Origin of the sequence: Streptomyces alboniger, assembly GCF_008704395.1 — a bacterium.
In the GTDB taxonomy this organism is placed as follows: domain Bacteria; phylum Actinomycetota; class Actinomycetes; order Streptomycetales; family Streptomycetaceae; genus Streptomyces; species Streptomyces alboniger.
Genome location: NZ_CP023695.1, coordinates 5,926,133 through 5,983,803 on the forward strand (window position 1 = coordinate 5,926,133; position 57,671 = coordinate 5,983,803).

Consider the following 57,671-nt stretch of genomic DNA (forward strand, 5'->3'; position numbering starts at 1 on the left):
GCAGGGCGGCGAGGGCGCGGATCACCAAGGCATGGCGACGCCGCCGTTCGGGCGGAGGATCTGGCCCGTCGTGAAGGCTGAGGCGTCGGAGGCCAGATGCAGCACGGCGTGTGCGATGTCTTCCGGTTCACCGACGCGACCCAAGGGTGACATGCGGGCCATGACTTCCCCGGTGTGGGCGTGGGGCTTCGTGTCGTGGTGGTCCGTCATGGGGGTGCGGATCCAACCCGGGGCGACGGCGTTGACCCGGATGCCGTGCGGGCCGACCTCCGTGGCGAGGGTCTTGGTGAGTTGCACGACGGCGGCCTTCGCGGCGTCGTAGCAGAGGAGGCCGGGGCCGCCGGTGTCCACGGCTCCCGAGGCCATGGTGATGATGCTGCCGCCCGTGCGGGTGTGTACGCCTGTACCTGTGGCTGTGGCTGAGGCTGCGTCGATCATGGCTCGGGCCGCCGCCTGGCATGCGTACAGGACGCCCTTGAAATTGATGTTCAGAACCCGGTCGAGGTCTTCGTCGCGGGTCTCCAGGACCGGGCTGCTGTGCATGATTCCGGCGATGGCCGCCATGATGTCGAGTCGGCCGTGCGGCGTGGCGGCGGTGGCTGTGGCGGCGGCCTGTGCGACGGCCCGGTCGACCTGTTCTCTGCCGGCGACGTCAAGTCGATGGATGTGCGCCTCGCCGCCGGCCGCCTTGATGAGCGCCGCGGTCTCGTGGAGGCCCTCGTCGTCGCGGTCGGCGCAGTGGACGGTGGCGCCCGCCTCCGCCAGGAGCAGGGCCGAGGCGCGGCCGATGCCGCTGGCGGCGCCGGTGACGAATGCGGTGCGTCCGGTGAGGTCGTACGCCTTGACGGGCATGACGGGACGGTACGGCTGGATCTGACGATCCGTCAACTGATGGGACCTCGCTGGCAGGTGGGGCACCAGTAGGTGGGGCGGCTGCGCGAACCGTCGCCCTGCTCCGCCACGCGGACCGAGGTGCCGCAGCGCAGGCAGGGGCGGGACGCGCGGCCGTAGACGTAGAGGCGCTGGCCGGGGCGGGGGCGGCCGGTGGTGGTGCGGGAGGGCTGGTGGCGGTTGGCTTCCAGGAGCTTCTTCGCGAGGGTGGGGAGGCGGGCTGCCGTCTCCTCGGGCAGCTCGCCCACGGGGAGCCAGGGGGTGACGCCCAGGAGGAAGCAGAGCTCGCTCTTGTAGACGTTGCCGATGCCCGCGAGATTGCGCTGGTCCAGGAGGGCCTCACCTAGGGGGCGCTCGGGCGTGGCCAGGAGGTTGGCCAGGGCGAGCGCGGGGTCCCAGTCGGGGCCGAGGAGGTCGGGGCCCAGGTGGCCCACGGCCTTGTCCTCGTCGGCGGTGCGGAGCAGTTCGAGGACGGGCAGGCGGTAGCCGACGGCGGTGCGTTCGGCGGTGCCGAGGATGGCCCGGATCTGGTGCCCCGGGCCGCCCCGCCAGGGCTCGCCGGGGGCGTAGATCCGCCAGGATCCGTCCATGCGGAGGTGGGAGTGCAGGGTGAGCCCGCCCTCGATGCGGGTGAGGAGGTGCTTGCCGCGGGGGGTCACGTCCAGGACGGTGCGCCCGGTGAGGTCGACCGTCGCGAGCTTCGGCACGCGCAGATCCGAACGCGTGAGGGTGTGCCCGGCGAGGGCGCTGTGCAGCCGCCCGGCTGCCTGGTGGACGGTGTCTCCTTCGGGCATGGGTCCAGGGTGGCACGCGGGTGGGGGAGGGGGCGGGAGATGGGGGCTAGGCGGGCTATGAGGGTTGTGGGGGCTGTGCCGGTGTCTTGAGGTGGGGTTAGGGGGCTGTCCCGTCGGGTGGGTGCGGGCGGGGGTGGTCCGCCCCTACGGCCGGCAGGGCGAGGCGGACCGGCGCCATCCGGAGTGAGATCCGGGTGGTGGCCCCTCTGGCGCCGTCGGAGGCCGCTACGCGCGCAGCCGCAGACCCCGGGGTGTCGCGTGGAAGCCGGCTCCTTCCAGGAGGGGGGCGAAGGGGGAGGTCAGCGCGGCGGCGGCATTGACGCGCTCCACCGTGACCGTGCCGAGGGAGCCCGCGCGGGCGGCTGAGGCCAGGGCCTCGGCGGCCGCGCGCAGCCGGGCGTCCTCGGTGACGGGCTCCTCGGGGGCTCCGGGCCAGGCCAGGAGGGTCTTGCCCCCGCGCTCCATGTACAGGGTCAGCTCGCCGTCGACCAGGACGACGAGGGAGCCTGCCTTGCGGCCGGGCTTGTGGCTTGCACCGGTCGGCGGCTCGGGCCAGGGCAGGGCTGCGCCGTACGCGTTCGCCGGGTCGGCGGCGGCGAGGACGACGGCGGCCTGGGCGTCCGAGGGGCGGGAGGTGTCCGTGCGCTCCCGGGAGTTCGCCGTGGCGCGCAGGCGGTCCACCGCCCCGTCCATCGCGAACTGGGCCGCGCCGAGCCCTTCCACGACGTAACCCCGCCGGGCCTGGCCGCTGTCCTCGAAGGCGGACAGGACGCGGTACGTCGCGGAGAAGCCGCCCTCCACGCCTTCGGCCGCCACCGCGCCGCGCGTCACCACGCCGTGCCGGTCCAGGAGGGCGCGGGCCAGGGCGTGGGCCCGCAGCGTCGGATCGGGCTCACGCGGCGGGAGCAGCGACCAGCGGCCCGCGACCGTCGGAGGTCCGGTGCGGGAAGCGGTCCGGGCGGCGGCGGTCAGTGTGCCGTAGCGCCCGCGCGGGATGCCTCGCTTGGCCCGGTGGGCCGTGGCGCCCGCGGTGCGGCCCGAGCCGAGGAGCGAGCGCATCGGGGCGAGCGTGTCGTTCGTGAGCCGTCCTGACCACGCCAGGTCCCAGATGGCGTCGGCCAGTTGTGTGTCCGAGACCTCGGGGTGGGTGGTGGCGCGGACCTGGTCGGCGATCTGGCGGAAGAACAGGCCGTACCCCCCGGAGAGGGTGTCCAGGACCGACTGGTGCAGGGCGGTGAGCTCCAGGGGGTGTGGGGGCGGCAGGAGGAGCGGCGCCGTGTCGGCCAGGTAGAGGGAGACCCAGCCGTCCTTCCCCGGCAGGGATCCGGCGCCGGCCCAGACGACCTCGCCGGCCGCGGTCAGTTCGTCGAGCATGGCGGGGGCGTAACCCGAAACGCGCGACGGCAGGACTAGCTTCTCCAGCGCGGACGCCGGGACGGTCGCCCCCTGCAACTGCTCGATGGCGCGGACCAGGCCGTCGATGCCGCGCAGGCCGTGGCCGCTCAAGTGCTGCCACTGGGGAAGGAACTGGGCGAGGGCCGACGGCGGAACCGGCTCCAACTCGTGCCGCAGGGCCGCCAGGGAGCGGCGGCGCAGGCGGCGTAGGATCGCCGCGTCGCACCACTCCTGCCCGATGCCCGCGGGGTGGAACTCTCCTTGTACGACACGGCCGTTCGCCGCGAGGCGTTGCAGCGCGCCCTCGGTGACCGCAGCTCCCAGGCCGAAGCGGGCGGCGGCGGTGGCGGTGGTGAACGGCCCGTGCGTGCGGGCGAAGCGGGCCAGGAGGTCGCCGAGGGGGTCCTTGACCGGCTCGGTGAAGGCCTCCGGGACCCCCACGGGCAGAGCCGTGCCCAGAGCGTCCCGCAGCCGGCCCGCGTCCTCGATCGCCGCCCAGTGATCGGCCCCGGCGATCCGGACCCGGATGGCGCGGCGGGCGGATGCCAGCTCAGCGGCCCACTCGGGCTCGGCGCCGCGCTCGGCCAGCTCGTCCCTGGTGAGGGGGCCGAGGAGGCGGAGCAGATCGGCGACGCCTTCGACGTCCTTGATCCGGCGGTCCTCGGTGCGCCACTGAAGCTCCTGCTCCAGCTCGGCGAGGACGTCCGCGTCGAGCAGTTCGCGCAGCTCCGCCTGGCCGAGCAGCTCCGCGAGCAGGTGGGAGTCCAGGGAGAGGGCCGCCGCACGGCGCTCGGCGAGCGGCGAGTCGCCCTCGTACAGGAACTGGGCCACGTACCCGAACAGGAGGGAGCGGGCGAACGGGGAGGGCTCGGGGGTGGTGACCTCGACGAGGCGGACGCTGCGGGCCTCGATGTCGCCCATCAGTTCTGTGAGGCCTGGTACGTCGAAGACGTCCTGGAGGCATTCCCTGACGGCCTCCAGGACGATGGGGAACGATCCGAACTCGCTGGCCACTTCGAGCAGTTGGGCGGCGCGCTGGCGCTGCTGCCACAGGGGGGTGCGCTTGCCGGGGCTGCGGCGCGGCAGCAGCAGGGCTCGGGCGGCGCACTCCCGGAAGCGGGAGGCGAACAGGGCCGAGCCGCCCACCTGGTCGGTGACGATCTGGTTGACCTCGCCCTTGTCGAAGGCGACGTCGGCGGCTCCGATGGGGGCCTTCTCCGCGTCGTACTCCACGGCGGGCTCCGTGAGGTCCGCGGGGGCCTGGTCGAGCAGGTCCAGGCCCATCAGGTCGGCGTCCGGCAGGCGCAGCACGATGCCGTCGTCGGCGTGCATGACCTGCGCGTCCATGCCGTACCGCTCGGTGAGGCGGGCGCCGAGGGCGAGGGCCCACGGGGCGTGCACCTGCGCTCCGAAGGGGGAGTGCACGACGACCCGCCAGTCGCCCAGCTCGTCACGGAACCGCTCGACGACGATCGTCCGGTCGTCCGGGATGTGCCCGCAGGCCTCGCGCTGCTCCGCGAGGTAGGTGAGGACGTTGTCGGCGGCCCAGGAGTCGAGCCCCGCGGCGAGCAGCCGCACGCGCGCGTCCTCCCGCGAAAGCGCGCCGACCTCCCTGAGGAACGCGCCGAGCGCCCGGCCCAGTTCGAGCGGGCGGCCCAGCTGATCGCCCTTCCAGAAGGGCAGGCGGCCCGGGACACCGGGGGCGGGGGAGACGAGGACGCGGTCGCGGGTGATGTCCTCGATGCGCCAGGAACTCGTGCCGAGCGTGAAGACGTCGCCGACCCGGGACTCGTAGACCATCTCCTCGTCCAGCTCTCCGACGCGGCCGCCGCCCTTCTTCGGGTCGGCGCCCGCGAGGAAGACACCGAAGAGGCCGCGGTCGGGGATCGTGCCCCCGGAGGTGACCGCGAGGCGCTGCGCGCCAGGCCGGCCGGTGACCGTGCCCGCCACGCGGTCCCAGACCACTCGGGGCCGCAGCTCCGCGAAGGCGTCGGAGGGATAGCGGCCGGCGAGCATGTCCAGGACGGCCGTGAACGCGGACTCCGGGAGCGAGGCGAAGGAGGCCGCCCGGCGGACCAGCGCGAGGAGGTCGTCGACCTGCCAGGTGTCGAGCGCGACCATCGCCACCAGCTGCTGCGCGAGTACGTCCAGGGGGTTGGCCGGGACGCGCAGCGACTCGATGGCGCCGGTCCGCATCCGCTCCGTGACGACCGCGGCCTGGACCAGGTCGCCCCGGTACTTGGGGAAGACGACGCCGGTGGAGACCGCGCCCACCTGGTGTCCCGCGCGGCCCACGCGCTGGAGCCCGGAGGCGACGGACGGCGGCGACTCGACCTGTACGACCAGGTCGACCGCGCCCATGTCGATGCCCAGCTCCAGGCTGGAGGTGGCGACCACGGCCGGCAGCCTGCCCGCCTTCAGGTCCTCCTCGACCTGGGCGCGCTGCTCCTTGGAGACCGACCCGTGGTGGGCGCGGGCCAGCAGGGGCGGGGCGCCCTTGGCGGCGCCGGACTCGGCCATCAGCTCCGCCGGGGAGTGGTCGTCGGGGAGGGCCTCGCCGGTCGCTCGCTCGTACGCGATTTCGTTGAGGCGGTTGCACAGGCGCTCGGCCAGGCGGCGGGAGTTGGCGAAGACGATCGTCGAGCGGTGCGCCTGGACGAGGTCGGTGATGCGCTCCTCGACGTGCGGCCAGATCGACGGGCGCTCGGCCGCCGCGCCCGTGCCGTCTCCGGAGTCGGCGACCGGAGAGCCGCCCAGCTCCCCGAGGTCCTCGACCGGGACCACCACCGAAAGGTCGAACTCCTTGCCGGACGGCGGCTGGACGATCTCCACCTTGCGCTTGGGGGAGAGGTAGCGCGCGACCTCGTCCACCGGCCGGACCGTCGCCGACAGGCCGATGCGGCGCGCGGGCTTCGGCAGCAGCTCGTCGAGCCGCTCCAAGGACAGCGCGAGATGGGCGCCGCGCTTGGTGCCCGCCACGGCGTGCACCTCGTCGAGGATCACCGTCTCGATGCCTGTGAGCGCGTCCCGCGTGGCGGAGGTGAGCATCAGGAAGAGCGACTCGGGGGTGGTGATCAGGATGTCCGGCGGGCGGGTGGACAGGGCGCGGCGCTCTGCGGGCGGGGTGTCGCCCGAACGGATGCCGACGCGCACCTCCGGCTCGGGCAGGCCGAGACGCACGGATTCCTGGCGGATGCCGGTCAAGGGGCTGCGCAGATTGCGCTCCACGTCGACCGCGAGGGCCTTCAGCGGTGAGACGTACAGCACCCGGCAGCGCTTCTTCGGATCCGCGGGCGGTGGGGTCGAGGCCAGCTGGTCGAGCGCGGCCAGGAACGCGGCCAGGGTCTTGCCGGATCCCGTGGGTGCGACGACCAGCACGTCGGAGCCCTCGGCGATCGCCCGCCACGCGCCGGCCTGGGCGGAGGTGGGCGCGGAGAAAGCCCCCGTGAACCAACCGCGGGTCGCGGGGGAGAACTCGTCGAGGGCGCCGTGGGCACCGGACGCGGAGCTGACCATGACCCCATCGTGCACCCCGCCACTGACAACGGCGTCGACCTGCGGAAATGGTGTCGCGCGCCGGGAGCGAGCGGCGGGCCCTGGCTGGCACTGGCTGGCCGACCCAGTGGGGTCCGGGGGGGTACGGTCTTGGATCCCCCGGGCCTACGAGGTGTCCGCGCGACGCGGCCGGCGGCGCTCCCCGGCTGGTGCCCGCAGGCGGCGCTCCCCCGGCTGAGGCCCATCGGCCGACGTCCGTCAGCCGATGGGCCGCCCGTACGCCCGGAGCGTGCGCAGCGCCTCGATCGTCACGATCGGGCGCGACTCCAGGGCCGTGCCCGGTGCCCACTGCCGCCACCGGACGGGCCAGCCGCCGTCCTCCTGCTGTTCCCGCGCCAAGAAGTCCAGCGAGCGCTCCATCTCGGCATCGGTGAACCACGCGCGCGCGAGCGACTCGGGTGCCTTCGCGAAGTCGTGCGCGAAGTGGTGCTCGCCCGGCGCGTACCCCGGCGACACCGGGAACGCGTCCAGATCCTCCGGGTCCAGGGCCGCGAGGCGCTGCTCGCGCACGAGGCGGCCGAGACGATCGGCCGCCGCCTGCGCGCGCGAGCGGTCGGGTGCGCCGTCCAGGAAGGCGACGGCCGCCTGAACCTCGTACGGATGCGACTTCTCGAGCGATTCGACAGCGGCCCAGCAGAAGTCGGTGGCCCGGAAGAGCCAGGCGTGCCACACCTCGTTGCGGTGCAGCAGACCCACCACGGGCCCCGTGGCGAGCAGCTCGCTGGGCGGGTCGTCCACGACCGGAACGAACGGCGCCGAGGGGTAGCCGCGCTGGCTGGGATGGATCGCGGGGAGAGCGCCCTCTGGCGTCGACACCGACGTCAGATAGCGGCACACGCGCTCCACCCGCTGCCCTCCGCAGCGCCGGATCGAGTCCAGGACCCACAGCGCGTGCCCGGTGTGCAGCGGCTGGCTCACGGGGCCGCGCAGATCGGGTTCGAGCGCGAAGCCGTAGCCGCCGTCCGGGGTGTCGTACGCCGCGAGGGCGGTCTCCACGGCGTCCGCGGCCTGCCGGCCCCCGTCGAGGAAGTGGTACGCGAACCGTCGCTGCTCGAGGACGCGCGCGGTGAGCCATACGAAGTGCTCCGCGCGGGCGACCGGGGAAGGCGCCGCGTCGGGGGAGGGCACGGGATCGGGGGATGCTCCGGTTTCGGCCATGTCCCGACCGTAGGGTGGAAAGCGTTCTCGGCAAGCCCCCCTGCGCCGGGCTGCACTCTCAGGGGCGCGATACTGGAGGCATGCGGTTGACGGTCTTCTGGCAGCGGATGGCGGCTCACTTCGGAGCGAGCTACGCCGACTCCTTCGCGCGCGATCACGTGATGGCGGAACTGGGCGGCCGCACGGTCCACGAAGCGCTGGACGCGGGCTGGGAGGCCAAGGACGTCTGGCGCGCGGTCTGCACGGCCATGGACGTACCGGCCGAAAAGCGCTGACCGCGGACGGCTCTTTGCCGTTGACAGGCCGTTACGCGCGCGTAGGCCGTCCCAAGATGCGGGGGCGGCGGCCGATTGCCGGCCGCGTGGGCGAGACTGGCTCCGTGGCACCCACAGACGAGACCGCGCAGGTCACCCAGGACAACGCTCCGCTCGGCACGACGCCGCCCGCCCAGCCCCCCACCGGGACCGAGGCAGATCGTGGCGCCCGCATGCCGCGCTGGCTGCCGCGTGCCATGGTGCTGGCCCTCGCGCTCGTCGCCTGCTTCCAGCTGGGCAGTTGGGCCTTCCACCAGCTGACCGGACTGCTGATCAACGTCCTGATCGCGTTCTTCTTGGCGCTCGCCGTCGAGCCGGCGGTGAGCTGGATGGCGGCGCGCGGGCTGCGCAGGGGCTTCGCCACGTTCATCGTCTTCATGAGCGTCGTGATCGCGAGCGCGGGCTTCGTCACGCTGATGGGCTCGATGCTGGCGGGCCAGATCGTCGACATGGTCGAGGACTTCCCCGACTACCTCGACAAGGTCATCAGCTGGATCAACCAGACGTTCCACACGGACCTCTCCCGCGTCGAGGTACAGGACAGCCTGGTCCACTCCGATTGGCTGCAGAAGTACGTGCAGAACAGCGCCAGTGGCGTCCTGGACGTCTCCGCGCAGGTCCTCGGCGGCCTCTTCCAGCTCCTGACGATCCTGCTGTTCTCGTTCTACTTCGCGGCCGACGGCCCGCGGCTGCGGCGCGCGCTGTGCTCGGTGCTGCCGCCCGCCAAGCAGACCGAGGTGCTGCGCGCCTGGGAGATCGCGGTCGACAAGACCGGCGGCTATCTCTACTCGCGCGGCCTGATGGCGCTGATCTCCGGGGTCGCCCACTACATCCTGCTCCAGACGCTCGACGTCCCCTACGCGCCCGTGCTGGCCGTGTGGGTGGGCCTGGTCTCCCAGTTCATCCCCACCATCGGCACGTACCTGGCGGGCGCCCTGCCGATGCTGATCGCCTTCACGGTCGACCCCTGGTACGCGCTGTGGGTGCTGATCTTCGTCGTGATCTACCAGCAGTTCGAGAACTACGTACTGCAACCCAAGCTCACCGCCAAGAGCGTGGACATCCACCCCGCCGTCGCCTTCGGTTCGGTCATTGCGGGGACGGCACTCCTCGGAGCGGTCGGGGCGCTCGTCGCCATCCCGGCCGTCGCGACCCTACAGGCCTTCCTGGGGGCGTACGTGAAGAGGTACGACGTCACGGACGACCCCCGAGTGCACGGGCACCGGCGCCGGGTCGGACCACCCCTCCTCGCGCGCGTGCGGCGGGCTCTGCGCGGGCCGAACGACCCGGACGCGGCGGCGGAGGCCGAGACACGGCCGGGGGCCGACGGGCGCCCATAGGGCACACGACAGCCCGGGGGCGCGCGAGGGAACCGCTGTTCACAGCGGCAGTGACCGGACCTCCGCCTCGGGGAGCCTGGCCCACCAGTAGTGATGGCGGCTGTAGACCTTCGTCTCACGGCCGGCGAGGAGCGCGGTCAGGGAGCGGGCCTCCGCCGCGAGCCCTTCCCAGGTCTCGGGTGACAGGGGATGAAAGGCCGTGGCCTCGATGCGGCCGTCCACCTGCCGCCACACCCCGGCGACGTGGCCGTCCACCAGGAGGGTGGGCAGCACGTCGCCGTTCTTCCGGATCACCAGGGGGCGGTAGGGCGGGGGTATCACCCGCCCCCGGTCGGCGTACGCCAGCAGGACGCTGTCCCACATCGGCATGAGCCGGGGCGGGGCGGGGGTGTCCGCGTCCGGCCGGGAGGCGCCCGGCAGGTCGAACAGCGTGCTGCCGTCCGGCCCCTGGAGCAGCTCCACGGCGCCGTCCAGGGCGCGCAGCGCCTCGCGTACGGCAGTCCGTCCCACCATGGAGAACTGCGCCACGTCCGCCACGGACGCGGGACCGAACCCCGCCAGATAGCGCAGGACCAGGGCCCGCAGCGCCTCCGGTTCCACCGTCCGCCCCACAGGCAGCGGCCCTGCCTCGGCCGCGACGAAGGACGGCCGTACGCCGAACGACCACGGCGCGTCGGTCGGGGCGTGATGGAGCGGCGCGTATGCCTTCAAGCCCCACCACGCCCCGCCGGCCTTCTCGGAGCCGAGCCGCTCCTCGACCCACGCCTGCATCTCGGCCGAGGTCCGGGGCCGGGCGGCGAAGGCCAGCAGCTCCGGCACCAGTTCCTCGGCGTCCGCGGGCGTCAGGCCCGCGGCGGCGAAGCGGTGACCGAGCCGGGAGCCGTACAGGGTCGGCTGCACGGCCCCGCGGAAGTGCCGGTAGTCCTCGGCGTGTACGGCGTGCAGGGTGATCCGCATCAGGGTCGCCTTGACCATCGCGCGCTGGGCGAAGGCGGTGTCGAGGTCGGACGGGGAGAAGTCCCTGAGCCGGTTCCAGAGCGCGAGGTACGGCGAGGCCGGGTGCTGCGCCTGGAGCGCGACCACGCGCCGTATCCCGTCCTGAACGGTCAGAGGCTCGCGCTCCAGCAGCAGCTGGCGGCTGAGAGTGGCCCGGTTGAGTTCGCCCGCATTGATCATCACAGCGCGGGATTCTGCCCCGGCCCACCTCGTTCCGACCAGTGTTCGCCGCGTCCTCGCGGCCCGGGCAGGACGGGCGGCGGATGCGGCGCGCCGCGCTTGACACTAAAATCGAACATCCATTCTTATGGGGGTGTCCGGCGGCGATTTTCCGGGGGTGCGAGGGGGGATCCCCGTCACGTTCCGGAGGATTTCGGCGAGGGAGGCCCTCGAGTTATCCACAGGCTGGACGGGCGTCGGGGCGGATTGTCAGTGGCAGGCGTTAGCGTCTTTGACGTGAAGCGATCGACTCAAGCAAATCGGGTGGAACCCATGGCAGGAACCGACCGCGAGAAGGCGCTCGACGCCGCGCTCGCACAGATTGAACGGCAGTTCGGCAAGGGCGCAGTGATGCGCATGGGCGAGCGGCCGAATGAGCCCATCGAGGTCATCCCCACCGGGTCGACCGCGCTCGACGTCGCGCTCGGCGTCGGCGGCATCCCCCGCGGCCGTGTGGTGGAGGTGTACGGACCGGAGTCCTCCGGTAAGACGACCCTCACGCTGCACGCCGTGGCCAACGCCCAGCGGGCGGGCGGCGCGGTGGCCTTCGTGGACGCCGAGCACGCCCTCGACCCCGAGTACGCGAAGAAGCTCGGCGTCGACATCGACAACCTCATCCTGTCCCAGCCGGACAACGGCGAGCAGGCTCTCGAGATCGTCGACATGCTGGTCCGCTCCGGCGCCCTCGACCTCATCGTCATCGACTCCGTCGCCGCCCTGGTGCCGCGCGCGGAGATCGAGGGCGAGATGGGCGACTCGCACGTGGGTCTTCAGGCCCGCCTGATGAGCCAGGCGCTCCGGAAGATCACCAGCGCGCTCAACCAGTCCAAGACCACAGCGATCTTCATCAACCAGCTCCGCGAGAAGATCGGCGTCATGTTCGGCTCCCCGGAGACCACGACCGGTGGCCGGGCACTGAAGTTCTACGCCTCGGTGCGCATGGACATCCGCCGCATCGAGACCCTGAAGGACGGCACGGACGCGGTGGGCAACCGCACCCGCGTCAAGGTCGTCAAGAACAAGGTCGCGCCGCCCTTCAAGCAGGCCGAGTTCGACATCCTCTACGGCCAGGGCATCAGCCGCGAGGGCGGCCTGATCGACATGGGCGTCGAGCACGGCTTCGTCCGCAAGGCGGGCGCCTGGTACACGTACGAGGGCGACCAGCTCGGCCAGGGCAAGGAGAACGCCCGGAACTTCCTGAAGGACAACCCCGACCTCGCCAACGAGATCGAGAGGAAGATCAAGGAGAAGCTGGGCGTCGGTGTGAAGCCCGAGGCCCCGGTCGCCGAGCCGGGAACGGACGCGGCGGGCGCGGCCGCCCCGGCCGAGGACACCGCCAAGACGGTTCCCGCGCCGGCTGCCAAGGCCGCCAAGTCCAAGACCGCGGCGGCCAAGAGCTAGTCCGGTGACGCGACGAACCGACTGGGCGGACCACACCGCCTCCGAAAGCCGCCCCGGCGCCGCGGGGCGGGGCCACGGGGGCGGTGCGGATCAGGACGGCGTCGACCAGGAGCACGGCCGTGGTTCCTGGGAGGACGGCCGCGGTTCCTGGGCGGGCGACGGGACCGGCTCGCGGGGCGGTGACGGCTCCCGGGAGGACGGCACCGGCCGGAGCGGCGGGCGCCGACGGCGGCGCGGCGGCTTCGGCGACCACCAGGACGGCGGCACCCCTTCCTCGTCGAGGGCCGAGAAGGGGGAGCCGCCGACGGGGGATCCGGCTGAGCGGGCGCGGGCGATCTGTCTGCGCCTGCTCACCGGTACCGCGCGTACGCGCAAGCAGCTCGCCGACGCGCTGCGCAAGCGGGAGATCCCCGACGACGTGGCGGAGGAAGTCCTCTCCCGCTTCGAAGAGGTCGGGCTGATCGATGACAGCGCCTTCGCGGACGCCTGGGTGGAGTCGCGGCACCACGGTCGGGGCCTTGCCCGGCGCGCGCTCGCCAGGGAGCTGCGTACCAAGGGCGTGGAGTCCACGCTGATCGACGAAGCCGTGGGGCAGCTCGACTCGGAGCAGGAGGAGGCGACCGCCCGCGAGCTGGTCGCCCGCAAGCTCCGCTCCACGCGCGGCCTCGATCGGGACAAGAGGCTGCGCCGCCTCGCGGGCATGCTCGCCCGCAAGGGTTACGGGGAGGGCATGGCGCTCAGAGTGGTCCGGCAGGCCCTGGAGGAAGAGGGCGAGGACACGGAGGACTTGGGATACGAGACGTTCTGAGCGGGCCGCTCCCACGGGGGTGGGGCGGCATCCAGAACGGTCCACGTGTCCCAACTCGCGCTCCGCAGGGTGGGGTTATCCCCCCTGCGGAGACGCCGGATCACCGCAGTGCCCAGGAAGGTGTGCACAGGCGACTGTGTACACATGACAAAGAGACCCGGCGCCACGGGCGCGGCGCACACCGACGACTCCGCATCCGGTACGGCATCCAGTACGGCTCCGGGCTCGGCCTTACGGCAGGGCTCGCACCCGCCCCCCGAAGAGCTGACCGATCTCCGCCTGCTCAAGGCGCTCGCGCAGCCGCGGCGGCAGCAGGTGTTGCAGCACCTCACCCTGCACGGCCCGGCCACCTCGTCGACGCTTGCCCGGGCGCTCGGCCTCAATACCGGGGCGACCAGTTACCACCTGCGCGAGCTCGCCCGCTACGGCTTCGTCGAGGAGACGCCGGGCTCCGGGCACGGGCGTGAGCGCTGGTGGCGGGCCGTCCCCGGTGACCGGCGCTTTCCGCCGCGCAGTCGGCAGAGCCCCGCGACGCGGCGCGTCATGGACGAGCTCAATCACCTCTCGTACGCCGCCGACCTCGACCTCTTCGAGCAGTTGCAGCGGGAGGCCGATGCCGGACTCGGCGAGTGGGCCGACGCGTTCCCCTACTCGCGCGGCACGATCCGGCTGACCCTCCCTGAACTCCGTGAGTTCTTCGAGGAGTACATCGCGCTGCTCAACCGCTACAAGCGGCCCGCCGCCGACACCCCGGCCGGGGCCCGCACCGTGCTCACCCGTCTCCTGGCCTTCCCCGCGCCCACTGCGCAACCGGCGCCCGCCGCTCCCGCCTCCCCCTCCCAGAACCGGAAAGAGACCGAGCTTTCATGATGCTGCGCTACGCACTACAGACGGTCCGGGACCGCAAAGGCGGGTTCCTGGGCGCCTTCCTCGCGCTGATGTGCGCCGCCGCACTCATCACGGCCTGCGGCACCCTCATGGAGACGGGCCTGCGCGGCACGATCAAGACCGAGCGATACGCCGCCACGCCCGTGATCGTCTCCGCCGACCAGAACGTCCACCAGACCACGGTCAAGCGCAAGAAGGGCAAGACGAAGGTCAAGCACAAGGCGAAACCGATCGCCGAGCGGGCCTGGCTGTCGGCCGACGACATCGAGGGCAGGCTCAAGAAGGCCCCGGGCGTCGGCGCGATCGTGCCCGAACTGACTTTCCTCGCCCAGCCGTTGCTGCCATCCACCGCCAAGTCCGACGGCAGACCCGCGTACGGGCATGCCTGGACTTCGGCCGCCCTCACCCCTTTCCGCCTCGTCGACGGCAGAGCCCCGAGCGCGGCCGGTGATCTCGTCATCGACCGTGACCTCGCCGACCGCGCCGAGCTGAGGCCCGGCGACCGGCTCACCGTTCAGTCGACGCAGAGCCCGCGCAGCTACCGCGTCACCGGCATCGCCGCCCCGGCGAACAGGACTTCCGCCGACGGTGCCCTCGCCCACCAGACCTCGCTCTTCTTCTCCTCCGAGGAGGCCGAGCGGCTCGCCGCGCACCCCGGAAAGGTCAGTGCCTTCGGCGTCGTACCGGACCGGGGCACCGATGTCGCCGACCTCAAGCAGGCCGTAGCGCACGCCCTCGACGGCACGACAGCGCAGGTCAGCACGGGCGACGGCCGCGGCCCCGTCGAGTTCCTGGACGCCGCGGGCGACCGCGTCAAGCTCATCAGCATGGGCGGCGCCATGGGCGGCACCTCCCTGCTCGTCGCCATCCTCGTGGTCGTCGGCACGTTCGCGCTCTCCGTGCAGCAGCGCCACCGCGAACTCGCCCTGCTGCGCGCCGTCGCCGCGACACCGAAGCAGATCCGCAGGCTGCTCGGACGCGAAGCGCTGCTCGTCGGCGCCGCAGCGGGCGTCATCGGCTCGCTCGCCGGAATCCCGCTCGGCGCCTGGCTGCACGGCCGGTTCGTGGAGGCGGGAGCGATCTCCGCCACCCTCGAACGCGCCGTCAGTGTCTTCCCGCCCTTCGTCGCCATCGGCGCGACCCTGCTCGGTGCCTGGGCCGCCGCCCGCATCGCCGGCCGCCGGATCGTCCGTATCCGCCCCGCCGAGGCCCTTGCCGAGGCCCGGGTCGAGCGGGCCAGGCCCGCCTGGAGCCGCGTCATCGCCGGTCTCGTCCTCCTCGCGGGCGGCATCGTCCTGGTCGCCGTGCTGAGCATGCTGCGCACCGAGGCCGCGTCGACCCCCGTGACGTATCTGGCCGTTGTGGTCTTCGCCTGCGCCATCGCGCTCCTCGGGCCGTTCGTCGTCCGAGCCGCGGCCGCACTGCTGACCGGCCCCCTCCGGCTGACCGGATCGCCCGGCAAGCTCGCCCACGCCAACCTGCGCGGCAACGCTGCCCGGATGGCCGCCGCCGTCACCCCCCTCGCCCTCCTCACCGGCATGACCTGCACCGTCCTCTTCATGCAGCCCACCCTCGGCGACGCGGCCCGCACCCAGGCCCGCGACGGCATCCGCGCGAACTGGGTGCTCGCCGCTCAGGGCCCGGGCGTCCCGGCGCAGGCCGCGCGGACCGCTCGTAGGGCCGAAGGTGTCGAGGCCGCCACCGAGGTCGTCCGCACCACCGTGCGTGTCGGACTCGACAAGTACCCGGCGCAGGGCGTCACTCCGGAAGGTCTCACCCGCACCTGGGACCCGGATGTCACCTCCGGAACCCTGAAGGGCTTCGGCAAGGACAGCGTCGCCGTCAGCGAACGGGCAGCCGACCAGCTCGGCCTGAAGCCGGGCGACACGCTCAAACTCACCCTCGGAGACGGCACGAAGGCCGAACTCGCCGTGCGTGCCGTGTATGCCCGCGGGCTCGGGTTCGGCGATCTGACCATGGCGCACGGCCTGGTCGCCCGCCACGTCGACAACCCGCTCGCCACCATGGTCCTCGTCAAGAGCAACCTCAAGAGCGACCTCGCCGACGACCGTACGCGGGAACAACTCACGGCAGCCGTCGCGAAGTTCCCGGGCGTGAGGGTTCTGGACCCGGCCGCCCTCGACGGGCTCGAAGCCGACCGTCAGCAGGCCAACGCTGAGGTGAACTACCTCGCCATGGGCCTCGTCCTGGCCTTCACCGCCATCGCGGTCGTCAACACCCTCGCGATGTCCGTGTCGGAGCGCATCCGGGAGTTCGCGATGCTCCGGCTCGCGGGCGCCACACGCCGACAGGTGCTGCGTATGCTGCGCATCGAGGCGCTGTCGGTCCTGCTCATCGGCGCGGGGCTCGGCAGCGGGGTGGCGCTCGCCGTCCTGACCGCCTTCAGCGTCGGCATCACGGGCAGCGCGGCACCGGCGGTCACTCCACTGGTGTACGTCTCCGTGGTCGCCGTCGCCGGACTGCTCGCCCTGGTGGCGACAGCGCTACCGGGCCGCGCCGCCCTGAGGCCACTCCCGGTCGCCGTGGCGACGGCAAAGGAGTAGGCAGGCGAGTAAGAGGAGTAGGCAGGCGAGTAAGGGGCGCCCCCTGGTGTGAACACCACGGGGGCGCCCCCGTGGTGTTCACACCACGACCGGAAGCCCTGCCGCACGCCACGCCTGGAAACCGCCGACCAGGTCGGTCGCGTGGCGCAGCCCCAACTGCCGCAAGGAGGCGGCCGCGAGGCTGGAGGCGTACCCCTCGTTGCAGATCACGACGACACGCAAGTCATGACTGGTGGCCTCCGGGGCGCGATGGCTGCCCTGGGGGTCGAGGCGCCACTCCAGTTCGTTGCGTTCCACGACGAGGGATCCGGGGATCAGTCCGTCGCGCTCCCGCAGTGCCGCGTACCGGATGTCGACCAGGAGGCCGCCGGCCTCGGAGGCGTCGTACGCCTCCTGGGGAGTGACCCGGTCGAGGCCGAGCCGTACGCGCTCCAGCAGCTCGTCGATGCCTATCGGCTGTTCGCTCACTGCCAGTCCTCCGGGCGCTCCACGGACTCCAGGCGGAGCACCTCCCCGGTGCGGCTGTAGCGGCGGATCCGGGGGAGCGGCGGGTAGTAGGCGTGTACGGAGATGGCATGCTCGGCCGTCGACTCGTTCAGCACCTCGTGCACATGGTTGCGGCCGAAGGCGCGGCCCTCGCCTCGCGTCAGCTCCCGCTCGCGGTCGACGTCCTCGGAGAGTTCCAGGGTCTTCCAGCCGTCGGTGGGCAGGCGCACGGCGAGCGAGTTCTCCCTGAGGGTGCCGGCCGCGGTGAGGAAGGCGCCGATCGACTCGGCGTGGTCGTGCCAGCCGGTGCCGCTGCCGGGCGGCCAGCCGATCAGCCAGGCCTCGCTGCCGCCGGGCCCCGCCAGGCGCACCCAGGTGCGGCCCTCGGGGTCGAGCGGCAGCGAGGCGATGAGTTCGCGGTCGGCGGCGCTGCGGCGGACGAAGTCGAGGAGTTCGGCGGCGGTCGGGGCAGCCGAGGACGCGGTCGCGGGCGCGGTGGAGGGAGGGGCGGAAACAGACACGGGGACCGTCCTGGAGGTTCGCGGAAGGCGCGCGAGCAGGCCGGAAGGCGCGCTCAGCGCGTGGGGAAGGGATGCGAATTCAGTAGGACGGGTGACACACGCAGCCTGCGTAGCGGACGAGGTCCATGTGGACCCTCCGCCACAGGCGCACATCGGTGTCGGTCACGATCCGGAGTAGACCATGGAGGGGGAGGGCGGTCAACTCCGGCTCAGTATGCGGTCGTGCGGGGTTCACCGGTCGGTCGGACGGCCGAGGCGAGGGGTGTCGGGCCGCGGTCGAGTGCGGTCGGGCCGCGGGTCGGGCTGTGGGTCGGGCCGCGTGCCCGGGGGGGGGGGGGGGGGGCTCGCCCGGCGGGCTTCAGGGAGGCTCGTCCCCTGGCCGCCGAGTCCCCCAGCCAGCCTGCGCCGCCCCACCGGACTGCCGCCCCACCGGACTGCCGCCCCACCGGCCTGCCGCCCCGCTACCCCGTCACCCAGCCGGACTGCTGCCTCGCCACCCTGTCACCCAGCCAGCGTGCCGCCCCCCTGTCGCCCACCCCGTCACCCCGCCCCCTCACTTCGAAGGCCGCGCCGCCCGCACCCCCGCGGCACTCCCCGCCCCGCCCGCCCGAACCGCATGCTCACCTTGCTCGGTGTCGTCGCCCCCGCGCCCGCTCCCCGGGGCCGCCGCGCCCCCCACCGCCGCCTCGGCCGCCGCGTACAGCTCGGCCGGGCGCACCCCGGAGAGGGCGGTGACCAAGTGACCGTCGGGGCGGATGAGCAGGACGGAGTGCGCGGGGGCCCCGGGGTAGCTCTCCGCGACGAGCAGCTCGGCGGGGTGCGGCAAGGCGGTGACCGCGGCGGCGAGGCGCGGCATGATCCCGGCCGTCACCCAGTGCCGCCGCTCCCACACCACGGTGCCCGGCGCGACCAGGACGACGAGGAGATGACCGAGCCCGAGCCGCTCGCGCAGCTGCACGAAGGACCCGTCGGGAGCGGTCACCCGTACGTCGGCGACCGGCGCGCCCACCTCCGTACCCACCGCCGTCTCGGACTCGGACGGCGCGGGCGCGAGAGGGGACTGCGCGTAGGACGAGGGCATGCCGAGCGGCCCGCGCCCCACATGGCCGTCCGTGAGCAGCGCGTCGTGGCCGCGCGCGCTCCCCGGCACGTAGGAGCGCAGGCCCTTGCCGCCGCGCAGCACCGGAAGCGACTGGTCGGCGGCGCGAAGGCGCGCGGCCACCCCGGCCCGCCGCTCGGCCTGGTAGCTGTCGAGCAGCGGGTCGCGGTGGCCGTGGTGCCAGGCGAGCGCCAGCTTCCACGCGAGGTTGTCGGCGTCCCGCAGCCCCTCGTCGAGCCCCTGAGTGCCGAGCGCGCCGAGCAGATGCGCGGCGTCCCCGGCGAGGAAGGCGCGGCCGACCCGCCACCGGCGGGCGAGGCGGTGGTGGACGGTGTGCACGCCCGTGTCGAGCAGTTCGTACGGCGGTGTGGGGCCCCCGCACCAGCCCGCGAGGGTCTCCCGGATCCGCAGGACGAGGGCGTCGGGCGTCACCAGCTCGCCGCGCGGCGGAAGGAGCCAGTCGAGGCGCCACACCCCGCCGGCCAGCGGGCGGCCCGTCACCTCGGCTGCCCCGCCGCGCCACGGAGGCATCCGGTGCAACAACGCTTCGCCCGGCCAGGGAAGTTCCGTGCGCAGCGCGGCCACGGCGTGTCGCTCGACGGCCGTACGCCCCGGGAAGCGGATGTCGAGCAGTTTGCGGACCGTCGAGCGGGACCCGTCGCAGCCCACCAGATAACTGCCACGCCACCACGTGCCCTTCGGCCCGCGCGTGTGGGCGGTCAGTCCGGAGGCGTCCTGCTCCAGGGAGTCGACCTTGCTCTCCGTCGCGACCTTGACGAGCCGCTCGCCGGCGATGGCCTCGCGCAGCGCGCCGGTCAGTACGTGCTGCGGCAGATGCAGCGGGGCGGGGGCCTCGTCGCCGAAGGACAGCTCTCGCATCACCTGCTTGCGCCGCAGGGACCGCCAACTGGTCCAGCGGGCTCCCGACTCCAGGTCACCGAACGAGTGACCCGCGAGCCGTTCCACGAAGGCAGCGGTGTCCTCGCGGAGCACGGCCGTCCGAGCGAGGCGCGGCTCTTCCTTGCCCGGCCCTTCGTCGAGGACGATCGTCGGCACCGAGTGACGGGCCAGCGCGAGGGCCAGCGCGAGGCCGACGGGGCCCGCGCCGACGACGATCACCGGGTCCACGGCGCACACCCTCCAGCCCGTCGGGATCCGTGGGTCCGGGCTGCCCGGAAGCGCTGGACGTACGTACAGGAACTGGCAGTTGGAGCCCGGTGCACGATCACAGAACGTATGCAACCCATTGCCGGTGCTTGCGTCAAGTGACGACGGCAGTGGCGTTCACCAGGAAGTAACAGCGGAGCGGGGTGACGCCCGAGGGATTCGGGCCCGGGGAAACAGGGGTGGGGGGCGGCCCGCCGGCCGCCCCCCACACTTATGTCGACCACTTATGTCGACGCTTTGTCAGTTGGACTTTCCAACCGTGCCCTTGGGGTCGTCGTCAGGACCCTTCGAGCCGTCCTCCGCTCGGCCGGGCCCCTCGGGCGCGGCGGCGTCCAGCACGCCCGGAGCCTCGGCGGGTTCCGCCGCGGCAGCCACCGCGATGCCCGTCTTGGTGCGGCGCCCGCGCTTCTCGATCCAGGTGGCGAGCGAGGAGAGCGCCAGGCAGAGCCCGATGTAGATGGCACCGACGACGGTGACCGTCTGGACGAACGGGTAGGTGCCGTTCACCGGGGTGTTGTTGGCGATGAGCCGTGCCGAGTACAGCAGTTCGGGGTAGAGGATCAGATAGCCGAGCGAGGTGTCCTTGAGGGTCACCACGAGCTGGCTGATGATCGTCGGCAGCATGGAGCGCACGGCCTGCGGGAACAGGATGCCGGCCGTCACCTGGGTCTTGGTCAGGCCCAGGGCGTAGGCGGCCTCCCGCTGTCCCTTCGGTACGGCGTTGACGCCCGCGCGCAGCACCTCGGCCTGGACGCAGCCGTTGTAGATCGCGAGGCCGACGACCAGCGCCCAGAACGGCGTCATGTCGCCGACGATGCCGACCCACAGGGCGAAGATCGTGATCAGCAGCGGGATCGACCGGAAGAGGTCGATGAAGATCACCGAGGCCCAGCGCACCGGGCGGTGGTCGGAAAGCCTGCCGACACACAGCACGACCGCGAAGACCAGTGAGAGGACACCGGCGAACACGAAGGCCTTCAGCGTCGCCAGGAGCGCTTCGAAGATGTTGTCGCGGATGCCGGAGTAGTTGAAGATGTCCCACAGGGCACCCTCGAACTCGCCCTTCTCGTTGAGCCGCAGGACGACCCAGACGAACAGGCCGAGCACCGCCGCGGTGCCGACGACCGAGTAGATCCTGTTGCGGACCTTGGCCTTGGGGCCGGGTGCGTCGAAGAGGACACTGGCGCTCATCGGGCGACCTCCATGCGGTGCTCCAGCAGCCGGAAGGCGCCATTGATGGCGTACGTGATGATCAGGTACGCGACCGTGACCCAGATGAAGATCATGGTGATGTCGTAGCCGTCGTTGCTGAGGGTCTTGGTGACGTTGAACAGGTCGACGTTGTCGAAGCCGCCCGCGATCGCGGAGTTCTTCGTCAGCGCGATGAAGATCGAGCCCATCGGGGCGATCACCGCGCGCGTGGCCTGGGGCAGCACCACGACCCGCATGACCTGCGTGAAGCTCATGCCGATCGCACGGGCGGCCTCGGCCTGGCCCATCGGCACGGTGTTGATGCCGGACCGCAGGGCCTCGGCTATGAAGGACGAGGTGTAGAACCCCAGTGCCACGACGCCGAGCACGAAGGAGTCCACGTCCGGGAACAGGATCTTCGGCAGGATGAAGAAGGCCACCAGGAACAGCAGGGTCAGCGGGGTGTTCCGGAGGATGTTCACCCAGAGGGTGCCGAAAACGCGCAGCGGTGGCACCGGTGAGACCCGGAAAGCGGCGATGATCACGCCGAGCACCATGGCGATGATCCCGCTGACCACGGTCAGCTCCACGGTGCCGATGAACCCCTCGCGGAACAGCGACAGGTTGTCGGTCAGTACGTTCATGAATTCTCCGCGAGAGGGCGGTCGGGCGGCGATGTGCTCACAAGACGCCCCGCCCCGTACGGACGTATCGGCCGTACGAAGCGGGGCGCGAGGTCCTACTTGGGGTCGGTGAACGCCGGCGGGTTCTTGTACTCGGAGCCGGACTTACCGATGGTGGCCTCGAACGCCTTCTTGTAGTCGCCGTTCTCCTGGTGCGCCTTGATGGCGTCCGCGACGGCCTTCTGAAGTGCCTTGTCGCCCTTCTTCAGACCGACGCCGTAGGGCTCGGCCGAGAAGGGCTTGCCGACGACCTTCAGCTTGCCCGGGTTCTGCGCCGCGTAGCCCATCAGGATGGCGTCGTCGGTGGTGACGGCGTCGACCTGGTTGTTGAGCATCTGCGCCACGCACTCGGAGTACTTGGACAGCTCGGTCACCTTGGCGCCGTACTTCGGCTTCTTGATGTTCTGCAACGGCGTGGAGCCGACGATGGAGCAGACCTTCTTGCCGCGGACCGTCTCCGGGCCCTTGATGTCCTTCTCGTCCTTGCGGACCAGCAGGGAGGCACCGGCGTGGTAGTACGGGCCGGCGAAGTCGATCTGCTTCTTGCGCTCGTCGTTGATCGTGTACGTGCCGATCATCAGGTCGACATCGCCCTTGGAGACCGTGGTCTCACGGGCTCCGGAGTCGACCGTCTTCCACTCGATCTGCTTGGCCGAGAAGCCGAGGTCGGCCGCGATCATCTTGGCGATCTCGATGTCGAAGCCGGAGTACTCCTTGGTCGACTGGTCCTGGAAGCCCAGGTACGGCTGGTCGGCCTTGGCGCCGATGACCAGCTTGCCGCGCTTCTTGGCGTCCTTGAAGACGGGCGAGTCGACCGAGGCGTCCTTCTTGACCGTGTAGCTGAGGGCCTTGGTGTCCTTGCCGTCCGGGCCCTTCGGCTTGTCGCCGGCGGAGCCCTCCTTGCCGCCGCAGGCGGTGGCGGTCAGCGAGAGCGCGGCGACGGCCGCCGCGAGGGCGACGGACTTGCGGAGCTTCATGGTGAACATCCTTTGTTTCGACTGGTGTTGAGACGGCGTAGGAGCCTCAGTGTTTAAGGATCTTCGACAGGAAGTCCTTGGCCCGGTCGCTGCGCGGGTTGCTGAAGAACTGGTCCGGCACGGCCTCTTCGACGATCCGGCCGTCCGCCATGAAGACGACGCGGTTGGCCGCGGACCGGGCGAAGCCCATCTCATGGGTGACGACGACCATCGTCATCCCGTCGCGGGCGAGCTGCTGCATCACCTCGAGGACTTCGTTGATCATCTCCGGGTCGAGCGCCGACGTGGGCTCGTCGAAGAGCATCACCTTGGGGTCCATCGCCAACGCGCGTGCAATGGCGACACGCTGCTGCTGGCCGCCGGAGAGCTGCGCGGGGTACTTGTCGGCCTGCGAGGCGACGCCCACGCGGTCGAGCAGGGCGCGCGCCTTCTCCTCGGCCTCCGCCTTGTTGATCTTGCGCACCTTGATCTGGCCCAGCGTCACGTTCTCGAGCACGGTCTTGTGCGCGAAAAGGTTGAAGGACTGGAAGACCATGCCCACGTCCGCACGGAGGCGGGCGAGTTCCTTGCCCTCCTGGGGCAGCGGCTTGCCGTCGATCGAGATGGCTCCCGAGTCGATCGTCTCCAGGCGGTTGATGGCGCGGCACAGGGTCGACTTGCCCGACCCGGAGGGCCCGATCACTACGACGACCTCGCCGCGGGCGATGGTCAGGTCGATGTCCTGGAGCACGTGCAGAGCGCCGAAGTGCTTGTTGACGTTCTTCAGCACGACCAGGTCGTCCGCCCCGGGCGGTATGGCGTCCTTGGTCACCGATACTTCGGTCACGGCTTGTTGCTCCATCCTCCTCGGTTGCGAGGACAGTAATAACCCAGTGCGACCAGCGTCATTACATCTGAGCGGAAATTGAGCATAACGATCCGGCCGCAACCGGACACACCGTGTGAAGAGGGTCCACGATGTGCGTACCGGCTGGATAACGGAACGTGTCCGTGACCCGCTGCCTCTTGACGCGGTCCTTATCCATCGGCGTGGATGCCTTGGTGCGTATGCGCGACTACCGGCCGCAAAGGAACGACGGATGAATCGGAGGGGGCCCGTATGAGACTGCTTCTTGTCGAGGACGACGATCATGTGGCCGCCGCCCTGTCCGCGGTCCTGGCCCGGCACGGCTTCGACGTCGTCCACGCCCGCAGTGGAGAAGAGGCGCTCCAGGCCCTGCTGCCCGCGGAAACGGCCCCCTTCGGAGTGGTGCTCCTCGACCTCGGCCTGCCCGACCAGGACGGCTACGAGGTCTGCGGCAAGATCCGCAAGCGCGGCTCGACACCGGTGATCATGGTGACGGCCCGCTCGGACGTACGCTCGCGCATACACGGCCTCAACCTCGGAGCCGACGACTACGTAGTGAAGCCGTACGACACCGGGGAACTCATCGCCCGCATCCACGCGGTCATCAGGCGCCCCGCCCCCGGTGGCACGACGGCGTCGGGAGGCGGCGAACTGCGGCTCGGCTCCGTCCACATCGAACTGCCCACCCGGCAGGTCAGCGTGGGCGGTTCGGTTGTCCAACTGACCCGCAAGGAGTTCGACCTGCTCGCGCTCCTGGCCCAGCGCCCCGGAGTGGTGTTCCGCCGCGAACAGATCATCAGTGAAGTGTGGCGGACCAGTTGGGAAGGGACGGGACGCACGCTGGAAGTGCACGTGGCCTCCCTGCGCTCCAAGCTGCACATGCCGGCCCTGATCGAGACAGTCCGAGGCGTCGGCTACCGCCTCGTCGCCCCGGCCACGTAGCGAGAGCGAGGACAGGTGCGCTCTCGCCTCCTCCCGCTGCTGATCATCCTGATGGCGGGCGTGCTGCTCGCGCTCGGGTTCCCGCTGGCCGTCAGTGTCGCTGCGGCGCAGCAGCAGAAGGTGGTCGTCGACCGGATCGACGACACCGCGCGCTTCGCCTCCCTCGCCCAGTTCGTCACCAAGCGCCCGACGGGCTCCCGGGTGCGGGGCGGCACGGACGAGCGGCGCGAGACGCTACAGAAGGAACTCGACGACTACTACGACGTCTACGGCATCAGGGCGGGCGTCTTCTACCGCGACGACGGTCCCATGGCGCACGCACCGGCCAGCTGGTACCTCCCCGCCAAGGGGGACGTCCGCAGGGCGTTCCAGGAGGCCCTGCGCTCCCGTGGCAGCCACGACCCCGAGCAGGTGTGGCCGTGGCGACGGGGCCGCCTCGCCGTCGCCTCCCCGGTGATCAAGGACGGTGACGTCATCGCCGTGGTCGTCACCGACTCACCGACGGGACGCATGCGTTCGAAGACGCTGAAGGGCTGGATGCTCATCGCCGCCGGGGAATCAGCGGCCATGCTCCTGGCGGTCGGCGCGGCCCTGCGGCTCACCGGCTGGGTGCTGCGACCGGTGCGGGTCCTGGACGCCACCACGCACGACATAGCGACGGGGCGCCTCACCTCACGCGTCGCCGCCGCGGGCGGCCCGCCGGAACTCAGACGGCTCGCCCGGTCGTTCAACGAGATGGCCGACCACGTGGAGGAGGTGCTCGAACAGCAGCGTGCCTTCGTGGCCGACGCCTCGCACCAACTGCGCAACCCCCTGTCCGCCCTGCTCCTGCGCATCGAGCTCCTCGCCCTCGAACTGCCCGAGGGCAACGAGGAGATCGCCTCGGTCCGCACCGAGGGCAAACGCCTGGCCCAGGTCCTCGACGACCTGCTCGACCTGGCCCTCGCCGAGCACGCCGCGGCCGACCTGAGCCTGACGGACATCGGGGAGCTGGCGGCCGAGCGGGTCGCCTCCTGGCGGCCGCTCGCCGACGAGCGGGGTGTGCGCCTGACCGGCGAGTGCCCGGCGACGACCGGCTGGGCCGACCCGGTCGCCCTCTCCAGCGCGCTGGACGCGGTGATCGACAACGCCCTGAAGTTCACCCCCGAAGGAGGGCCGGTCCACGTGGCGGTCTCCTCCAGCAACGGCACGACGACGGTGGTGGTGAGCGACGGCGGCCCCGGCCTCACCGACGACGAACTCGCCCGCGTCGGCGACCGCTTCTGGCGCAGCAACCGCCACCAGAACGTGAAGGGTTCCGGCCTCGGCCTGTCCATCTCGCGGGCCCTGCTCACGGCGGGCGGCGGATCCATCGCGTACGCGCGGAACGAACCGCACGGCCTGAGGGTGACCGTCAGCGTCCCCCGCAGCGAGCCGCCCGCGGCGGCCTCCCGAGGGGGCGCCCCAGAGCCTCACGGCGCCGCTCAGGGCTTCACCGAGCGGTAGTAGCGGCGCGCCCCCTCGTGCAGCGGGAGCGGGTCGGTGAACAGGGCGGTACGCAGATCCACCAGCTGGGCCGCGTGCACCTGATCGCCGATGTGGTCGCGGCTGTCGATGACGGTGCGGGTCAGCCCGGCGGTGAGGTCGGCGTCCGCCTGGTCCGTGGTGACCAGGAGGTTCGCCACGGCCAGGGTGGGCACGGCGGAGCCCTGCTGGGCGTCGGGATAGGCGTCGGCCGGCATCGTCGCGGCCCGGTAGTAGCGCGAGGCGCCGCCCTGCTTGTGCAGCCGGTCGACGAGGTAGCCGAGCTTGACGAGACGGATGTCCATCTTCTTCGAGAGTTCGCGCACGGAGGTGGTGGGCAGTCCGCCCGACCAGAAGAAGGCGTCGATGGAACCGTCCTTCAAAAGGCCCGGCATGGTGTCGATGCCCGCGGACACCGGCTCGATGTCCGCGACCGGGTCGAGGCCCGCGGCGTCCAGCACCCTGTCCGCTATCAGTCGCACGCCCGAGCGGGCCTGCCCCACCGCGACGCGCTTGCCCCGCAGGTCCTCCACGGAGTGGATGTCGGACCCCCGGTCCACCACGAGCTGGACGTAGTCGTCGTAGAGGCGCGCACAGCCCCGCAGGCGGTCCGCCCCCGGGGCCCCGTCGAGGCGGTAGTTCTCCACGGCGTCGGCGGCCGCGATGGTGAAATCGGCCTTCCCTGTGGCGACCCGCTCGATGTTCTGCTGCGACCCCTCGCTGTTGCGCAGGTCCACCTGCACCTTCGGCATGTCCTTGGAGATCGCCGTGCGCAGGAGCTTGCCGTACCGCTCGTAGACGCCGTTCCGCACGCCCGTGCTGAACGCCATGCGGCCGCTCGGCGAGCTCTCGTCCAGGGGGAGCAGCCACCACATCAGCAGCCCGAACACCACGAGCGCCGCGGCCGAGCCCTGGAGAGCGCGGCGCCTGCTGAGGTGGGTGAGTGCCTTGAGCATGCGCGCGATCCTGCCAGCCCGCTGACGTGGATGACCAGGGGCGAGGTCACACCGCGCTGCCGCGGGCGGCGTCCCCGGGGCGCTCCGGTCGGAATCGGCGGCCACGCGCGCGTGGCGACCCCGTACCCTGGGGGGCGAGATGAGCGCGAAGACTTACGAGGTGCGCACCTACGGGTGCCAGATGAACGTCCATGACTCCGAGCGGCTTTCCGGGCTGCTGGAGGACGCCGGCTACGAACGTGCGCCCGAAGGAGCCGACGGCGACGCCGACGTCGTCGTCTTCAACACGTGTGCCGTGCGCGAGAACGCCGACAACCGTCTGTACGGCAATCTCGGCCGCCTGGCGCCGATGAAGACCAAGCGTCCAGGGATGCAGATCGCCGTCGGCGGCTGCCTCGCCCAGAAGGACCGCGACACCATCGTCAAGAGGGCGCCCTGGGTCGACGTCGTCTTCGGCACGCACAACATCGGCAAGCTGCCGGTCCTCCTGGAGCGCGCCCGCGTCCAGGAAGAGGCGCAGGTCGAGATCGCGGAGTCCCTGGAGGCGTTCCCCTCCACGCTGCCCACGCGCCGCGAGAGCGCGTACGCCGCATGGGTCTCCATCTCGGTCGGCTGCAACAACACCTGCACCTTCTGCATCGTCCCCGCCCTGCGCGGCAAGGAGAAGGACCGCAGGACCGGCGACATCCTCGCGGAGATAGAGGCGCTCGTCGGCGAGGGCGTCTCCGAGATCACCCTCCTCGGGCAGAACGTGAACGCGTACGGCTCGGACATCGGTGACCGGGAGGCGTTCAGCAAGCTCCTGCGGGCCTGCGGGAAGATCGAGGGCCTTGAGCGCGTGCGCTTCACGTCCCCGCACCCACGCGACTTCACCGACGACGTGATCGCCGCCATGGCCGAGACGCCGAACGTGATGCCGCAGCTCCACATGCCGCTCCAGTCCGGCTCCGACCCGGTCCTCAAGGCGATGCGCCGCTCCTACCGGCAGGATCGTTTCCTGGGGATCATCGAGAAGGTCCGCGCCGCCATGCCGGACGCGGCGATCTCCACCGACATCATCGTGGGCTTCCCCGGCGAGACCGAGGAGGACTTCGAGCAGACGATGCACGTGGTCCGCGAGGCCCGCTTCGCCAGCGCCTTCACCTTCCAGTACTCCAAGCGCCCCGGCACCCCGGCCGCGACCATGGAGGGGCAGATCCCCAAGGAGGTCGTCCAGTCGCGCTACGAGCGTCTGGTGGCCCTCCAGGAGGAGATCTCCTGGGAGGAGAACAAGAAGCAGGTCGGCCGCACCCTGGAGCTGATGGTCGCCGAGGGCGAGGGCCGCAAGGACGGCGCCACGCACCGCCTGTCCGGTCGCGCCCCCGACAGCCGCCTCGTGCACTTCACCAAGCCGGACACCGCGGTGCGCCCCGGCGACGTCGTGACCGTCGAGATCACCTACGCCGCCCCTCATCACCTGCTCGCCGAGGGGCCCGTGCTCAACGTGCGCCCCACGCGCGCGGGCGACGCCTGGGAGAAGCGCAACACGGAGGCGGTCGCCAAGCCCGCGGGCGTCATGCTCGGCCTGCCGAAGATCGGCGCACCCGAGCCGCTGCCCGTGGCGACGGGGAGCGGCTGCGGCTGCGACTGACCTGATGTGAGGGCGACCGGACCGGACGGAGCGCGGGGCCGGTCGCCCAGCAGGCGCGTTACTCTGCGGATCATGCTTGTCGCCGCAGCCGTGTGCCCCTGCCCGCCTCTGCTCGTCCCCGACGTCGCCGCCGGAGCGGCACCCGAACTGGAGGCCGCGCGCGCGGCGTGCACGGACGCCATCGGGGTCCTCGCCGCCGCCAGGCCCGACCGGCTCGTCGTGGTGGGCCCCGCCGAGCTGAGCGGGCGCGGACCGCACCCGCAGGGTGCTCGTGGATCCTTCCGGGACTTCGGTGTGGACCTCGACGTACGGCTCGGATCCGCCCAGGGCGACGGCGAAGCGGCCGAACGCGAGCTTCCGCCGTCGCTCGCCGTGGCCGCGTGGCTGCTCGGACGTACGCGGTGGTCAGCCGCCCCGCTGGAAGGCCTCGGTGTGGGGGAACCACTCGCCGCCGAGCGGTGCGTCCAGGTCGGAGGGGAGATCGGTGCCCGGGCGGACCGGGTGGCACTCCTGGTGATGGGCGACGCCAGCGCGTGCCGCACCTTGAAGGCGCCGGGATATCTCGACGAGCGGGCGGCCGGCTTCGACGCGGAGGTCGGCCGTGCCCTCGGTGCGGCCGACGTGGCGGCGCTGAGGGCGCTGGATGCGGAGCTGGCGTACGAACTGAAGGCGGCGGGCCGGGCACCGTGGCAGGTGCTGGCGGGGGCGGCGGACGGCGCGGCGCTGAGCGGCGAGTTGCTCTACGAGGACGCGCCGTACGGCGTCGGCTACTTCGTGGCCACCTGGTCCTAGTAGCGCAGCCGAAGCACCTCAGCCGCTCAGGCCGGTAACCGCAGCGGCAGCAGCCAGGGCGCTCGCTCGTGGCCGCCCACGGACACGCGACGAGGGTCGCCGGACATGCGACGACGGCCGCGGAGCAGGGTGCTTCACGGCCGTCGTCGCATGTCGTGCACGTCGTGCAAGTCGTGCAAGTCGTGCAGGTCGTTCAGGGAGCCGGAGGGGGTGACGGGGGCGGGGTGGGCGGAGTGGCACTGCCACCACTGTCCTTGCCGCCCTCGCCCGTGCCCCTGCCCTTGCTCTGGTCGTGCTCCGCGAGGCGGTCGAGGGCGTCCTTGGCCTTGCCCGTTCCCGCCTGGATCACGCCGCTGTACTTGCCCTTGGTCCGTTTGTCGACCACCTTCGCGGCCTTGTCCAGGCCGTGGTCGATCTTGTCCCCGTGCTGCTGCGCGAGGTCCGAGACCTTGTCCTTGGCAGGGGCGAGCTTGGCTTTCAGCTGGTCCAGGAAGCCCATGGGGTCACCTTCCCTCGCGGGGAGCTACTTGCGGGCGCCCTCACCGGCACCGCTGTCGGCCGCTTCCTCGGCCGACTGCTGCTTCGGGATGTCCACGCTCTCCGCGGCGGCCGTCTCGGAGGCCTCCGCCGGCTTGTCCGCGGTAGCGCTCTCGGCGTCCGCAGCGGCCTCGGCAGCGGGCGTCTCCGCGTCCGTGGAGGCCTCGGGAGACCCCTCGGCCTTCTCCGGGTCAGCCGTCGTCGTGGCGGCGGCCGCATCAGTCGTCGCAGCCTCTTCGCTGTCCTTGGACTTCCGGCGGAACATGGCAAAAACGCCCATATCTACTCCATACGTTACTCGTGTGGGCGAAATCCCGCCCCGCCCGGTGCGTCCCATTGCGTCGCCCGGGGCATCGGTCCTCGAAACCGGCGGCCGGAACCTCGCAACAGGCAACGACCTGGGGGCCGTACCGTCACGTAGCTCGTTCGGGAAGTACGCGCGAGATTTGCGAGACTGGGGCGGTGAGTAGAGCAGCTCCCGCCCCGCGGGTCATCGCAGTCGTCGGTCCGACCGCCGCAGGAAAGTCCGATCTGGGCGTTTTCCTCGCCCAGCGCCTTGGCGGCGAAGTCGTCAACGCCGACTCCATGCAGCTCTACCGAGGGATGGATATCGGCACCGCCAAGCTGACGCCCGAGGAGCGCGGCGGGGTCCCCCACCATCTGCTCGACATCTGGGACGTCACGGAGGCGGCCAGCGTCGCCGAGTACCAGAAACTGGCCCGCAAGGAGATCGACCGCCTCCTCGCCGAGGGGCGCTGGCCGATCCTCGTCGGCGGCTCCGGGCTGTACGTCAGAGGCGCCGTGGACCACCTCGAATTCCCCGGCACCGACCCCGCCGTACGGGCCCGCCTGGAGGAGGAGCTGGAACTGCGCGGCTCCGGAGCGCTGCACGCCCGCCTCGCCGCGGCGGACCCCGGGGCCGCCCAGGCGATCCTGCCCAGCAACGGCCGACGGATCGTGCGCGCCCTTGAGGTCATCGAGATCACCGGCAAGCCCTTCACCGCCAACCTCCCCGGCCACGAGTCCGTGTACGACACGGTGCAGATCGGCGTCGACGTGGCCCGCCCCGAACTCGACGAACGCATCGCCACGCGCGTGGACCGCATGTGGGAGGCGGGCCTGGTCGACGAGGTACGCGCGCTGGAGGCGCGGGGGCTGCGCGAAGGGCGTACGGCGTCGCGGGCGCTCGGCTACCAGCAGGTGCTCGCGGCGCTCGCGGGGGAGTGCACCGAGGAACAGGCGCGTGCCGAGACCGTACGCGCCACCAAACGCTTCGCGCGCCGCCAGGATTCGTGGTTCCGGCGCGATCCGCGGGTGCACTGGCTCAGTGGGGCCGTGGCCGATCGCGGGGAACTCCCGGCACGCGCAATGGCGTTGGTCGAACGACCGGTCACAGCCTGATCACGTGATGGCATCGGGACGCTCCGGCGGTCATCGGGGCACCTGACGCCGTGCCATCATCGACCATCGATCGACAGGTGGAGTCCGAAGTGGGAGGGCGCGTGGCGATGGAGGCCGGCCCTCGTGACACCGCGCATGACGGCGGAGAGCAGCTGAGTCCGGACGGTCCCGACGAGACGCTGGGCGGCGTGACGGACGACGGCCCCGGCGCGGACGACATGTCCGCGGACGAGGTCGAGGTCGAGCTGCGCCCGCAGCGACGGCTGCGCATCTGGCAGCTCGCGCCCATCGTGATCCTCGCCGCGGTCGGCTCCCTGATGTTCGCCTTCCCGCTGGCCTTCGAGTTCGGCGACGGAGGCGCGGTGGTTGCCATGCTCGGGCTGCTGCTCAGCTGCTGCGCCGCCGGCTGGGGAATGATGGCCGCCCGCCGGGTGGGGCACACCTGGCCGGGGCTGCCCGAGCGCGGCTCGGGACACCGCCCGGACTGGCGGGTCGTCTCCGCGTACGCTCTGCTGTTCCTCGGCGCGGCGGTCCTCGCGGTGTGGCGGGTCGCCCGGCTCCGCTGAGACGGCCCCGCCGCAAGCCTCCGCGGCACCGCCCGGACCGAGTGTCGTACCCACCCCGTACGATCGAGGAATGAGCACGCGGACCGCCTTCCTCAAGGGGCACGGGACCGAGAACGACTTCGTGATCATCCCGGACCCCGACAACGCCATCGAGCTGCCCCCGGCCGCCGTGGCCGCCCTGTGCGACCGCCGCGCGGGCATCGGCGGCGACGGCGTCCTGCACGTCGTGCGCTCCGCCGCCCACCCCGACGCCCGCCACCTCGCGGACCGGGCGGAGTGGTTCATGGACTACCGCAACGGCGACGGGTCGATCGCCGAGATGTGCGGCAACGGCGTGCGCGTCTTCGCCCGGTACCTCCAGCACGCGGGGCACGTCGGTGAGGGCGACCTGGCGGTGGCCACCCGTGGCGGCGTGAAGACCGTGCACATCGCGAAGGCGGAGGCCGGCGGCGAGATCACCGTGGGGATGGGCAAGGCGCTGCTCCCCGAGGGGGACGTCACCGTGTCGGTCGCGGACCACCAGTGGCCCGCGCTCAACGTGAACATGGGCAACCCCCACGCGGTCGCCTTCGTGGACGACCTCTCCGAAGCGGGCACGCTCTACGAACCTCCGCTCTTCCGCCCCGCCTCCGCCTACCCGCACGGGGTGAACGTCGAATTCGTCGTCGACCGCGGCCCGCGCCACGTGGCGATGCGCGTGCACGAGCGCGGCGCGGGGGAGACCCGCTCGTGCGGCACGGGCACGTGCGCCGTCGCGGTCGCCGCGGCCCGCAGGGACGGCGTGGACCCGGCCGTCACGGGCGCGCCGGTGACGTACACGGTCGACGTGCCCGGAGGACGCCTGGTGATCACTGAGCGGCCCGACAGCGAAATCGAGATGACCGGCCCCGCCGTGATCGTCGCCGAGGGTGAGTTCGTGTCCGAATGGCTCGAAACGGCAATCCCATGAACTGTCGCTCGAATGGGTGATCCGTTTCACGCTCGGCGAGAGGCGGTCAGTGCCGCGTGATGGGCTCGGTAGCATCAAGCACCGGCCCGGACGGAGTACGCCACCGTCCGCACACCGCCGGTCGAAGCAGCCGGAGGTGCCCATGAGTGCGGAGGCCACGAACCCAGCCACGCCCGGCCCCGTGACGCCCGGGGTCCAGCGAAGGCGCGGCCGCGCCCGTCTCGACCTGCGCAGACTGGGCAGGGCGGCCCTCCTGGGCCCCGCCGCCCGGGACCGGCTTCCCGACGCGATCGGCCATGTGGTGGAGGCCCACCGGGCCCATTACCCGGACGCGGACCTGGAGCCCCTGCGCCGTGCGTACGTCCTCGCGGAGTCCTCGCACCGCGGCCAGACGCGCAAGAGCGGCGAACCGTACATCACGCACCCCCTGGCCGTGACCCTGATCCTCGCCCAGCTCGGCGCGGAGATCACCACCCTGACCGCCTCCCTGCTCCACGACACGGTCGAGGACACGGACGTGACGCTCGACCAGGTGCGGGCCGAGTTCGGCGAGGACGTCTGCTACCTGGTCGACGGCGTCACGAAGCTGGAGAAGGTCGACTACGGGGCGGCGGCCGAGCCGGAGACCTTCCGCAAGATGCTCGTCGCCACCGGCAACGACGTACGCGTCATGTCGATCAAGCTCGCCGACCGGCTGCACAACATGCGCACCCTCGGCGTCATGCGTCCCGAGAAACAGGCCCGCATCGCCAAGGTGACCCGGGACGTGCTCATCCCGCTCGCCGAGCGCCTCGGTGTCCAGGCGCTCAAGACCGAGCTGGAGGACCTCGTCTTCGCGATCCTCCACCCGCAGGAGTACGCCGAGGTCCAAGCCCTCATCGCGGCCAACGCCGAGAGTGAGGGCGACCCGCTCGGGGACATCGCGGGCGAGGTGCGCGGTGTGCTGCGCGAGGCGGGCATCGCCGCCGAAGTCCTCATCAGGCCGCGGCACTTCGTCTCCGTCCACCGGGTCCACCGCAAACGCGGCGAGCTGCGCGCCTCGGACTACGGCCGCCTCCTGGTGCTCGTCAACGAAGACGCGGACTGCTACGGAGTCCTCGGCGAACTGCACACCTGCTTCACCCCGGTCGTCTCGGAGTTCAAGGACTTCATCGCCGTACCGAAGTTCAACCTCTACCAATCGCTGCACACCGCGGTGGCCCGCCCCGACGGGGAGGTCGCCGAAGTCCTCATCCGCACGCACCAGATGCACCAGGTCGCCGAGGCGGGCGTCGTCGCGCTGCGCAATCCCTACGCTCCCCCTTCCGAGGACCCCTCCGACAGCGCCGACGACGAGCGCGTGGATCCGACCAGGCCCGGCTGGCTCTCCCGGCTCCTCGACTGGCAGCAGGCCGCGCCCGACCCGGACACGTTCTGGTCGACGCTGCGCGAAGACCTCGCCCAGGACCGTGAGATCGCCGTCTTCCGCCCCGACGGCGGCACCCTCGGCCTGCCCGCGGGTGCCAGCTGCGTGGATGCCGCCTACGCCCAGTACGGGGAGGACGCGCACGCCTGCATCGGCGCTCGGGTCAACGGCCGACTCGCCACGCTCAGCACGGTCCTGAGCGACGGCGACACGGTGCAGCTCCTCATGGGCCAGGACGCCGCCTCCGGGCCCTCGAGCGAGTGGCTGGACCACGCCCGCACGCCCGGCGCGCGGATCGCGATCCGGCGCTGGCTCACCACGCATCCGACGCCCGCGCCCGCCCCGGCGCCGTCCGCCCAGCGGCCGCCCCAGCAGGCGCCGATGGCCACGCCCCGCCCGGAGGGCCCGGACACCGGCTCGCGCTCCGCCGCCGCGAGCGCCGTGGTGGACCGCGAGGGCGCGAGCGTGCGCCTCGCGGGGTGCTGTACGCCGGTGCCGCCCGACGCCATCACCGCCTTCGCCGTGCGCGGTGGCGCCGTCACCGTCCACCGGGCCGGCTGCCCCGCGGTGGCGCGCATGAAGGAAGTAGGGCGCGCGGAGGTCGGCGTGCGCTGGGGGGACACCGCCGAGTGCCGGGTGACCCTGACCGCCGAATCGTTCGGCCGTGCGCATCTGCTCGCCGACCTCACCGAGGCGATCGCCCTCGAAGGCGTCGCCATCATCTCCGCGACCGTGGAACCACCCACCCAGCAGCGCGTCCGCCATACGTACACGCTCCAACTCCCGGACGCGGCGCACCTTCCGGGGCTGATGCGGGCGATGCGGGCCGTGCCGGGCGTGTACGACGTGAGCCGCGCCCAGCATCCGGCGGCCGCGGCCCACTGAGGCGGGCCGGTCTCCGAGCGGGATCTCGACCCCCTGAAGCGGTTCGGCTCATCGGGTGGACCCCTGCGCGACTCGTTCGAGTGGCCCGGCGCGCGCCGACGTACCGGGGAAGGCGCGCGCTGGTAGCCGTAAGTTCATGCTGCTCACCCCTCGGACCACGGCCGCGCGGCCGAAGGCCCTGCGCACCCCCCGCCTCGCCGCGGCGCTGATCGCGGCGACCACGTCCGCCGCCCTCGTCGCGGCGAGCGCACCGTCGCCGGCCGCCCCGCTCGGCATCGGCGACCCGCTCTTCCCCCACCTGGGCAACCCCGGGTACGACGTGGCGTCGTACGACATCGACTTCACCTATCACGGTGACAACCGCAAGCCCCTGGACGCCGTCACCAAGATCGACGCCCTGGTCACGGCTCCCATGGAGCGCGTGAATCTCGACTTCGCGCACGGCAAGGTCCGGTCCGTCGAGGTCAATGACGAGGCCACCCGTTTCGAGAGCACCGGTGAGGACCTGGTCCTGACGCCGTCCGCGCCGGTCGGCCCCGGCGAGCGGCTGCGGATCACCGTCCGGCACACCAGTGACCCCGTGTCCGCCAAGGACGCGCAGGGCGGCTGGGTGCGTACCGGTGACGGGCTCGCCATGGCCAATCAGGCGGACGCCGCCCACTTGGTCTTCCCGTGCAACGACCACCCCTCGGACAAGGCGGAGTTCACGTTCCGCGTGACGGCCCCCGAGGGGCTCACCGCCGTCGCCAACGGCCTGCCGATCGGCAGGACCCGCCACGTCGGCGGGGCCACGACCTGGGCGTACCGCACCCACCACCCCATGGCGACCGAGCTGGCACAGGTGTCGATCGGCCGCTCCACCGTGCTGCACCGCAAGGGACCGGACGGCCTTCCCGTACGCGATGTGGTGCCGACCAAGGACCGCAAGGTCCTGGAGCGCTGGCTGAAGAAGACGCCCGGCCAGATCGAATGGATGGAGCAGAAGGTCGGCCGCTACCCCTTCGAGACCTACGGCGTCCTGGTGGCCGAGGCGCGGACCGGCTTCGAACTGGAGACACAGACGCTGTCTCTCTTCGAGAGAGACCTCTTCACCCGCCCCGAGTACCCGGAGTGGTACGTGGACTCGATCATGGTGCACGAGTTGGCGCACCAGTGGTTCGGCGACAGCGTCAGCCCGCGCTCCTGGTCGGACCTGTGGCTCAACGAAGGGCATGCCACCTGGTACGAGGCGCTCTTCGCCGAGGAGAAGGCGAAGCGGCCCCTGAAGGACCGGATGCGGCAGGCCTACCGCCAGTCGGACACCTGGCGCGCCGCGGGCGGTCCGCCCGCCAAGCCCAAGGGGCCCGCCCCCGGGAAGAAGATCAGCATTTTCCGCCCTGTCGTCTACGACGGGAGCGCCCTGGTGCTCTACGCCCTGCGTCAGGAGATCGGGCACCGCGCCTTCGACCGCCTCGAGCGGCAGTGGGTCGACCTCTACCGCGACGGCAACGCCACGACCGCCGACTTCGTGCGGCTCGCCTCGCAGAACGCCGCCCGTGACCTGGGCGGATTCTTCGACGCCTGGCTGTACGGGACGAAGACGCCGCCCATGCCGGGCCACCCGGACTGGCGTACGGCGGCTCCGGAAGGGAAATAACATCCCTGGTCGCGGAAAACACGGATGACGAGACGGGCCGTGTCGTGCAAATATCGTCAGGTCGACGGCGCGGCCGGTCCTGACCCGGGAATCTCCGGGCCGCCTCGGGCGTTGTCGACTGTGACGGATCACTCCGTCCGCGGCGGATCAGGCATCCGTCCGCATTTCCATCGACGTATCGACGTAAGGACCCAATGACCTCCTCTTCTTCCCCTTCCCAGGACGCACAGAGCTTCGCGCAGAACTACCCCGAAGGTCTTCGGGCCGATGCCCTGATGGAAGAGGACGTCGCCTGGAGCCACGAGATCGACGGAGACCGGGACGGCGATCAGCTCGACCGCTCCGAGCGCGCGGCTCTGCGCCGCGTCGCCGGACTCTCCACCGAGCTCGAGGACGTCACCGAGGTCGAGTACCGACAGCTCCGTCTGGAGCGTGTGGTGCTCGTCGGCGTGTGGACCTCCGGGACGGTTGACGATGCGGAGAACTCCCTCGCCGAGCTGGCCGCCCTCGCGGAGACCGCGGGCGCGCTCGTGCTCGACGGCGTCATCCAGCGCCGCGACAAGCCGGACCCGGCGACGTACATCGGCTCCGGAAAGGCTCTCGAGCTGCGCGACATCGTGCTCGAGACGGGAGCCGACACCGTCGTCTGCGACGGTGAGCTGAGCCCCGGCCAGCTGATCCACCTCGAAGACGTCGTCAAGGTGAAGGTGGTCGACAGGACCGCCCTGATCCTCGACATCTTCGCCCAGCACGCCAAGTCCCGAGAGGGCAAGGCGCAGGTCGCCCTCGCGCAGATGCAGTACATGCTGCCGAGGCTCCGCGGCTGGGGTCAGTCGCTCTCCCGTCAGATGGGTGGCGGCGGCGGTGGCGGCATGGCCACCCGTGGCCCCGGTGAGACGAAGATCGAGACGGACCGGCGACGGATCCGCGAGAAGATGGCGAAGATGCGCCGGGAGATCGCGGAGATGAAGACGGGCCGCGACATCAAGCGGCAGGAGCGCCGGCGCAACAAGGTGCCTTCGGTCGCGATCGCCGGTTACACGAACGCGGGCAAGTCCTCCCTGCTCAACCGCCTCACGGGCGCGGGCGTCCTGGTGGAGAACGCCCTGTTCGCCACCCTCGACCCGACCGTGCGCCGGGCCGAGACGCCGAGCGGCCGGGTCTACACCCTGGCCGACACGGTCGGGTTCGTACGGCATCTGCCGCACCACCTCGTCGAGGCGTTCCGCTCCACGATGGAGGAGGTCGGCGACTCCGACCTGATCCTGCACGTGGTGGACGGTTCGCACCCGGTGCCGGAGGAGCAGCTGGCCGCCGTGCGTGAGGTGATCCGCGATGTGGGCGCCACCGACGTGCCCGAGGTCGTGGTGATCAACAAGGCGGATGCCGCGGACCCGCTGGTCCTCCAGCGTCTGATGCGCAACGAGAAGCACGCGATCGCGGTCTCCGCGCGTACCGGCGCCGGTATCGAGGAGCTTCTCAGGCTCATCGACACCGAACTGCCGCGGCCCGAGGTCGAGATCGAGGCCCTCGTTCCGTATACGCATGGCCAGCTCATCTCGCGCGCGCACGCCGAGGGCGAGGTGCTCTCGGAGGAGCACACCGCCGACGGCACCCTGCTCAAGGCGCGGGTGCACGAGGAGCTTGCCGCGGAGCTCGGTCCGTACGTGCCGGCCACCCGCTGACCGTCACATGGCGAAGGCCCGCCCCCTCTCGCAGGGGGCGGGCCTTCGCCATGTCGGACGCGCGGTGCGCGGTTACTGCGAGCCGTACTTCTTGCTCATCATGTCGTAGACCTGCTCGGCGCCCGCGCCCAGCTGCGGCCCCGCCAGCCAGGTGTTCTCGGCCGGGCCGATGGACGTGTTCGACACGAGCCGGGTCTTGCCGCCCACCATCCGGAACCAGCCGCCGCCGGACGAGCCGCCGGTCATGGTGCAGCCGATGCGGTACATCGTCGGCAGGGAAGGCGACAGCGAGAGACGGCCCGGCTTGTCCACGCACTTGTGCATGATCAGGCCGTTGTACGGGGGAGCGGCCGGGTAACCCCAGGCGCCCATCGAGCTCACGCTCGGCGCGGACGGAGTCGAGAAATCGACATCGAGAGCGTTGCCGACGGTCTCCTCCAGGGACTTGCCGCCCTGCTCCGGCTTCACGTGCATCACGGCGTAGTCGTGCGTCGCGCCGGCGCCGCCCGTCGGACCGCCGCCGTTGATCCACTCGTTGGAGGTCGAGACCCAGTCCGCCCAGTACTGGCCGTAGGGGGCGATCTCCTGCGGGGAGGCGTTGCCCAGCTCGGCCTCGGACTTGCCGAGGTCGTTGTAGGAGGGCACGAAGGCGATGTTGCGGTACCAGCCGCCCTCCTTGCCGGCGTGCACACAGTGACCCGCGGTCCACACGAGGTTGGACTTGCCGGGGTTGCGCGGGTCCTTCACGACGGTGCCGGAGCAGACCATCGAACCCTCGGGCGAGTCGAAGAAGATCTTGCCGACGGGGGCGGCGTTGTCGTGGTACGGCGTCTTCTCGGGCTTGGCCCGGACCGGCGTCGGGTCGGGGTCGGTCGCGCCCTGGTCGGCGGCCGCGTCCTTCGTGGCGATCGTCTTCTTCGGGTCCTTGGCCTTCCGCATCCGCTCGGGCTTCCAGAGCCCGGCGATGACCGGGTTGACGAAGTCCTTGGACTCGCGCAGCCAGTCGTCCTTGTCCCAGTTCTTCCAGGCGCCGTTCTTCCACTTGTCCGGGTCGATGCCGTGCTCCTTGAGCTTGTCGGCGAGGTCGCCGGGCAGCTTGGAGTCGGCGCCCTCGGAACCGGCGTTCGAACCGTCGGTCCCCCGGGAGGCGGCGCTGTCCGACTGGCCGGACGCCTTGTCGTCGCTGGGACCGCAGGCCGTGGCGGTGAGCGCCAGGGCGGCGGCGAGCCCGGTGGCGGCGAGTGTGACGCGCCGCCCACGGCTGCGCGCGAACGGCGCACGAGTGGAACGCATGGTGCTGTTACCCCCGATAGAACGTGTATGTGCGAAAACGTGCAGATGCGAAGTCGCGGACTGGCCGATCAGCCGTCTGGCCGTCTGGCCGTCTGGCCGTCTGGGCTTGCCATGTACTTGTCATGCGCGGATCCGGGGAGTCCGGAATCCGCGCTGACGCGACCACCCCACTATGCCCGTGGGATTGGGGACGAACGGCGGCGGGGTCGTGAAGGTTTCCGGCGACCCCGCCGCGTAGGACTACTGGTCGGCGAACTTCTTGCTGACCGCGCCGTAGATGCCCTTGGCCTCCTTGCCCAGGCGCGGACCGGCAAGCCAGCCCGCCGTCACCGGGCCGATGGAGGTGTTCGACACCAGAGCGGGCTTGCCGTCCTGGCCCTGGGCGACCCAGCCGCCGCCGGACGAACCGCCGGTCATGGTGCAGCCGACGCGGTACATCGTCGGGTCGGGCTTGTTGAGCGAGAGCCGTCCCGGCTTGTCGGCGCACTGGAACAGCTTCTGGCCGTCGAAGGGCGGCGCCGCCGGGTAGCCGGTGGCCGTCATGGTCTTGATCTCGGGCACCGCCGGGGCGTTGAAGTCCACCGGGAGCGCCGAACCGACGGTCTCCTCCAGCGACTTGCCCTCGCTGCCCTTCTCGGGCTTCACGTGCATGACGGCGAAGTCGTACGGCGCGCCCTTGCCGCCCGTCGGGCCGCCCTGCTCGATCCACTGGTCGGAGGTCTGCGCCCAGTCGCCCCACCAGACGCCGTACGGAGCCACCTCTTCCTTGGGGGCGTTCCGCAGTTCCTCGGCCGACTTGCCGCTGTTGTTGTACGAGGGGACGAAGACCATGTTGCGGTACCAGCCGCCCTTGGCGCCCGCGTGCACGCAGTGGCCCGCGGTCCACACCATGTTCGACTTGCCGGGGTGGGCCGGGTCCTTGACGACGGTCGCGGAGCAGACCATCGAGCCCTCGGGGCCGTCGAAGAAGAGCTTTCCGGACTCGGCGGCCCGGCCGTGGTAGGGCGCCTGCACGGCGGCCGCCTCCACGGGCTTGGGCGTCGGGTCGGTGACACCCTGGTCACCGGAGATGTCGTTGTCGTCGACGCTCCGGTCCGGATTCTTGTCGGCGTCCCGCATCCGGTCCGGGTCCCACAGGTCCTCGATGATCGGGTTGACGAAGTCCCCGGCCTCGCGCAGCCAGTCGTCCTTGTCCCAGTTCTTCCAGGCGCCGTTCTTCCACTTGTCCAGGTCGATCCCGTGCTCCTTGAGCCGGTCCTGGAGGTCCGCCGGGATCTGGATCTTGTCGTCGCCGGAGCCGCCGCCCTCGCTGTCACCGGGCTGCGCCGACGACGAGTCGCCGCCGGCGTTGTCCTCGCTGGGACCGCAGGCCGTGGCGGTCAGTACGAGCGCCGCGCCGAGCGCCACCGCGGCCGCCACGGGGGAGGTTCTGGTGCGCGCGCTCCTCCCACTGCGGGCGGTGAAGAGCGGACGTATGGGTCGCATCGTGAGATTCCCCCTGGGCCTCGAAAAACGTTCAATGTGCTGGACATCCGGGCGCTGCGCACCCGTCGTACACCGGCACGGAACCCCCACGACCGGGGGAGCGGCGTACCTGTCGCTGGTGAACGGCACCCCACACTATGCCGGTGCCGTTGGGGACGGCCGACGGAAGGGCAACGGTTCCGTCACGGCAAGGATCTTCCGACAACCCGTGATCCTCCGGGGGTGGCGTCGTTGGTACGTACGGGGGAGTCGCGGCCTGCGTTCATCTCCCCTGCCAACTCGTCGGCGCGGGTGGCCACATGAGGCTCCTAGGGGTCCTCCTCGGAGGCAGACGGAGCCGCACGGGACCGGACGCGCCCGTCCACAGCGGGAGGACCAACAGTCGTGGCTGTGACCGAGCCTGCGCCCGCGGCGGTGTCCGCAGAGTGTTCTCCACCGCATACCGGGCACTCCAGGCGGACCGAGCAGACCGGGCAATCCGGGCACCCTGTGCACCCTGGGCAGTCCGGGCAGACCCCTGTCGACGGGCCCCCGGCCGGGAGCTCCGCACACTCCTCGGCACAAGAGGGGATTCTGAGGCGCCAGTCGGCACGCGAGTCGGCGGCGCGCACCTACGCGCGAGCACTGCCGATCGTGCCCGTGCGGGCGCGTGGCATGACCATCGAGGGCGCCGACGGGCGCCGCTACCTCGACTGCCTCTCGGGCGCGGGGACCCTGGCCCTCGGCCACAACCACCCCGTGGTGCTCGAAGCGATCAGGAAGGTCCTCGACTCGGGGGCACCCCTGCACGTCCTCGACCTGGCCACGCCCGTCAAGGACGACTTCACCACCGAGCTGTTCGGCACGTTGCCGCGCGGCCTCGCCGAGCGTGCGCGGATCCAGTTCTGCGGCCCCGCCGGGACGGACGCCGTGGAGGCCGCGCTGAAACTGGTCCGCGCTGCCACCGGCCGCGAGGGGCTGCTGGCCTTCACCGGCGCCTACCACGGCATGACGGCCGGGGCGCTCGAAGCATCCGGCGGCGCACAGGACGTTCGCGTCGCGCGCCTCCCTTATCCACAGGACTACCGCTGCCCGTTCGGTCTCGGCGGCGCGAACGGCGCCGAACTCTCCGCCCGCTGGACCGAGAGCCTCCTCGACGACACCAAGTCGGGCGTACCGGCCCCGGCGGGCATGATCCTCGAACCGGTCCAGGGCGAGGGCGGTGTCCTCCCGGCGCCCGACGCCTGGCTGCGCCGGATGCGTGAGATCACCGCCGCGCGCGGAATCCCGCTCATCGCGGACGAGGTACAGACGGGTGTCGGACGTACCGGCACTTTCTGGGCCGTCGAACACAGCGGCGTCGTGCCGGACGTGATGGTGCTCTCCAAAGCGATCGGCGGCAGCCTTCCGCTAGCCGTCGTGATCTACCGCGACGACCTCGACGTCTGGCCTCCCGGCGCCCACGCGGGCACCTTCCGCGGCAACCAGCTCGCCATGGCGGCGGGCGCGGCGACCCTTGCCTACGTCCGTGAGAACGGCCTCGCCGAACGCGCCGCCGTCCTCGGCGCCCGCATGCTCGCCCAGCTCCGCTCCCTGGCCGCGGACCACCCGTGCGTGGGCGAGGTGCGAGGCCGGGGCCTCATGCTGGGCGTCGAACTGGTCGAGGCCGCAGAGCCGGTCGGCCCCGCCGAGCCTGTAGACCCCGCCGGCTTCAGCGGCCCCGTCGGCCCCATCGGTCCCACCGGCTTCAGCGGCCACGTCGATGCCGTCGAGCCGGGGCCCGAGGGCACCTCGGGCACCAGCCGAGAGGCATCCGACCGCGGCAGCGCCCACGGGAGCCCCGCCGGCCCAGGGGCCGCCGACCAGGCCTCGGCCGGCCGCGAGGACGCGGACAGGGCGGCCACCCCGTACGATCCCCTCGCCGGTGGCGCGGGGATCCTGCCGAGCACCACCCGCCCCCGCCCACCCGCACCCCAACTGGCCGCCGCCGTGCAGCGCGAGTGCCTGCGTCGCGGGCTCATCGTCGAACTCGGCGGCCGCCACTCCAGCGTCGTACGTCTCCTCCCTCCCCTGACCATCACCGACGAACAGGCGGCCGCGGTCCTCGACCGCCTCGCCGACGCGCTGGCCACGGCGGCGCGTGCCCACCACGGATAGCCAAGACGGACCCGGACGGCGCCCAAGGCCATGAGACGCCGGGCGTGCCCGGCCCCGTCGCCACACGGAGCCCGAACAACCTCACAAGGAACCCCTCTTGAACGCCACCCCCGCATCCGAAGGCCGCCCCGACCCCCACGCCCCAGGCGCGTGCGGCACGCAATCCTCACCGGTGGCGGAGTCCGGTACGGTCCCCCGGCAGAAGGGTGGCGGCCAAGAGGCCGAGCACCTGCGCGGCGCGTCCACGGACCTCCTGGAGCACCCCGACCCGCACATCGCCGCGCAGGCGGCGGCCGTAGAGAACCTCCTGCGCTGCTGGGCCAGGGAGAACGACCTCCCGGCACCGGACCACGGCCCCCTGCGCATCCCCCTCGACGCGAGCGGCACGGCCCTGCTCGTCCCCGTCCACTACTGGTCGGCCACCGGCTGGCACCGCTTCGGCCTGCCCTACCTGGAGGACGGCCCGACGAGCGCCCCACCCGTCGACGCGGTCACCGTCGCCGCGCTCCTCCGCCGCGAAACGGCCCGGCGCGACGCGGAGCCGAGGGCCGACGACTCGGAAGCGGGGGTCGGGCCGGGAGCCGGACCCGAGCCGGAAGCGGGGGCCGAGCCATGGGAGGCGACCGCCCCGGAGGGGGCGACGCCCTCGGCCGGGTCCGTGGACGGCGCGGACCTGCTCGGCCGGGTCGCCGACTCGGTCCGCCGGACCGCCACGTTCATCGCCGACCGGCGCGAGCGCCCCGACGACGAGCCCGACCTCTTCCTCGCCGCCGAACAGTCCCTGCTTCTCGGGCACCCCCTGCATCCGACCCCCAAGAGCCGCGAGGGCCTGTCCGACGCCGAGGCCCGCCTCTACTCACCGGAGTTGCGCGGCAGCCTCGCGCTGCACTGGCTGGCCGTCGACCGCTCCGTGCTCGCCTTTGACTCGGCGTGGACCGAGCGAGGTCGCGCTGTCCCGGCGGACCAGCTCACCGCCCGCTTGGCGGGAGCGGAACTGCCGCTGCCGGACGGGCGCGTCGCCCTCCCGGCCCACCCGTGGCAGATCCGCGAGCTGCGGCACCGCCCCGAGGCGGCCGAACTCCTCGACGCGGGACTCCTCCAGGACCTCGGCCCGCACGGCACCCCCTGGCACCCCACCTCCTCCGTACGCACCCTCTACCGCACCGGCGCGGCCGCCATGCTCAAGCTCTCCCTCGGCCTGCGCATCACCAACTCCCGCCGGGAGAACCTCCGTAAGGAACTCCACCGTGGCGTCGAGGTGCACCGCCTGCTGCGCAGCGGCCTCGCCGAGCGGTGGCAGTCGGCCCACCCCTGCTTCGACGTGGTCCGCGACCCCGCCTGGCTCGCCGTCAACGACCGTGACGGCGCCCCCGTGGCCGGGCTCGACGTCATGATCCGGCACAACCCCTTCGGCCCCGGCGACGACGCCACCTGTGTCGCCGGACTCGTCTCGCCCAGGCCGTCGGCGCTTCCCGGCTGCCAGGAGTGGCGTCTGATGCGCTCCCGGCTCGCTGAAACCGTCACCAGGCTGGCCGGGCGGACGGGGCGCCCCCGAGGGGCCGTCGCCACCGAGTGGTTCCTGCGCTACCTGGAAACCGTCGTCCGCCCAGTGCTGTGGCTCGATAGCGAGGCGGGCGTCGCCCTGGAGGCACACCAGCAGAACACGATCCTCCTGCTCGACCCCGACGGCTGGCCCGTGGGCGGCCGCTACCGCGACAACCAGGGCTACTACTTCCGGGAGTCCCGGCGCGCCGAGCTGGACCGACAGCTCCCCGGCATCGGCCGGCACAGCGACACCTTCGTCTCCGACGAGGTGACCGACGAGCGGTTCGCCTACTACCTCGGCATCAACAACGTCCTGGGCCTGATCGGAGCCTTCGGCGCCCAACGCCTCGCCGACGAGCGGCTGCTGCTCGCGGCCTTCCGGCGCTTCCTCGGCGACGTCGCCTCCGGACCCGACAGGCTGCGCACCTCGCTGCCCGCGACGCTGCTCGACTCACCCGTACTGCGGTGCAAGGCCAACCTGCTGACCAGACTGCACGGGCTCGACGAACTGGTCGGCCCGGTCGACACCCAATCCGTCTACGTCACCATCGCCAACCCCCTTCATCCCTGAGGAACATGCCCCACCTCTTCTGAACAGGAGCGACCCCGTGCCTCCCACCGATGCGAGCACCGACGCCGGGAGCGAACCCGCGGCCTCCGGAGCCGACGGCGCAGACACCCTCGATCTGCGCCTGCCCGACGAGCTGTTCGCCCTGCTCGCCGAGCGCGAAGAGCGCGTGCCGTCGGCAGCTCACATCGGCCACGGGGAGCGCCCACCGGACCAGGCCACGAGCGCCGTCACGGCGGACGACCTCCTCGGCGGCGTCGGAGAGTGGGGGCCGACCACCACCGCCGCCGGGGTCTTCCAGCTCGTACCCGTCCGCCTCGAACGCGACCTCCCGCTGATCAGCCGATGGATGAACGACCCCGCCGTGGCCGCCTTCTGGGAACTCGCGGGACCCGAAGCCGTCACGGAGGCCCACCTGCGTCCCCAGCTCGACGGAGACGGACGCAGCGTGCCCTGCCTGGGCGTGCTGGAGGGCATGCCGATGAGCTACTGGGAGATCTACCGGGCCGACCTCGACCCACTGGCCCGTCACTACCCCTCGCGCCCGCACGACACCGGAATCCACCTCCTCATCGGCGGTGTCGTCAACCGCGGCAGGGGCCTCGGCACCTCGCTGCTCCGGGCCGTCGCCGATCTCGTACTCGACCACCGCCCCGCGTGCGCACGCGTCCTCGCAGAACCCGACCTGCGCAACACCCCCTCCGTCTCCGCATTCCTGAGCGCCGGCTTCCGCTTCTCCGCCGAAGTGGACCTGCCCGGCAAAAGGGCGGCGCTCATGGTCCGTGACCGGGCCCTGCGCGCAGTGCTCTGACCCGATCACTCTCCGTCACTCATGGAACGTCGCTCGCCCCGATCCGGTTCCCTCCCTGAGGAGTCCCCGTGCCGAATCCATCCGCAAGCCCGAGCTGCCACCCCTCCACCGCGCTCTACGACCCGCCCGAACTGACTCAGGACCGATGGCGCGAGGCCGGACGCCGTCTGCTCGCCAAGATGGTCGGCGAATTCGCGTACGAGGAGATCATCCTGCCCGTACCGGTCATAGGGGGCGAGACCGGCTCGTACCGGCTCACCCTCGAATCGCCCGAGACCGACGGGACCACCGCATCGGCCGAGCGGCCCGCATCGGCGGCGCCCTCCGCACGCGCCGGTGACGAAAGCGGCCCCTGTCTCACCTTTCGCGCCCACCGCGGCTCGTACGGAGGCTGGCACGTGGACCCCGCCAGCCTCGCCCTGGCCCAGGGCGGCTCGACCGCCCTCCCCTTCAGCGACCCGATCCGATTCCTCGCGCTCGCCCGCCGGACCCTGGGGCTCGACGGCGCCACCCTCGGCCACCTGATCCGCGAACTCACCGTCACGCTCTGCGCCGATACCCGGATCGACCACAGCGCGCTCGCCGCGACGCAGCTCGCCGACCTCGGTTACGCGGAACTGGAGGGGCACCAGATCGGTCACCCCTGGCTCGTCCTCAACAAGGGGCGCATCGGTTTCTCCGCGAGCGACACCGACCGCTGGGCGCCCGAGGCCCGCCGTTCCACCACGCTCCCGTGGATCGCCGTCCACACCGACCTCGCGGTCTACCGAGGTATCACCGGACTGCACACCGCCCAGCGGCTCTACGCCCGCGAGCTGACCACCGCCACCCAGGAGTCCTTCGCGGGCTTACTCCGCGCGCGCGGGCTCGACCCCCAGGAGTACCTCTACCTCCCGGTCCACCCCTGGCAGTGGGACGAGATCGTGCTGCCGCTCTTCGCTCCGTCCGTCGCAGCGAACGCCATCGTCCCGCTCGGCAGCGACGGCGACCTGCGCCTTCCCCAGCAGTCCATCCGTACGTTCCTCAATGTGTCCCGCCCCGACCGGCACACCGTGAAGCTGCCGCTGTCGGTCCTCAACACACTGGTGTGGCGGGGCCTCCCGACAGAGCGCACGGTCGCGGCGCCGGCCGTTACGGCCTGGATGCACGCGCTGCGCGACTCCGACCCCTTCCTGCGCGACGAGTGCGGGGTCATCCTGCTCGGCGAGGTGGCATCGGTGGCCGTCGAACACCCGGTCTACGACGGGCTGCCCGAAGTCCCGTACCAGTACAGGGAACTGCTCGGCGCCATCTGGCGCGAGCCGATCACCCGCCACCTGGCTCCCGACGAACGTGCACGCACCCTGGCCGCACTGCTGCACGTCGACCCGGACGGCAAGGCCTTCGTCGCGGAACTCGTCGAACGCTCGGGACTGACCCCCTCCGTCTGGCTGCGCAGGCTCTTCGCCGCCCTGCTGCCCCCGCTGCTGCACTTCCTCTACCGCTACGGAACGGTGTTCTCCCCCCACGGGGAGAACGCCATCGTCGTCTTCGACGACAAGGACGTGCCGGTCCGGCTCGCGGTGAAGGACTTCGTGGACGACGTGAACGTCAGTGCCACGCCGCTTCCCGAGCACGACTCCATGCCGGACGACGTGCGCGACGTCCTGCTCACCGAGCCTCCCGGATTCCTCACCCAGTTCATCCACTCCGGGCTCTTCGTAGGGGTCTTCCGCTATCTGGCGCCGCTGTGCGAGGAGCAACTGGGCGTTCCGGAGGCCGATTTCTGGTCCGCCGTACGCGCCGAGATCCTCCGACACCAGGCACGCGCTCCGGAGCTGAAGGAGCGGTACGAGATGTTCGACCTGCTCACACCACGTATCGAGCGGCTGTGCCTCAACCGCAATCGCCTCCTCCTCGATGGGTACCGCGACCGCCCCCAGCGCCCCCACGCCGCTGTGCACGGGACCGTGCCCAACCCTCTCCATCAGCCTTGATCGGGGGAATGTCAGTGGGGCACCGTAGGGTGGTCGCGCTATGACGAAGCCCTCCCTCCCCGAGCTCCTGCACGCCGCCGTCACCGCTGTCGGCGGCACGGAGCGCCCTGGCCAGGTGTCCATGGCCGAGACCGTCGCCGAGGCGATCGACGACGGCTCCCACCTGCTCGTCCAGGCCGGCACCGGCACGGGCAAATCCCTCGGCTACCTCGTGCCGGCCCTGGCGCACGGGGAGCGCGTGGTGGTCGCCACCGCCACGCTCGCCCTCCAGCGCCAGCTCGTGGAGCGGGACCTGCCGCGCACCGTGGAGGCCCTCCATCCGCTGATGCGCCGCCGCCCCCAGTTCGCGATGCTCAAGGGCCGTTCGAACTACCTGTGCCTGCATCGGCTCCATGAAGGCGTGCCCCAGGAAGAGGAGGAGGGCCTCTTCGATCAGTTCGAGGCGGCCGCGCCCACCAGCAAGCTGGGGCAGGACCTCCTGAGGATGCGGGACTGGGCGGACGAGACCGAGACGGGCGACCGCGACGATCTCACCCCCGGGGTCTCCGACCGTGCCTGGTCCCAGGTCTCCGTCTCCTCCAGGGAGTGCCTCGGCGCCTCGAAGTGCGCCTATGGGGCGGAGTGCTTCGCCGAGGCGGCCCGCGAGCGCGCCAAGCTCGCCGACGTCGTCGTCACGAACCACGCGCTGCTGGCCATCGACGCCATCGAGGGCGCCCCCGTCCTTCCCCAGCACGAGGTGCTGATCGTGGACGAAGCCCATGAGCTGGTGTCCCGCGTCACGGGCGTGGCCACGGGAGAGCTGACCCCCGGGCAGGTCAACCGCGCGGTGCGCCGCGCGGCCAAGCTTGTGAACGAAAAGGCGGCGGACCAGCTCCAGACCGCTTCCGAGGGCTTCGAGCGGTTGATGGAGCTGGCCCTGCCGGGCCGCCTGGAGGAGATCCCCGAAGACCTCGGGTACGCGCTGATGGCCCTGCGTGACGCCGCGCGCTCGGTCATCACCGCGCTCGGCTCCACCCGGGACAAGTCGGTCCAGGACGAGGACGCGGTCCGCAAGCAGGCGCTCGCCTCCGTGGAGTCGATCCACGACGTGGCGGAGCGCATCACCAACGGCTCCGAATGGGACGTCGTCTGGTACGAGCGGCACGACCGCTTCGGGGCCTCCCTGCGCGTGGCGCCGATGTCCGTGTCGGGCCTCCTCCGGGAGAAGCTCTTCGCCGACCGCTCGGTCATCCTCACCTCCGCCACGCTCAAGCTCGGCGGCGACTTCAACGGCGTCGGGGCATCGCTCGGCCTGGCCCCCGAGGGCACCGAGTCCGAGGACGCACCGCAGTGGAAGGGCCTCGATGTCGGCTCCCCGTTCGACTACGGAAAACAGGGCATCCTGTACGTCGCCAAGCACCTGGCCCGGCCCGGGCGCGAGGGCACGCGCAGCGACATGCTCGATGAGCTGGCCGAGCTGATCGAGGCGGCAGGCGGGCGCACCCTCGGCCTGTTCTCCTCCATGCGTGCCGCTCAGAGCGCCGCCGAGGAGCTGCGGGGCCGCCTGGACATGCCGATCCTCCTTCAGGGCGAGGAGACCCTGGGCGAGCTGATCAAGGGCTTCGCGGCCGACGCGCGGACCTGCCTCTTCGGGACGCTCTCGCTCTGGCAGGGCGTGGATGTGCCCGGCCCCAGCTGCCAGCTGGTGATCATAGACAAGATCCCGTTCCCGCGTCCTGACGACCCGCTGATGAGCGCCCGCCAGAAGGCGGTCGACGAGGCCGGCGGCAATGGGTTCATGGCGGTCGCGGCCACGCATGCGGCTCTTCTGATGGCGCAGGGCGCGGGTCGTCTCGTACGAGCGTCCGGGGACCGCGGCGTCGTGGCGGTCCTGGACCCCAGGCTGGCCACCGCGCGCTATGGAAGCTATCTGCGGGCTTCGCTGCCCGACTTCTGGTACACGACGGACCGTAATCAGGTGCGCCGCTCCCTGTCCGCGATCGACGCGGCGGCGAAGACGGCCGAGGCGTAGGAGCCCCGGTGCCGAGGCGGGCTCGGGGCCGGCCCTCGGGGCGGACGCAGCAGGGCCCCGGAACCGGCGCAGTTGGTTCCGGGGCCCGGTCAGGGGCGGAGTCTCATACCCGCCGCAGCACCGCCACGACCTTGCCGAGGATCGTCGCCTCGTCGCCGGGGATCGGCTGGTACGCGGAGTTGTGCGGGAGCAGCCAGACGTGCCCGTCCTCGCGCTTGAAACGCTTGACCGTGGCTTCGCCGTCCAGCATGGCGGCCACGATGTCGCCGTTCTCGGCGACGGGCTGGCGGCGCACCGTGACCCAGTCGCCGTCACAGATCGCGGCTTCGATCATGGAGTCACCGACGACCTTCAGTACGAAGAGCTCGCCGTCGCCCACCAGCTGCCGGGGGAGAGGGAAGACGTCCTCCACCGACTCCTCGGCGAGGATCGGGCCACCGGCCGCGATGCGGCCGACGAGCGGGACGTACGAAGCGGCCGGCTTGCCGGTGGTGTCGGTGGGCTGGCTGCTCGGCTGGTCCGAGCCGCGCACCTCGTAGGCCCGCGGGCGGTGCGGGTCGCGGCGGAGGAAGCCCTTGCGCTCCAGAGCCATCAGCTGATGGGCGACCGAGGAGGTGCTGGAGAGGCCCACCGCCTGACCGATCTCCCGCATGGACGGTGGGTAGCCGCGCCGCTGCACGGAGTCCCGGATGACCTCGATCACCCGGCGTTGCCGGTCGGTGAGTCCTGAGCTGTCGGCGCGGATGCCTGGAGGTCGCCCTGGCAGGGAGCGCGTGGGCTTGGGCCCCTCCTGGTTCGTGGCTGCGTCATTCATGGCATGCACCGGCTCGAGTCGGCTCTGGGAGCGGTCCTGGGCAGTGATGGTGGCGCTGTCTGCGGTGGTGGTCACGTCGGTCGGCCCCTCTCGAGATGTTCTCTCCCTAGCTAGCCAACGGTAGTTGCTTTCGAAAGGTTGCGCCAAACACACGTTCGAGTGAAAAATCGAAGATTACCTGACGTGATCAGGGATCCAGGTGTATGGCTGACGCCCGTGCCGAACGGCAATTCGGTTCATTACGGTACGCTTCACCGCCGGGGTCGTGAGCCCTTCGGTGGAGCTCCAATACTGCCACCCGGCGCCCCGTCAACCCGGCACCGGCCCCCGCCCCGAGCGGCGTGAGGGGCGGCTTCGTAGACCTGAGGCGTTCCGGGGCCGTGCGACACGCGTGGGGCGGAAAAGCGACCAAACCCCAGATCTAGTGGTTGGATTGCGGCAGCAGCCCAGAAGTTGTGGTCCCTGGTCTTTCAGGGGCTTGGGCATCGCCTATGCTTGGGGCTGCTTCGAGGGCCCCACGGGCCCCGTTGAGGCTTATGAGTCGTGCCATGAAGGAGGGTTGGGAGTTCCATGCACTGCCCCTTCTGCAGGCACCCCGACAGCCGCGTAGTCGACAGCCGCACCACTGACGACGGCACGTCGATCCGAAGGCGCCGCCAGTGCCCTGACTGCTCCCGTCGTTTCACGACCGTGGAGACGTGCTCACTGATGGTGATCAAACGCAGCGGCGTGACCGAGCCCTTCAGTCGTACGAAGGTCATCAATGGCGTCCGCAAGGCGTGCCAGGGACGGCCGGTCACCGAGGACGCTCTTGCTCTGCTCGGCCAGCGGGTCGAGGAGGCGGTGCGCGCCACCGGAAGCGCCGAGCTGACCACCCATGACGTCGGGCTGGCCATACTCGGTCCGCTGCAGGAGCTCGACCTCGTCGCCTACCTGCGCTTCGCGTCCGTGTACCGGGCATTCGACTCGCTCGAGGACTTCGAGGCTGCCATCGGGGAGCTGAGGGAACAGCGGCTCGACGCGGAGCCGCGCGGCGCGGGCGGAGAGCGCGTCGTGAATGACAGCGGGCCTGGAGGGACTGTCGGAGTCCCGGTGCCCGCCACCGCCGCCGACTGATCGGCCGATCGGCCGGCCGGCGGCAAACCAGACCTGTTGCGGGTCTCCTTCTGTGATGCCCCGCAACGCCAGAAACACATCCGTGTCACGGGAAGATCGTGGCACTTCAGGGCGTTTTAGCCTGAAACAGGGAGGCGGCATGACCGAGACGACGAGCGGCCCGGCACGAGGTTCCCGCGCCAAGGGATCCAAGGCCAGCAAGGGTCTGCGCATCGAGCGCATCCACACGACCCCCGGCGTGCATCCGTACGACGAGGTGGTCTGGGAGCGCCGTGACGTCGTCATGACCAACTGGCGCGACGGCTCGGTCAACTTCGAGCAGCGTGGCGTCGAGTTCCCCGACTTCTGGTCGGTGAACGCGGTCAACATCGTCACCAGCAAGTACTTCCGCGGGGCCGTTGGTACCCCGCAGCGAGAGACCGGCCTCAAGCAGCTGATCGACCGCATCGTGAAGACCTACCGCAAGGCCGGCGAGGACTACAGCTACTTCGCCTCGCCCGCCGACGCCGAGATCTTCGAGCACGAACTGGCGTACGCCCTCCTGCACCAGATCTTCAGCTTCAACTCTCCGGTCTGGTTCAACGTCGGTACGCCCCAGCCGCAGCAGGTCTCCGCCTGCTTCATCCTGGCCGTCGACGACTCCATGGAGTCGATCCTCGACTGGTACAAGGAAGAGGGCATGATCTTCAAGGGCGGTTCCGGCGCCGGCCTGAACCTCTCCCGGATCCGTTCCTCCAAGGAACTGCTCTCCTCCGGAGGCAACGCCTCGGGTCCCGTCTCCTTCATGCGCGGTGCCGACGCCTCCGCCGGAACGATCAAGTCCGGTGGCGCCACGCGCCGCGCGGCCAAGATGGTCATCCTCGACGTCGACCACCCCGACATCGAGGGCTTCATCGAGACCAAGGTCAAGGAAGAGGAGAAGATCCGCGCCCTGCGCGACGCGGGCTTCGACATGGACCTGGGCGGCGACGACATCACGTCCGTCCAGTACCAGAACGCCAACAACTCGGTCCGCGTGAACGACGAGTTCATGAAGGCCGTGGAGTCCGGCTCCAAGTTCGGCCTGCGCGCCCGGATGACCGGCGACGTCATCGAGGAGGTCGACGCCAAGTCGCTCTTCCGCAAGATGGCCGAGGCCGCCTGGGCCTGCGCCGACCCCGGCATCCAGTACGACGACACCATCAACGCCTGGCACACCTGCCCGGAGTCCGGCCGGATCAACGGCTCGAACCCGTGCAGCGAGTACATGCACCTGGACAACACGTCCTGCAACCTCGCCTCGCTGAACCTGATGAAGTTCCTGAAGGACGACGGCAAGGGCACCCAGTCCTTCGACGCCGAGCGCTTCTCGAAGGTCGTCGAGCTGGTCATCACCGCGATGGACATCTCGATCTGCTTCGCGGACTTCCCGACCCAGAAGATCGGCGAGAACACCCGCGCCTACCGCCAGCTGGGCATCGGCTACGCCAACCTCGGCGCCCTGCTCATGGCCACCGGTCACGCGTACGACTCCGACGGCGGCCGTGCCCTCGCCGGGGCCATCACGTCGCTGATGACGGGCACCTCGTACAAGCGTTCCGCCGAGCTGGCCGCGGTCGTCGGTCCCTATGACGGCTACGCCCGCAACGCCACGCCGCACAAGCGCGTCATGAAGCAGCACGCCGACGCCAACGCCTCGGCGATCCGCGTCGACGACCTGGACACGCCGATCTGGGCCGCCGCCACGGAGGCCTGGCAGGACGTGATCCGCCTCGGTGAGAAGAACGGTTTCCGTAACTCCCAGGCGTCCGTCATCGCCCCGACCGGCACCATCGGTCTCGCGATGTCCTGCGACACCACGGGCCTGGAGCCCGACCTCGCCCTGGTGAAGTTCAAGAAGCTCGTCGGCGGCGGCTCGATGCAGATCGTCAACGGCACCGTGCCGCAGGCCCTGCGCCGCCTGGGCTACCAGGAGGAGCAGATCGAGGCGATCGTCGCCCACATCGCCGAGAACGGCAATGTGATCGACGCCCCGGGCCTGAAGACCGAGCACTACGAGGTCTTCGACTGCGCCATGGGTGAGCGCTCCATCTCCGCGATGGGCCACGTCCGCATGATGGCCGCGATCCAGCCGTGGATCTCGGGCGCCCTCTCCAAGACGGTCAACCTCCCGGAGACCGCCACCGTCGAGGACGTCGAAGAGGTCTACTTCGAGGCCTGGAAGATGGGCGTCAAGGCGCTCGCCATCTACCGCGACAACTGCAAGGTCGGCCAGCCGCTCTCCGCCAAGAAGAAGGAGGCGGAGAAGACCGAGATCACCGAGAAGGCCGAGGACACGATCCGCGCCGCGGTCGAGAAGGTCGTCGAGTACCGCCCGGTCCGCAAGCGCCTCCCCAAGGGCCGTCCCGGCATCACCACCTCCTTCACGGTGGGCGGCGCCGAGGGGTACATGACCGCCAACTCCTACCCCGACGACGGTCTGGGCGAGGTCTTCCTGAAGATGTCCAAGCAGGGCTCCACCCTCGCGGGCATGATGGACGCCTTCTCGATCGCCGTCTCGGTCGGTCTGCAGTACGGCGTGCCCCTGGAGACGTACGTTTCCAAGTTCACGAACATGCGCTTCGAGCCGGCCGGTATGACGGACGACCCGGACGTGCGGATGGCGCAGTCGATCGTCGACTACATCTTCCGCCGCCTGGCGCTGGACTTCCTGCCCTTCGAGACGCGCTCCGCGCTCGGCATCCACTCCGCCGAGGAGCGTCAGCGTCACCTGGAGACGGGTTCGTACGAGCCGTCGCTCGACGACTCCGAGGTCGACGTCGAGGGGCTGGCCCAGTCGGCTCCGCGGCAGACCGAGTCGCTGAAGGCGGTCGCCACGCCGAAGGCTGAGGCCGAGGCGGCCAAGCCCGCCCCGCAGCAGGCGCACACCAGCGCCGAGCTGGTCGAGATGCAGCTGGGCATCCAGGCCGACGCGCCGCTGTGCTTCTCCTGCGGTACGAAGATGCAGCGGGCAGGCTCCTGCTACATCTGCGAGGGCTGCGGCTCCACCAGCGGTTGCAGCTGATCCGGGGGGTCAGCCTCCTGAAGCCGGCTGACGGCTCAGGAGGCTGACCGCTCACGAAGGGGACCGGCGCCGTGCCGGTCCCCTTCGGCGTGCCTGGCACCAGGTTTCGGCGTGTCCCGCGTCAGGTGTCGGCGTGCCCGGTGTCAGATTTTGGCGCCCATGAGGGAGGCGAATTCCGTCGGACCGGCGTCGAAGCCGCGGATGACCTCGCGGAACGACCACGCCCCGGACTCGTCCCTGGTGAACTCGGCGACGGTGGAGGCCGTGTGCGCGGCGACGTCGGCCAGATCGCTCTGTGCCAGCTCCGTGTAGCCCTCGCGGATCCTCACCGTGGTGTTCGGGATGTCGCCGAACACCCTCTGTCCTTCCTGCTGTTGGATCGCGACGCCCACCACCACGCGCGTGTACGTGGGCGCGAGCCGGTCCAGCTCCAGGACCATGACCTCGTCGAAGCCGAAGCCCTGGCCCGTCCTGCTGTCGCGGTTGAGGGTGATCGTGCCGTCGGGGGAGCGACTGTCGAAGTGCACGAGGTAGACGGGGTTTCCGTACGGAGCGTCCGACGCGTACGTGGCGGCGATGATGTCGAGGTCGTTGGGAGAGGAACCGGCAGGGCTCGGGTCCCACTTGAGACCGACTTCGACCTTCTCGATTCCCTTGCTGACACTGCTCACTGGGCTTCCCCCTCCTCGTGACCTGGCACTGCCGTTCCGCCAGGATGTCCCACCCACACGCTACGGCGCATGACTGACAACGGTGTAGCGTCCCTGGCCAGGAGCGCGCAACAGCACGGCGGCCCACGCAGATTGGCGCTCGCCGCGGCTACGGAGATCATTGCCCCATGACATGGAACGGGGAAGAACTGGATTTCGACGCCTATCTGGCGAGACTCGGGCACACGGGGGAGACGAAGCCGGATCTGCACACTCTGCGCGCGCTCCACAGGGCGCATGTGGCGGCGATCCCCTTCGAGAACCTCGAAATGATGCTCGGGCGACCGGTCCCGCTGGATCTCGCGGCGTTGCAGGACAAGATGGTGCGCAGGCGGCGGGGCGGCTACTGCTACGAACAGAACCTGCTCTTCGCGGCGGCCCTCGAACGTATCGGCTTCGACGTCATCGGACTTGGGGCACGCGTGCGGGCCGGAGCCTCCACCACGCGCGCGGTTACGCACATGCTCCTCAAGGTCGAGGCGGACGGGGAGGAGTGGCACTGCGATGTCGGCTTCGGCGCCGACGGGCTGCTCGAGCCGATCCGGCTGCGCGACGGGGTGGAAGCGCGGCAAGGAGATTGGCGTTACCGGATCGACCGCGAGGGCGACGAGGGCCCGCTGGTCCTGCGGACGTGGCGTTCCGACGGGTGGTTCGATCTGTACGCCTACACCCTTGAGCGGCGTCTACCCGTCGACTACGTAGTGATGAACCACTACACGTCGACCCACCCCAGGTCGTCCTTCATACGACAACCGGTGGTGCAGAAGGCCGCTCCGGAGGCGCGTCGCAGGCTTGTGGGCGATCAGCTGAGCGTGACGCACCCGGACGGCTCGGTGGTTCAACAGAGCGTTCCTGTGGGCGAATTGGCGGGATTTCTCGCTCGCAAGTTCGGTATTGAGCTGGATGCCGACGATTCGGCCGAGCTGATCAGGGTGCACTACGCCGGAGCATGACCCGGGCCGCGCGCCGCGCCGTACGATGGCGCGGTGCTGGTCAAGTGGATTCGCTGCACCGTGGTGGACCGTCGGGGGTTCGAGCGAGGGCAGCGAAAGTGGGCGGGGCTTTTGGGTGAGCCGGGGTTCCGGGGGCAGGGCGGGGGGTGGAGTCGAGAGCGGGCGGGTGTCGCCCATGTCTTCGCCTTCTGGGAGAGCCGCGCCTTCTACGACTCCTTCATGGCCCGCTCGCACGACCGTCTGGCGGCCGCGCAGGGGGGCACGTACAAAGATCTTCAGGCCAAGCTCTTCGATCACCGTTTCGACGTGAAGACGGGGTTCGAGCCGCGCTTCACGGACGCCGACGTGGTGCGCGTCGCGCACTGCCGGGTCCGTGAGGAGCGTGTGGATCACTTCGCCCTGATGCAGGAGAAGGTCTGGAATCCGGCGATGGCGGGATCGCCCGGAATGGTGCGCGGGCTCTTCGGCGAGGCGCCCGGACATGAATTCCTCGTGCTCTCCATGTGGCAGTCCGCCGCCGAGCACGGCAAGTACCGCGTCGAACGGGTGGAGCGTCTCTCGTTGCGCGCGCAGACGGACGCCGATGTCTCCGCTCTCGCCGGGGACATCGTGCAGTTGGAGCCGTCGTGGACGGTGTGAGTCGGAGCCGTCGTGGACGGTGTCAGTCCGTGGCGCGGGCCAGGTGGTCCTGGGGTCGCAGCGGGTCACGTGCGGGCCGGGGCCGCCGTCACCGTCTGGTGAACGCCCCCGCGCGTGCGGCGGCGACGGCAGCCGCCGCCGACTGGTCGGCGAGAGCCGTGTCGATCGGTTCGCGGGTGATGAATACGCGGAGCAGCAGAGGTGCCGTCACGGCACGCACGAGCGCCGCGGGGTCGATGTCCGGGGCTGCCTCACCGCGCTCCACCGCGCGGGCGACGACTGCCTCGCAGCGGCTGAACCGTTCGGCATAGAAGGCGTGGAGGGCTTTGGCGGCCCGTTCCGACTGGAAGGCCGCGGCGATGAACGCGGTGGGTGCCGCGGCCGCCACCT

46 protein-coding genes (1 of these 46 cut by a window edge) are annotated in these 57,671 nt (G+C 71.1%); 25 read left to right on the top strand and 21 right to left on the bottom strand.

The features are described 5' to 3' along the window. Positions 1-21 precede the first annotated feature (21 nt). From CP975_RS26520 to CP975_RS26535, 4 genes are all read right to left on the bottom strand, one after another. Positions 22-852, bottom strand: coding sequence for an SDR family NAD(P)-dependent oxidoreductase (locus tag CP975_RS26520; RefSeq protein WP_150477413.1), 831 nt, complete (start codon positions 850-852; stop codon positions 22-24). A gap of 32 nt (positions 853-884) precedes the next feature. After that, positions 885-1,685, bottom strand: a complete 801-nt coding sequence (locus CP975_RS26525; RefSeq protein ID WP_150477414.1) for a DNA-formamidopyrimidine glycosylase family protein — start codon at positions 1,683-1,685, stop codon at positions 885-887. A gap of 225 nt (positions 1,686-1,910) precedes the next feature. After that, a complete protein-coding gene (locus tag CP975_RS26530) occupies positions 1,911-6,596 on the bottom strand; it encodes an ATP-dependent helicase (protein ID WP_055529134.1) in 4,686 nt (1,561 codons plus the stop codon). Between the two features lie 237 nt (positions 6,597-6,833). Continuing rightward, positions 6,834-7,793, bottom strand: a complete 960-nt coding sequence (locus CP975_RS26535; RefSeq protein ID WP_055529132.1) for a hypothetical protein — start codon at positions 7,791-7,793, stop codon at positions 6,834-6,836. A gap of 80 nt (positions 7,794-7,873) precedes the next feature. Between CP975_RS26535 and CP975_RS26540 the strand changes: the two genes are divergently transcribed. Next, complete coding sequence (locus CP975_RS26540; RefSeq protein ID WP_055529130.1) at positions 7,874-8,068, top strand: DUF3046 domain-containing protein; 195 nt, start codon at positions 7,874-7,876, stop codon at positions 8,066-8,068. Positions 8,069-8,172: 104 nt separating this feature from the next. Then, a complete protein-coding gene (locus CP975_RS26545) occupies positions 8,173-9,447 on the top strand; it encodes an AI-2E family transporter (RefSeq protein ID WP_199782931.1) in 1,275 nt (424 codons plus the stop codon). 39 nt (positions 9,448-9,486) lie between these two features. On the opposite strand, the gene CP975_RS26550 is transcribed toward CP975_RS26545, so the two are convergent. Further along, positions 9,487-10,623, bottom strand: a complete 1,137-nt coding sequence (locus tag CP975_RS26550) for a winged helix DNA-binding domain-containing protein (protein ID WP_055529129.1) — start codon at positions 10,621-10,623, stop codon at positions 9,487-9,489. Between the two features lie 312 nt (positions 10,624-10,935). Between CP975_RS26550 and recA the strand changes: the two genes are divergently transcribed. From recA to CP975_RS26570, 4 genes are all read left to right on the top strand, one after another. Beyond that, complete coding sequence (recA, locus tag CP975_RS26555; protein WP_055529127.1) at positions 10,936-12,063, top strand: recombinase RecA; 1,128 nt, start codon at positions 10,936-10,938, stop codon at positions 12,061-12,063. A 4-nt stretch (positions 12,064-12,067) separates the two neighbouring features. After that, entirely contained in the window at positions 12,068-12,871 is an 804-nt protein-coding gene (gene recX, locus CP975_RS26560; RefSeq protein ID WP_055529125.1) for a recombination regulator RecX, read from the top strand. Positions 12,872-13,015: 144 nt separating this feature from the next. Continuing rightward, positions 13,016-13,741, top strand: coding sequence for an ArsR/SmtB family transcription factor (locus CP975_RS26565; protein WP_150477415.1), 726 nt, complete (start codon positions 13,016-13,018; stop codon positions 13,739-13,741). Continuing rightward, positions 13,738-16,323, top strand: coding sequence for an FtsX-like permease family protein (locus CP975_RS26570; protein WP_055529123.1), 2,586 nt, complete (start codon positions 13,738-13,740; stop codon positions 16,321-16,323). Before CP975_RS26565 ends, CP975_RS26570 begins: the two co-directional genes overlap by 4 nt. 78 nt (positions 16,324-16,401) lie before the next feature. On the opposite strand, the gene CP975_RS26575 is transcribed toward CP975_RS26570, so the two are convergent. The 8 genes from CP975_RS26575 to CP975_RS26605 all read right to left on the bottom strand — a co-directional run bounded on the left by CP975_RS26575 (position 16,402) and on the right by CP975_RS26605 (position 23,273). Then, positions 16,402-16,791, bottom strand: coding sequence for a rhodanese-like domain-containing protein (locus CP975_RS26575; RefSeq protein WP_150477416.1), 390 nt, complete (start codon positions 16,789-16,791; stop codon positions 16,402-16,404). Beyond that, positions 16,788-17,330: a cupin domain-containing protein gene (locus tag CP975_RS26580; protein ID WP_150477417.1), complete on the bottom strand. Its 543-nt coding sequence runs from the start codon at positions 17,328-17,330 to the stop codon at positions 16,788-16,790. The genes CP975_RS26575 and CP975_RS26580 overlap by 4 nt, the downstream gene beginning before the upstream one ends. A gap of 79 nt (positions 17,331-17,409) precedes the next feature. Next, positions 17,410-17,565, bottom strand: a complete 156-nt coding sequence (locus tag CP975_RS36645) for a putative leader peptide (RefSeq protein WP_425474278.1) — start codon at positions 17,563-17,565, stop codon at positions 17,410-17,412. A 318-nt stretch (positions 17,566-17,883) separates the two neighbouring features. Beyond that, positions 17,884-19,557 carry an FAD-dependent monooxygenase gene (locus tag CP975_RS26585; protein ID WP_150477418.1) on the bottom strand — a complete coding sequence of 558 codons (1,674 nt, stop codon included), beginning with the start codon at positions 19,555-19,557 and terminating at the stop codon, positions 17,884-17,886. 279 nt (positions 19,558-19,836) lie between these two features. Then, a complete protein-coding gene (locus CP975_RS26590; protein WP_055532428.1) occupies positions 19,837-20,787 on the bottom strand; it encodes an amino acid ABC transporter permease in 951 nt (316 codons plus the stop codon). Continuing rightward, positions 20,784-21,431 carry an amino acid ABC transporter permease gene (locus CP975_RS26595; RefSeq protein WP_055532427.1) on the bottom strand — a complete coding sequence of 216 codons (648 nt, stop codon included), beginning with the start codon at positions 21,429-21,431 and terminating at the stop codon, positions 20,784-20,786. Before CP975_RS26595 ends, CP975_RS26590 begins: the two co-directional genes overlap by 4 nt. 95 nt (positions 21,432-21,526) lie before the next feature. Further along, positions 21,527-22,447, bottom strand: coding sequence for a glutamate ABC transporter substrate-binding protein (locus tag CP975_RS26600; RefSeq protein WP_055532431.1), 921 nt, complete (start codon positions 22,445-22,447; stop codon positions 21,527-21,529). Between the two features lie 46 nt (positions 22,448-22,493). Then, positions 22,494-23,273 carry an amino acid ABC transporter ATP-binding protein gene (locus CP975_RS26605; RefSeq protein ID WP_055532426.1) on the bottom strand — a complete coding sequence of 260 codons (780 nt, stop codon included), beginning with the start codon at positions 23,271-23,273 and terminating at the stop codon, positions 22,494-22,496. Between the two features lie 273 nt (positions 23,274-23,546). Here CP975_RS26605 and CP975_RS26610 point away from each other — a divergent pair, with 273 nt between their 5' ends. After that, positions 23,547-24,236 carry a response regulator transcription factor gene (locus CP975_RS26610; protein WP_055532425.1) on the top strand — a complete coding sequence of 230 codons (690 nt, stop codon included), beginning with the start codon at positions 23,547-23,549 and terminating at the stop codon, positions 24,234-24,236. A 15-nt stretch (positions 24,237-24,251) separates the two neighbouring features. Beyond that, on the top strand, positions 24,252-25,721 hold the full coding sequence (locus tag CP975_RS26615; RefSeq protein ID WP_055532424.1) for a sensor histidine kinase: 1,470 nt from the start codon (positions 24,252-24,254) through the stop codon (positions 25,719-25,721). Here CP975_RS26615 and CP975_RS26620 read toward each other — a convergent pair. Continuing rightward, positions 25,700-26,695: a TAXI family TRAP transporter solute-binding subunit gene (locus CP975_RS26620; protein WP_055532423.1), complete on the bottom strand. Its 996-nt coding sequence runs from the start codon at positions 26,693-26,695 to the stop codon at positions 25,700-25,702. The two genes, CP975_RS26615 and CP975_RS26620, sit on opposite strands and share 22 nt — an antisense overlap. 139 nt (positions 26,696-26,834) lie before the next feature. On the opposite strand from CP975_RS26620, the gene miaB reads away from it, so the two are divergent. Continuing rightward, complete coding sequence (gene miaB, locus CP975_RS26625) at positions 26,835-28,325, top strand: tRNA (N6-isopentenyl adenosine(37)-C2)-methylthiotransferase MiaB (RefSeq protein WP_150477419.1); 1,491 nt, start codon at positions 26,835-26,837, stop codon at positions 28,323-28,325. A 72-nt stretch (positions 28,326-28,397) separates the two neighbouring features. Beyond that, positions 28,398-29,117: a class III extradiol dioxygenase subunit B-like domain-containing protein gene (locus CP975_RS26630; RefSeq protein ID WP_150477420.1), complete on the top strand. Its 720-nt coding sequence runs from the start codon at positions 28,398-28,400 to the stop codon at positions 29,115-29,117. A gap of 193 nt (positions 29,118-29,310) precedes the next feature. Here CP975_RS26630 and CP975_RS26635 read toward each other — a convergent pair whose 3' ends face one another. Both CP975_RS26635 and CP975_RS26640 read right to left on the bottom strand, forming a co-directional pair. After that, complete coding sequence (locus tag CP975_RS26635; protein WP_150477421.1) at positions 29,311-29,616, bottom strand: antitoxin; 306 nt, start codon at positions 29,614-29,616, stop codon at positions 29,311-29,313. A gap of 24 nt (positions 29,617-29,640) precedes the next feature. Further along, positions 29,641-29,934, bottom strand: coding sequence for a hypothetical protein (locus CP975_RS26640; protein ID WP_055529349.1), 294 nt, complete (start codon positions 29,932-29,934; stop codon positions 29,641-29,643). Between the two features lie 182 nt (positions 29,935-30,116). On the opposite strand from CP975_RS26640, the gene miaA reads away from it, so the two are divergent. The 6 genes from miaA to hflX all read left to right on the top strand — a co-directional run bounded on the left by miaA (position 30,117) and on the right by hflX (position 38,181). Further along, positions 30,117-31,055, top strand: coding sequence for a tRNA (adenosine(37)-N6)-dimethylallyltransferase MiaA (gene miaA, locus CP975_RS26645; protein WP_030778572.1), 939 nt, complete (start codon positions 30,117-30,119; stop codon positions 31,053-31,055). Positions 31,056-31,162: 107 nt separating this feature from the next. Further along, the gene (locus tag CP975_RS26650; protein ID WP_055529351.1) at positions 31,163-31,621 is read left to right on the top strand and encodes a hypothetical protein; all 459 of its coding nucleotides are present in this window, start codon (positions 31,163-31,165) and stop codon (positions 31,619-31,621) included. 70 nt (positions 31,622-31,691) lie between these two features. Beyond that, positions 31,692-32,570: a diaminopimelate epimerase gene (gene dapF / locus CP975_RS26655; RefSeq protein ID WP_055529353.1), complete on the top strand. Its 879-nt coding sequence runs from the start codon at positions 31,692-31,694 to the stop codon at positions 32,568-32,570. A 142-nt stretch (positions 32,571-32,712) separates the two neighbouring features. Continuing rightward, on the top strand, positions 32,713-34,860 hold the full coding sequence (locus CP975_RS26660) for a RelA/SpoT family protein (protein WP_055529355.1): 2,148 nt from the start codon (positions 32,713-32,715) through the stop codon (positions 34,858-34,860). A 136-nt stretch (positions 34,861-34,996) separates the two neighbouring features. Then, positions 34,997-36,496, top strand: coding sequence for a M1 family metallopeptidase (locus CP975_RS26665; protein WP_055529357.1), 1,500 nt, complete (start codon positions 34,997-34,999; stop codon positions 36,494-36,496). Positions 36,497-36,690: 194 nt separating this feature from the next. Further along, positions 36,691-38,181, top strand: coding sequence for a GTPase HflX (gene hflX / locus CP975_RS26670; RefSeq protein WP_055529359.1), 1,491 nt, complete (start codon positions 36,691-36,693; stop codon positions 38,179-38,181). 72 nt (positions 38,182-38,253) lie between these two features. Here the strand turns inward: hflX and CP975_RS26675 are convergent, their stop codons facing one another. Beyond that, complete coding sequence (locus CP975_RS26675) at positions 38,254-39,474, bottom strand: trypsin-like serine peptidase (protein ID WP_055529361.1); 1,221 nt, start codon at positions 39,472-39,474, stop codon at positions 38,254-38,256. 240 nt (positions 39,475-39,714) lie between these two features. After that, positions 39,715-40,959: a trypsin-like serine peptidase gene (locus CP975_RS26680; protein WP_055529363.1), complete on the bottom strand. Its 1,245-nt coding sequence runs from the start codon at positions 40,957-40,959 to the stop codon at positions 39,715-39,717. 570 nt (positions 40,960-41,529) lie between these two features. On the opposite strand from CP975_RS26680, the gene CP975_RS26685 reads away from it, so the two are divergent. The 5 genes from CP975_RS26685 (at position 41,530) to CP975_RS26705 (ending at position 50,006) form a co-directional block, all read left to right on the top strand. Continuing rightward, complete coding sequence (locus CP975_RS26685) at positions 41,530-43,095, top strand: diaminobutyrate--2-oxoglutarate transaminase family protein (RefSeq protein ID WP_246201825.1); 1,566 nt, start codon at positions 41,530-41,532, stop codon at positions 43,093-43,095. 97 nt (positions 43,096-43,192) lie between these two features. Next, positions 43,193-45,211 carry an IucA/IucC family protein gene (locus CP975_RS26690; protein WP_150477422.1) on the top strand — a complete coding sequence of 673 codons (2,019 nt, stop codon included), beginning with the start codon at positions 43,193-43,195 and terminating at the stop codon, positions 45,209-45,211. Between the two features lie 37 nt (positions 45,212-45,248). After that, a complete protein-coding gene (locus tag CP975_RS26695; protein ID WP_150477423.1) occupies positions 45,249-46,019 on the top strand; it encodes a GNAT family N-acetyltransferase in 771 nt (256 codons plus the stop codon). Positions 46,020-46,087: 68 nt separating this feature from the next. Beyond that, the gene (locus CP975_RS26700) at positions 46,088-47,995 is read left to right on the top strand and encodes an IucA/IucC family protein (protein WP_055535318.1); all 1,908 of its coding nucleotides are present in this window, start codon (positions 46,088-46,090) and stop codon (positions 47,993-47,995) included. A gap of 40 nt (positions 47,996-48,035) precedes the next feature. Next, complete coding sequence (locus tag CP975_RS26705) at positions 48,036-50,006, top strand: ATP-dependent DNA helicase (protein WP_055535316.1); 1,971 nt, start codon at positions 48,036-48,038, stop codon at positions 50,004-50,006. Between the two features lie 103 nt (positions 50,007-50,109). On the opposite strand, the gene lexA is transcribed toward CP975_RS26705, so the two are convergent. After that, entirely contained in the window at positions 50,110-50,895 is a 786-nt protein-coding gene (gene lexA / locus CP975_RS26710) for a transcriptional repressor LexA (RefSeq protein ID WP_030778599.1), read from the bottom strand. A 495-nt stretch (positions 50,896-51,390) separates the two neighbouring features. Between lexA and nrdR the strand changes: the two genes are divergently transcribed. Then, positions 51,391-51,936 (top strand): transcriptional regulator NrdR, encoded by a 546-nt coding sequence (nrdR, locus tag CP975_RS26715; RefSeq protein ID WP_055535314.1) that lies wholly within the window; start codon positions 51,391-51,393, stop codon positions 51,934-51,936. 139 nt (positions 51,937-52,075) lie between these two features. Further along, positions 52,076-54,979 (top strand): vitamin B12-dependent ribonucleotide reductase, encoded by a 2,904-nt coding sequence (locus CP975_RS26720; protein WP_055535312.1) that lies wholly within the window; start codon positions 52,076-52,078, stop codon positions 54,977-54,979. A 143-nt stretch (positions 54,980-55,122) separates the two neighbouring features. Here the strand turns inward: CP975_RS26720 and CP975_RS26725 are convergent, their stop codons facing one another. Further along, on the bottom strand, positions 55,123-55,707 hold the full coding sequence (locus CP975_RS26725; protein WP_150477424.1) for a TerD family protein: 585 nt from the start codon (positions 55,705-55,707) through the stop codon (positions 55,123-55,125). Positions 55,708-55,817: 110 nt separating this feature from the next. Here CP975_RS26725 and CP975_RS26730 point away from each other — a divergent pair, with 110 nt between their 5' ends. Together CP975_RS26730 and CP975_RS26735 are read left to right on the top strand one after the other, a co-directional pair. Next, positions 55,818-56,642, top strand: a complete 825-nt coding sequence (locus CP975_RS26730) for an arylamine N-acetyltransferase family protein (protein ID WP_055535308.1) — start codon at positions 55,818-55,820, stop codon at positions 56,640-56,642. A 33-nt stretch (positions 56,643-56,675) separates the two neighbouring features. Next, positions 56,676-57,281 (top strand): YdbC family protein, encoded by a 606-nt coding sequence (locus CP975_RS26735; RefSeq protein WP_150477425.1) that lies wholly within the window; start codon positions 56,676-56,678, stop codon positions 57,279-57,281. 88 nt (positions 57,282-57,369) lie between these two features. Here CP975_RS26735 and CP975_RS26740 read toward each other — a convergent pair whose 3' ends face one another. After that, positions 57,370-57,671, bottom strand: partial view of a TetR/AcrR family transcriptional regulator gene (locus tag CP975_RS26740; RefSeq protein WP_150477426.1) — the 3' portion only. It continues 424 nt past the right edge of the window; the window shows 302 of its 726 coding nt (coding positions 425-726); its start codon lies beyond the right edge, outside the window — the gene reads right to left on this strand; its stop codon occupies positions 57,370-57,372.

What these genes read in the sequence shown, in the direction of transcription:
- CP975_RS26595 (WP_055532427.1), bottom strand. Translation starts at nt 21,431, where the DNA reads ATGAACGTACTGACCGACAACCTGTCGCTGTTCCGCGAGGGGTTCATC.
- CP975_RS26630 (WP_150477420.1), top strand. Translation starts at nt 28,398, where the DNA reads ATGCTTGTCGCCGCAGCCGTGTGCCCCTGCCCGCCTCTGCTCGTCCCC.
- CP975_RS26525 (WP_150477414.1), bottom strand. Translation starts at nt 1,685, where the DNA reads ATGCCCGAAGGAGACACCGTCCACCAGGCAGCCGGGCGGCTGCACAGC.
- dapF (WP_055529353.1), top strand. Translation starts at nt 31,692, where the DNA reads ATGAGCACGCGGACCGCCTTCCTCAAGGGGCACGGGACCGAGAACGAC.
- recA (WP_055529127.1), top strand. Translation starts at nt 10,936, where the DNA reads ATGGCAGGAACCGACCGCGAGAAGGCGCTCGACGCCGCGCTCGCACAG.
- CP975_RS26620 (WP_055532423.1), bottom strand. Translation starts at nt 26,695, where the DNA reads ATGCTCAAGGCACTCACCCACCTCAGCAGGCGCCGCGCTCTCCAGGGC.
- CP975_RS26570 (WP_055529123.1), top strand. Translation starts at nt 13,738, where the DNA reads ATGATGCTGCGCTACGCACTACAGACGGTCCGGGACCGCAAAGGCGGG.
- CP975_RS26610 (WP_055532425.1), top strand. Translation starts at nt 23,547, where the DNA reads ATGAGACTGCTTCTTGTCGAGGACGACGATCATGTGGCCGCCGCCCTG.
- CP975_RS26635 (WP_150477421.1), bottom strand. Translation starts at nt 29,616, where the DNA reads ATGGGCTTCCTGGACCAGCTGAAAGCCAAGCTCGCCCCTGCCAAGGAC.
- CP975_RS26705 (WP_055535316.1), top strand. Translation starts at nt 48,036, where the DNA reads ATGACGAAGCCCTCCCTCCCCGAGCTCCTGCACGCCGCCGTCACCGCT.
- CP975_RS26550 (WP_055529129.1), bottom strand. Translation starts at nt 10,623, where the DNA reads ATGATCAATGCGGGCGAACTCAACCGGGCCACTCTCAGCCGCCAGCTG.
- CP975_RS26600 (WP_055532431.1), bottom strand. Translation starts at nt 22,447, where the DNA reads ATGAAGCTCCGCAAGTCCGTCGCCCTCGCGGCGGCCGTCGCCGCGCTC.
- hflX (WP_055529359.1), top strand. Translation starts at nt 36,691, where the DNA reads ATGACCTCCTCTTCTTCCCCTTCCCAGGACGCACAGAGCTTCGCGCAG.
- miaB (WP_150477419.1), top strand. Translation starts at nt 26,835, where the DNA reads ATGAGCGCGAAGACTTACGAGGTGCGCACCTACGGGTGCCAGATGAAC.
- CP975_RS26520 (WP_150477413.1), bottom strand. Translation starts at nt 852, where the DNA reads ATGCCCGTCAAGGCGTACGACCTCACCGGACGCACCGCATTCGTCACC.
- CP975_RS26665 (WP_055529357.1), top strand. Translation starts at nt 34,997, where the DNA reads ATGCTGCTCACCCCTCGGACCACGGCCGCGCGGCCGAAGGCCCTGCGC.
- CP975_RS26730 (WP_055535308.1), top strand. Translation starts at nt 55,818, where the DNA reads ATGACATGGAACGGGGAAGAACTGGATTTCGACGCCTATCTGGCGAGA.
- CP975_RS26535 (WP_055529132.1), bottom strand. Translation starts at nt 7,793, where the DNA reads ATGGCCGAAACCGGAGCATCCCCCGATCCCGTGCCCTCCCCCGACGCG.
- CP975_RS26650 (WP_055529351.1), top strand. Translation starts at nt 31,163, where the DNA reads ATGGAGGCCGGCCCTCGTGACACCGCGCATGACGGCGGAGAGCAGCTG.
- CP975_RS26530 (WP_055529134.1), bottom strand. Translation starts at nt 6,596, where the DNA reads ATGGTCAGCTCCGCGTCCGGTGCCCACGGCGCCCTCGACGAGTTCTCC.
- CP975_RS26680 (WP_055529363.1), bottom strand. Translation starts at nt 40,959, where the DNA reads ATGCGACCCATACGTCCGCTCTTCACCGCCCGCAGTGGGAGGAGCGCG.
- CP975_RS26675 (WP_055529361.1), bottom strand. Translation starts at nt 39,474, where the DNA reads ATGCGTTCCACTCGTGCGCCGTTCGCGCGCAGCCGTGGGCGGCGCGTC.
- CP975_RS26565 (WP_150477415.1), top strand. Translation starts at nt 13,016, where the DNA reads ATGACAAAGAGACCCGGCGCCACGGGCGCGGCGCACACCGACGACTCC.
- CP975_RS26540 (WP_055529130.1), top strand. Translation starts at nt 7,874, where the DNA reads ATGCGGTTGACGGTCTTCTGGCAGCGGATGGCGGCTCACTTCGGAGCG.
- CP975_RS26720 (WP_055535312.1), top strand. Translation starts at nt 52,076, where the DNA reads ATGACCGAGACGACGAGCGGCCCGGCACGAGGTTCCCGCGCCAAGGGA.
- CP975_RS26590 (WP_055532428.1), bottom strand. Translation starts at nt 20,787, where the DNA reads ATGAGCGCCAGTGTCCTCTTCGACGCACCCGGCCCCAAGGCCAAGGTC.
- CP975_RS26660 (WP_055529355.1), top strand. Translation starts at nt 32,713, where the DNA reads ATGAGTGCGGAGGCCACGAACCCAGCCACGCCCGGCCCCGTGACGCCC.
- CP975_RS26640 (WP_055529349.1), bottom strand. Translation starts at nt 29,934, where the DNA reads ATGGGCGTTTTTGCCATGTTCCGCCGGAAGTCCAAGGACAGCGAAGAG.
- nrdR (WP_055535314.1), top strand. Translation starts at nt 51,391, where the DNA reads ATGCACTGCCCCTTCTGCAGGCACCCCGACAGCCGCGTAGTCGACAGC.